We start from the raw sequence: 57,671 nt of genomic DNA on the forward strand, positions 1-57,671 counted from the left end.
TCGAATCGGTCAACACCAAAATCAGACTCATCACCAGGATCGCCTTCGGCTTCCACCACCCCCACGCCCTCATCGCCCTCGCCATGCTCGCCCTCAGCGGCCACCGACCCCCACTCCCCGGCCGCTAACCCACGGACACGACACAAGAGCCACAAAAAACGCTCGAACCAACCCGAGCGCCGTAGTTGTCCAAAACCCGACGAGTGGTGACAACTCGGCCGTCGGTGAGCCGCAAGGGCACGTCCGCAGGACAGCGCCACAAGATCGCACGCACCGATGACCGAGTGGTCGCCGCCGGCTCGACGAGTCTCGAGCACCCCGGCCACCGGCGAGTCACCACACCTCGGGTTCACGATGATCACCGACGTCGCTCGCGGGTACATCGACTTCGACGTCGACCGCGGCGCCTCAGCGCTCACGTGATCTCCGCCAGCACCAACCCACCCCGCGGCTTCGGCGTGAAGTACGTCGCCTTCCGGGGCATGCGCAGGCCGGCCGCGTGGACCTTCAGGACCGTCGAGAACTCGACCGGCGCCAGTTGCACCACGGCGTCGGCGTCGGGCGGGGCCGGGCGGCCCGCCGGGAGGGGCTGCACGTGGGGGCCGTCGAGGTCCAGGCCCAGCGCCGAGGCGAACAGCAGCTGCTCGACGACCTCGTGGTCGATCGTCAGCTCGTCCGCCGGCGGCAGCACCACGCGCAGGTACGACGGGCGCGCCAGCACCACCACCGAACCCGGGCGTTCGGGTGGTGTGCCGTCGGCGGTCTCCGTGACGTCGAGGCCGGCGCCACGCCAAGCGGCGGCCAGCTCGGCCGAAGTCCGCCCCGTGCCCGTCAGCACCCGGTGGATCGCGCCGATCCGCAACGACGGCCCGCCCGTCACCAGTGCCAGCAAGGACCCGGTCTGCGCGGCGGCCGCCACCCGGTGGTTGCCGTCCGCCACCAGGAGGTCCGCCGACGCCGCGGCCGCCAGCAGCCGTTCCTGCACCGTGCCCGAGGGCACCACCCACAGCTCGTGCCACCGGCCCGAATGATCCACAGTGGACACGTCCGGCAGCCCCAGGCCGGCGCAGGCCGCCTCGACCGTCGTGGTGAAGGCCGCGCCGCTGGACGACGGGATGAGCAGCGCGGCGCTCGTGGCGGTCCCCAGGCCGGTCAGCACGGCGGCGCGCTCGGCCACCACGTGCGGGTACACGTCCTCCGTGTGCCGCACGTGCGAGCCGCCCGCGGTCAGCTCGCGGACGTCGACCAGGCAGAGCACTCCGACCACGACGCCGTCGGGCCCGGAGATGCGGTAGGGCGCCACGAAGCCCGCCATCGACCGGTAGTGCCGCGCGCGGATGCGGGCCAGCGCGGCCCGCGCGGACGGGAGCGCAGCGGCCAGGTCGAGACCGCGCGCCAGGGCCGCCGGCGTGCGCGCCGGGTGCTGCACGGCCAGCAGCGTGTCGCCCGCCGCGTCGGGCGCGGCGAGGGCCGCGACCACGGCGTCGGGCTCGGCGAACTCGTCGACGTCGGGGCCCGGCACCTCGCCGCGCACCACCCATCCGCGGCGGATCGGCCGCACCCACGTGTCCATCCCCTCATCATGGCGGTCGGGTGAAGTCTGTTCCCGGGTCACTCGTCCGTGGAATGCTTGCTGTTGCGAAACAGTTGTCCACAGGACCCGAGGGAGAAGCGAGGCGATGAATACCTCCGCCGCGAAGACGCCGGCAACCGCGAAAACGGCCGTCGGCCTGCGGTCGGAGCGAGGACCGGTGCTGGCGGCGGTGATGCTGAGCACCGGGCTGGTCGCGCTCGACAGCACGATCATCGCCACGGCCGTGCCGTCGGTGGTGGGTGATCTGGGCGGGTTCTCGCAGTTCCCGTGGCTGTTCTCGGTCTACCTGCTCACGCAGGCGGTCACCGTGCCGTTGTACGGCAAGTTCGCCGACGTCCTCGGCCGCCGCCCGGTGATGTTCTTCGGGATCGCGACGTTCCTGCTCGGCTCGGTGCTGTGCGGCGCGGCCTGGAGCATGCCGGTGCTCATCGCGGCGCGCGCCCTGCAAGGCGTGGGCGCCGGGGCGGTGCAGCCGATCAGCATGACGATGGTCGGGGACCTGTACACCGTCGAGGAGCGGGCCCGCGTGCAGGGGTACGTGGCCGGCGTGTGGGCCGTCGCGTCGGTGCTCGGACCGGCGCTCGGCGGGGTGTTCTCCGAGTTCCTCAGCTGGCGCTGGATCTTCTTCGTGAACCTGCCGCTGGGCGCGATCGCGGCCTGGATGCTGCACCGGAAGTTCCACGAGCGCGTCGAGCGCAAGCACCACCGCATCGACTACGCGGGCGCCGGGCTGCTCATCACCGGCTGCACGCTGCTGATCCTGGCCCTGCTCGAGGGCGGCGTCGCGTGGGGGTGGGCTTCGGTGCCGAGCATCCTCGTCTTCGCCGGCTCCATGGTGGCCCTGGTCGGGTTCGTCCTGGTCGAGCGCCGCGCGGCCGAGCCCGTGCTGCCGCTGTGGGTGTTCACGCGGCGCACCCTCATCGGCGGCACGCTCGTGGCCCTCGTGGTCGGCGCGACCCTGCTGGGCCTCAGCTCCTTCCTGCCGACGTACGCTCAGGGCGTGCTCGGCAAGGACGCGCTCACGGCCGGCATCGCGCTGGCCGCGCTCACCGTCGGCTGGCCGATCGCCGCGTCGCAGTCCGGGCGGCTCTACATGCGGATCGGCTTCCGCGACACCGCGTTCATCGGCGCCGGCCTGATCATCGTCGGCGGCCTGCTCACCACTCTGCTCGGCGAAGGCACGTCGCTCTGGGCCGTCGCCGGCGCCGCGTTCGTGGTCGGCGTGGGCCTCGGCCTGGCGTCGAGCCCCACAATCGTGGCCGTACAGTCGAGCGTCGGCTGGGACCGCCGCGGTGTCGTCACGGCCACGAACATGTTCGGCCGCTCGCTCGGCAGCGCGGTCGGCGCCGCCGTCTTCGGCGCCATCGCCAACTCGACGCTCGCCGACCGCTTCGCCCACCCGCCCGCCGACGTCGCCGGCCACCTCCCCGACAGCGCCGACGCCACCAGCCTGGTGCTCGGCCAGACCGACCACTCGCCGGCCGCCGCGTACGTGCGGGAGTCGTTGACCGGCGCCACGCACAACGTGTTCGTGGCGATCGCGGCCGTGGGTGTGCTGGCGGTCGTGGCGCTGGCGCTGATGCCGCGGAAGACCGAGCAGCTCGAGTTCTAGTTCTGCAACGGCAGCAGCTCCCGGTGCAACCCGTCGAGGAACCGCTGGTAATCCCCCGAATGCCCCGGCCGGATCACGAACTTCGACAGCCCCGCCTCGATGTGCTGCTCCACCAGACGCCGGGCCTCCGCCCAGCTGGTGGCGACGAGGTCGGTCACCGGGGTGTCCGGGCGGCGCTTCGCGGCGACGGCGAGCATCCGGTCCGGCATTCCTTCCGACGCCACGAGCAGGCTGAGGCCGAAGTGGTCGGGCTCGATCTCGCGGCCGGCCTCGGCCGCCGCGGCCTGGATGGCGACGCGGGCGGCGCGCGCCTGGGCCGGTGAGTGGAAGCTGCCGAGCCAGCCGTCGGACAGGCGCCCGGCGCGGCGCAGCGCGGCGGGTGCGCTGCCGCCCAGCCACACGTCGAGGCGTTTGGCCGGGCGCGGCCCGACGGTCACGCCGTCGACCTGGAAGTACTCTCCCGCGAAGTGCACGTCGTCCTGTTCCAGCAGGAGGCGCAGCAGGGTGAGGGCCTCGTCGAACACGGCGGCGCGCGGGCCGGGCACCGGGAACAACGCGTGTTCGGCGGCGTTGGCCGGGCGCAGCCCGAACACCGGCAGCACCCGCTTCGGCGCCAGCCCGGCGAGCGTCACCAGCTGCTTCGCGACGAGCACGGGATGCCGGCCGGGCAGGATCGCGACGCCGGTGCCCACCTTGAGCTTCTCGGTGCGCGCGAGTGCGTGCGCCATGCCGACCAGCGGGTCGACCTCCGGTGCGTAGACCAGCTCCGAAAGCCACAGCGAGTCGATTCCGGCCGCCTCCAGCGTCTGCGCCAGCCCCGCGAACTCCGTGGGCCCGGTTCCCGGCGCCGGCGCCACCCCCACCCGGATTTTCACGTCCACCCGTACTCCTTCCGCAGTCGTCCTCGTGAGCAACGTGCGAGAGCCCGCTCGGTATGCCCGCGCAAGACGAAGGCCCCCTCCCGGATGGGGGCCGGAAAGAGGCCTTCTGCTCGCGGCGGCCGGTGTCCACGCCGGCCGGAAACCGCGCGCGCCCATCGTGGAAGAGGGTCGTACAAGAGCCGTACACGAACGTTTGTGCGCGTTGCCCGGTCAGTGGCTTACCCACCACGCGGCGATCTCCGTGCGGTTGGTCAGGCCCAGCTTGGCCAGGACGCTGCGGACGTGGCTCTCCACGGTGCGTTCCGAGACCACGAGCCGCTCGGCGATCGCCCGGTTCGCGAGACCGTCGGCGACGAGAGCGGCGATCTCGCGTTCCCGCGGGGTCAGCGGCCCGGCCGTCGTCAGGCGGCCGAGCAGGTCCTCGGCGTTGCGGACGGCGCCGGGCATCACCAGGCGGCGGGCCTCGTCGCGGGCCTGGCGCGCGAGCGACCGCGCGCGGGCCGTGTCCCCGAGCGAGGAGAGGACCTCAGCCAGCCGCAGCCGGTTGGCGACCACGAACGGCCGCGCGCCCACCCGGACGTTAGTGGCGAGTGTGGTTTCGAACAGCCGCGCGGCTTCCTCGTGCCGGCCCAGCACCGTGGCCAGGCGGGCCAGCCAGCTCGTGCCGCAGTCACCGCAGATGATGCCCGCGCCGGTCGACACGATCGCCGAGTCCGCCAGCAGCGCCGGTTCGAGCCAGCGCGCGGTTTCGCGGTCGCCGAACGCCTCGACGAGCGTCACCAGGTTCTGGACGACCCCGCCCGCCCGCAACGCGCCCTCGTCGTGCCGCACGCGGTTGCGGGCCTGCTCGTAGCGCATCAGAGCGGCGTCGTGTTCACCACGCACGAGGTGCACGAGCGGCCGGGACACCGCGGCGATGGGCAGGTTGGCCACGGTCGCGAGCTGCGCGTCGAAGGTCTCGTCGATCTCCTCCGCGTCGCCGGTCACCAGCGCGAGTTGCAAGCTGAACGCCGAGGACATGCCGCGGGCCGACCGGTCGTCGGCCAGCTCCCGCAACGCCAGCGCGGTCGCCTGCCGGTTGAGCTCACGCGCCTCGGCGAACCCGCCGCGAAACGCGAGCAGCGACGTCCGCAGGCGCAGGTCGTGCCAGTGCACCAGCGGCAGCCGGGTGGTCGCGGCGAGCGCGGTCACGGCCGCGAGCTCCCGGTCGACCACGGCCATCGCCCCGGTCTCGAGCGCGGCGTCGATGCGCCACTTGTGGCCCCACAGAGCGGAAAGCGGCCGCCGCTCGCCGAAGCGCACGGCCAGCGAGCCGAACCGCAGCCGGGCCTCCAGCGGCAGCTCGATCGGCATGACCTTGAACCGCGCCCGCACGGCGTCGAGCAGCGCCGTCTCGTCCCCCGTTTCTTCGGCCAGCGCCAGGGCTTCGTCGGCGAGCTCACGCGCTTCGGCCGGGTTCGCGGCGTCGGCGGCCACCGACGCGGCCTGCGCGAGCAGCCGCGCGCGCAGGACGTCGCCGACTTCCGCGGCGAGCGCGTCCGTCGCCAGTTTCCCCAGCCGTGGCAACAACTCCGGGCCGGCCAGATCCTGCACGACGAGCGCGGCGGCGGCGAGCGTCTCCGGGGAGCGCGCGCGTTCGGCCGCCTGCTCCGCGTGGTCGAGCGCGGGCCCGAAGCGGCCCGAGCGGTACTCCGCCACGGCCAGGTCCACGAGCAGCTCGGCCAGCCCGTCGGCGCGCCCGGCCCGCCGCCGGGCGTCGACGGCGAAGGTCAGGAACCGCGCCGCCTCGGTGAAAGCCAGCGAGCGGGTGGCCTCCCGCGCGGCGACCACGGCCCAGCCGGCGGCGCGCTCCAGGGCTTCCGGGTCGGCGGCCGAGCGCAGCCAATGGCCCGCGACCACCCCGGCGGCGGCCGGGTCGGCCTCGGCCCGCGGCGTCAGCGCGAGCGCGGCCTGGGCGTGCAGGGCTTCGCGGACGCCCTGGTCGAGGTCGTCGTACACGCCGTCGCGCACCACGGCGTGGGCGAACCGGCGGCGCCCGGCCGCGACGGGCACGAGCACACCGGCGCGCACGACCTCGTCCAGCAGTGGCACGACCTCGGCGACCGGCCGGCCCGCAACGTCGGCGACCACAGAAGCGTCCACCTCCTCCCCCAGCACCGCCGCCACCGCGACCAGCTCGCGGGCCTCGGGCGCGAGCCCGGCCACCGACGTCCGCACCAGGTGGCGCAGCTCGGCCTCGCCACCGCCGGACCCGGCCGACCGCGCCACCGCCCGCAGGTACAGGGGGTTGCCCCCGGAGCGGCGCAAGGCGTCGCGTACCGCGTCGTCGCCGACGGCCCCGCCGGCCACTTCGGTGAGGTACCTGCGCACGTCGGGCTCGGCCAGCGGCCCCACCGTCACGGCGTGCGTGGCGGGGTGCCCGAGCAGCCGGGGCAGCGTTTCGTCGAGCGCGGGGCCGGTGTCGCGGTACGTCGCGAGCACCACGAGCCGGGACCGGCGCAGCTCGCCGACGAGGTGGCGCAGGAACCGGAGCGACGCTTCATCGGCCCAGTGCAGGTCCTCCAGCACCACCACGAGACCACTGGGCTCGGCCGCCGCAACGAGGGCGTCGGCGGCCGTGGCGACGAGCCGGAAGCGGGCCGCGACGAGGTCGGTACCGGCGCGTCCTTCCAGGTCGGAGAGGTCGGCGAGGTCGGCGAGGACACGGCCGACCTCGGCGCCGGCCGTGGGCAGAGCCGCCAGGACCCGGCGCCACGGCCACAGCGGGGGTGCGCCCGGGTCGTCCACGCAGCGGCCCCACACCGTGGCCAGGTCCGCGGTCGCGGACTCGGCGAGGGTGGTCTTGCCGATCCCGGCCGGCCCGCCGAGCAGCACCAGCGCACCCCGGCCCGCCGCGCCGGCCGCGAACCGGCCGCGCAGGTCGGCGAGCACCCCCGCCCGGCCGACGAGCGGCGCGGAACCTGTCACGCGGAGAAGTATGCGCCCGGTTTAAGTGGTGCGTCTGCGTACTGGCACTGATGTCCGATCCGCCCGCTCGGCCGAAGGTGGTCCTCGTCCCGCTTCCACCCTCGGCCGAAGGAGCACCATGTACGCCACCGTCCACCAGTTCAGGCGCGAAACCGCCGCCGAGAACGGCGACTGGGGCCGGGCCCTCACCGCCGCACTGCACCCCGGGCCGGCGCCCCTCGGTGCGTGCGTGCTCGGCCAGGTCGCCGGCGTGCTCGGCGCGGCCGTCGCGTTCTGGCCCGACGCCGCCACGGCGGCCGAAGCCGCCACGCACACGGTGCCCGGCACCACGTGGCTCGACACCGACGTCTACGAGGTCGTCTCGGCCGAGTCCGCGCCCGGCGCACCCCGCTACGCGCAGGCCACCCGCTTCGACGGGCCGCGCGACGCGGCTCGGGTCCGCGCCGAGGACTTCGCGGGCCGCGAACGCGTCTGGCCCGCTGCCCGGCAGGTACCCGGAATCGGCGCTGTGTTCGTGCTGCGCGCCGAAGACGGCGCGGGGCTCGTGCTCGGGTTCGCCGAGTCCGTCGAAGCGATCGAAGCCGTCCAGAAGGCGGTGCAGCGCACCGAGCTGCTGCCGGGCGAGGACCCGGCGCTGCTCACCGGTCCCGACCGGATCGACCTGCACCGCGTCGTCCACGAAGTCCTGCCCGCAACCACCACCACCGGAGGTACCCGATGAGCACGCCCACCACCACCCGCCTGCGTCCCGGCACCTGGACCGTCCACACCGGACAGACCTCGGCCGCGTTCACCGTGCGCAAGCTCGGTTTCCACCTCGTCCACGGCAAGATCCCCGTCCGCTCGGCGACGGTGGAGGTGAACACCGCCGGCACACCCAGCGCGGTGCGGGCGGAACTCGACCTCACCGCGATCGACACCGGCATCCGCCGCCGCGACCGCGACCTGCGCGGTGCCGCCTGGTTCGACTGCGCCGAGCACCCGACGATGACCTTCGCCTCCGGCGACATCCACCCGGTCCCGGACGGCTGGGCGGCACACGGGTTCCTGAGCCTGCGCGGCCGGTCCTGCCCGCTCACGCTCACCGTCGAACGGCCCGCCGACACCGGCCGCGGCTCGGTCCGGGTTCAGGCGCACGCGGCGCTGGACCGGGCTCCGCTCGGGATGTCCGCGCCGCGGGCGCTGGTCGGGCGTTACCTCGAGATCGCCATCGACGCGGTGCTCGTGGCGCCGCGCTGAGCGATCCTCGCTCAGCCGGTCGCCTCGATGACGCGGCCCAGTGCGGCATGGAGGGCCTCCAGCTCGGAGACCTCCATGCCGAGCGTCTCGACCACGCGGTACGGGATCTTCTCGGCCTCGGCCCGCAGCTCGCGACCCTTCTCGGTGAGCTCGACCGTGAGCTGGCGCTCGTCGGTGGCGTTGCGGCCGCGGGTGACGTACCCGATCGCTTCGAGCCGTTTCAGCAGGGGCGAGAGCGTGGCGGGCTCGTGGCGCAACGCGGCCCCGAGGTCCTTCACCGACCTCGGGGCTTTTTCCCACAGCGCGAGCATCACGAGGTATTGCGGGTGGGTGAGCCCGTACGGCTCCAGCAGGGGCCGGTAGATCGCGATGACGCTGCGCGAAGCGACCGACAGCGCGAAGCACACCTGGCGGTCGAGCTTCAACGGGTCCTCGCCCAGATCGATCTCTGCCACGCGTCCTCCTCCTGGTCCGAGCCACTTTCACGTGGGGGTGTGGCCTCGGATACGTCATTGATTAGCACACTAATGATTAGTGTACTCTGAAGCGCAGCCGACAAGGAGGCGTGATGGACCGTCCAGGAGTGTTCCGCTGGTTCTGGTACGCGGTGGGTGGGCGCCTGCCCGATCGCCACCGCGACTGGATCCTGTTCGACACGACGTCGAAGCACTGGAAAGCGCGGCACGTGATCCGCAGCTCCGTGGGCCTCATCCCGCTGTGCCTGGTGTGGCTGCTGCTGCCGGGCCCGCTGGCGTTGCGGCTCGCGATCGTGCTGATGGCGGCGCTCGTGGCGTACTTCTACTCGTCGGTGTACATGGAGGAGAGCATCGAGCACCGGCTCACGCGCAACGGCTTCCCGCCGGGCACCGGAAAGCGCCTGCGCCGCGAGGCCGCCGAAGCGGCCGATGCCGAGGCGAAGGCCCGCTACATCGCGATCTACCGGCAGAACACGGGTGAGGAGACGACGCCGGGCGGCGGCGCGAGGGGCCACGACTAGACTGGCGTTTCCATGAGACGCAAGCTCCGCGGCCCGCTGCCGCCCCGCCACGGGCTCGACCCGGCGCGGCTGAGGATGCCCGACGACGGGCCGTGGGGCACATTGCTGGAGCACCTCGTGGAGCGGCTGCCGCGGCTGGAGCCGGCCCGGATCGAGCAGATGTTGCGCGACGAGCGCATCTTCGGTCTCGAGGGTCCCCTCGGCGTCGACGCGGTGTTCGAGCCGGGCACGTTCATCTGGTTCCACCGCGACCTGCCCGACGAGGTGCCGGTGCCGTTCGACATCACCGTCGTGCACCGCGACGAACACCTGCTGGTGGTGGACAAACCCCATTTTCTCGCCACGATCCCGCGCGGCAAGCACGTCCTCGAGACCGCGCTGGTCCGGCTGCGCCGCGATCTGGACCTGCCGATGTTGTCACCCGCGCATCGGCTCGACCGCGTCACGGCCGGGCTGGTGATGTTCGTGATCACACCGGAAGTGCGCGGCAAGTACCAGACGATGTTCAGGGACCGACAGGTCCGGAAAGAGTACGAAGCCGTCGCCCCGTACGACCCGGCGCTGGAGCTGCCCCGCACGGTCCGCAGTCACATCGTGAAGGAACGCGGAGTGCTTGCGGCGCAGGAGATCGAGGGCCCGGTGAACGCCGAGACCCGCGTGGAACTCCTCGAACACCGCGGCGAGCTGGGCCGCTACCGCCTGCTGCCCACCACGGGGCGCACCCACCAGCTGCGCGTGCACCTCAGCGGCCTCGGCATCCCGATCCTGGGCGACGACTTCTACCCCACGCTGCGGGAAAAGCCGCTCGACGACTTCACGAAACCGTTGCAGCTGTTGGCCAAGGCTGTGGAGTTCGACGACCCGGTGAGCGGCGAGCACCGCCGGTTCACGAGCTCGTTGCACCTCACCGCGTGGGACTCGCCGGACGAGTGGGCGGCACACCCGGCCCGCTGAACCGGAGGTGGCCACCGGTGCCACCACCGCGAGCCGCACCCGACTCCCGCGAGCACCGGATGCGCAGCCTTCCTCGCACTCGCCAACCTCCGTACTGCTCGGGGCGGCGGTGGTGGAACAGGTTCAGACCGCTGCGTCGAACCCGGTCGGTCACTGCACGAGCACGGGCGAAGGCGATCGCCCTTGACAGCTTTGTTTGTCAATGCTTGGCTCGGTCCATGCGCGACGTCGAGGTGATCGAGGACCCGGCCGCGGCAGCAGCCGCACTGGACCCGGTCCGCGCGCGCCTGCTCGCCGCGCTGGCCGAGCCCGCGTCGGCGGCCGCGCTCGCCACGCGCGTCGGTCTCACGCGCCAGAAGGTGAACTACCACCTGCGCGCCCTGGAATCCCACGGCCTCATCGAGCCCGCGGGCGAACGCCGGTGGGGCGGGCTCACCGAACGCCTCTTCGCCGCGACGGCCGCGTCCTACCAGGTCTCCCCCGCCGCCCTCGGCGACGCCGGAACGTCGGCGATGCAGCCCGACCGGCTGTCGTCGGGCTACTTGCTCGCGGTGGCGGGCCGGACCGTGCGGGAGGTCGCCGGCCTCGTGCGCCGCGCCGCCCGCGCCGGCAAACCCCTGCCGACTTTGGCGCTGGACACGGAAATCGCGTTCCGCTCGGCGCGCGAACGGGCCGCGTTCACCGACGAGCTGACCACCGTCGTGGCCGCGCTCATCTCGCGTTACCACGACGAAACGACCCCGGGTGCGCGCAAGCACCGGCTGGTGGTCACCGCGCACCCGAAGCCGGGGGAAACCGCCGATTCTCCCTGACCGTGGGGAGTTTCGGCGCTCGGTCCGTCAGGCCGGCCGGATGATCACCTTGAGCGCCTGGTGGTCGGCGGCGTTGCCGAACACGTCGTAGGCTTCGTCGAGCTGGTCGAACGTGAACGTGTGCGTGCCCATCTTCTCGGCCGGGATGCGGCCGCTCGCCACCATCTTCAGCAGTGTCGGGATGGACACGGTGTCGACGAGACCCATGGTGATCGTGATGTTGCGGATCCACAGGTCCTGCATGGGAAGTTCCACGCCGACGCCGTGCACGCCGATGTTCGCGACGTGCCCGCCCGGGCGCACGAGCGCCGCCGTGGTCTGCAGGGTTTCGGGGTAGCCGACGGCTTCGATGGCGACGTCGACGCCGAGTCCGTCGGTGTGCGCGAGGACCTCCGCAACGGTGTCCGGCCCGGCCGCGACGGTGTCCGTCGCGCCGAACTCGAGCGCCTTCTCGAGGCGGAACTTGTTGGCGTCGACCGCGATCACCTTCGACGCGCCCCACAGGCCCGTGGTCAGGATCGCCGCGAGCCCGACGGCCCCGGCCCCGACGACGGCCACCGTGTCGCCGGGCCGCACCTGGCCCGCGAGCACGCCGACCTCGTAGCCGGTGGGCAGGGAGTCGGCGAGGAAGATGGCCTGCTCGTCGGTCACCTCGGCCGGCACGTGGTAGAGCGAGGTGTCGGCGAAGGGCACGCGGACGTACTCGGCCTGCGTGCCGTCGATGAGGTGCCCGAAGATCCAGCCGACGCCGCCGACCGTGCGGCAGTGCGAGGGCATGCCACGCTGGCAGTAGTCGCACCGGCCACACCGCGTCACCGCCGGCACGAGCACGCGGTCGCCGACCTTGAAACTGCCCACGGCGTCACCGACCGCCGTGACGGTGCCGACGGCTTCGTGGCCGAGGATCCGGCCATCCGTGACCGCGGCGACGTCACCGTGGAGGATGTGGAGGTCGGTACCGCAGATCGTGGTGGTGTCGACCTTGACCACGACGTCGGTCACCTCCTGGATCCGCGCGTCGGGAACGTCTTCCCACGCCTTGTTCCCGGGCCCGTGGTACACCAACGCCTTCATCGCCACCTCCGGTGTGAGACCGACCCTCGACGCTACGGCGGATCGCGCCGGGCGCCGGTCTCAATATCAGACGCCCGCCCGGCCGCAGGTGCGCGGCGGCGTGGCGGAAGACGTCGACCTGCCCGCCCTGGCGGGGGGATCACCTCATTTCAGCCGAACAGGTGTTCGAACGTGGTGTACGGTGGGGATATGAGTCACGCACTACAGGGATCGCTGTTCGGGTCCGGGCTCGACGGGTCCGGGTTCGATGGGTCCGGGTTCGATGGTCCGGCGCTGGGCTCGCTCGCCGGCATCCGCCGTACCGACCTGGGCCGCGGCGCGTGGATCGACGTGCTGCCGGGCTGGCTGTCCGGGTCGGACGAAGTTTTCACGCGCCTGGTCGACGACGTTCCGTGGCACGCGGAGCAGCGCCAGATGTACGACCGCGTCGTCGCTGTGCCCCGGCTGCTCTCCTTCTACCGCGAAGGCGAGCCCCTGCCGCACCCCTTGCTGACCGCGGCCCGCGATGCGCTCTCCGCGCACTACGCGACCGAACTCGGCGAGCCCTTCCGCACCGCCGGCCTCTGCTACTACCGCGACGGCCGCGACAGCGTCGCCTGGCACGGCGACACCATCGGGCGCGGCAGCTCCGAAGACACGATGGTCGCGATCCTCTCGGTGGGCACCGCGCGCCACCTCGCCCTGCGCCCCCGCGGCGGCGGCGAGTCCCACCGCTACCCCCTGGGCCACGGCGACCTCATCGTGATGGGCGGCTCCTGCCAGCGCACGTGGGAACACGCGATTCCCAAGACCGGAAAGGGGGTGGGGCCGCGGATCAGCATCCAGTTCCGGCCGAGGGGGGTGCGCTGAGCCGGCTCAGGAGCGGGGAACCTCAGGCGCGATTCCGACGAATCCCCGTCACCGCACCAGTACAGGCAGTGAGTCGAGCCCGTAGACGATCGACACCTTCCGGAAAGCCAGCTCATCCGGCTCCACCGCGAGCCGCAGGTCCGGGAAGCGCTTCACCAGCGCCGGATAGGCCGTGCGGAGTTCCATGCGGGCGAGTTCGGCGCCGATGCAGCGGTGGATGCCGTAGCCGAAGGCCAGGTGGGAGGTGGGGTCGCGGCGGGGGTCGAAGGTGTCCATGTCCGGACCGAGGGCGGGGTCGCGGTCGGCGACGGACAGCGAGACCAGCACGATGTCGCCCTCGCTGATGTGGACGCCCGCGATGTCCATGTCTTCCTTGGCGAAGCGCGGGAACGCCATCTGCACCACCGTCAGGTACCGCAGCAGCTCCTCGACGAAGCGGTGCACGGAGTCGTCGTCGCCGCGGACGGCGTCGAAGGCGGCGGGGTCGCGGAGCAGGACCAGGGCGCCGAGGGCGATCATGCTGGCGGTGGTTTCGAGGCCGCCCGTCAGGACGCCGTCGGCGAGGCCGGCGAGTTCCCTGTCGTCGATCTCGTCGCCGTGTTCCTTGATGAGCATGCCGAGCAGGCCGTCGCCGGGTTCGGCGCGCTGCTTCTTGACGATCTCCAGCAGGTAGGTCAGCGACTCGGAAATCGCGCCCAGCGACGCACCCGCGCCGCCGAAGAGGTCGAAGCGGGCGGTGCTCAGGCGCTGGAAGTCGGCGCGGTCCTCATAGGACACCCCGAGCAGCTCGCAGATCGTGAGCGACGGAATGGGCAGCGCGAACGCCTCCCACAGGTCCACGGGCCCCTCGGCCGCGGCCATCGCATCGAGCTGTTCCGCCACGATCTCGTCGATGCGCGGGGTGAGGCGGTTGAGCCGGCGCATCGTGAACTCCGGCGTGAGCAGCTTGCGCAGCCGCGAGTGCACCGGCGGGTCGGCGAAGCCCAGGCCGCCCGGGTTCTGGTCTTCGGTCACCCCCGCGTTGCCGACGAGGTTCGTGAAGTCGTTGCTGAACTCCGAGACCTTGCCGAGCACGGCCTTGGCCTCGTCGTAGCCGGTCACGAGCCACGCGTTCATGCCGAACGGCAGGTCGAGCTTGCTGATCGGCGCCTCGGCCCGGCGCTCCCCCAGCGACGGCACGGGGTCGAGCCCCACGCGCCGCAGCGGTTCGAGCGCGGAGTCGGGCAGGAACGCCATCTTCTCGAGGTCGAAACCCTTTTTCTGCTGCCGGGCGATGTACCGGCGACCGGCCCAGGCGAGGACACGCGAGCGGAGACTCCCCATGTCGGGGACACTACCCCACCCGCCGTTCGGGTGATCCGCGCGGACACGGCTGTCACCTGCGGTTAACCCGCGGATTGTCGGTCCCCCCGTCCAGAATGAACGCGACGAAGGACCGTGCCTCGTGAGAAGCTCGGCTGAAGAACGGGAGGAAACGGACATGGCGGCGGCACTCATCGGACGGGAGCACCCCGCTTCGGTGGTGCGCGCGGAGCTGGCGCGCGCGAGCGCGAGCCACGGCGGCCTGGTGCTGGTCACCGGCGAGGCGGGTATCGGCAAGACGACGCTCGTCACGGGGCTGGCCGACGAGGCGCGGGAGCTCGGGGCGCTCGTGCTGGCCGGCACGTGCTGGGAGTCGGGCAGCGCGCCCGGGTACTGGCCGTGGGTGCAGGTCGTGCGCGCGCTGCGGCGGGCCGCCGAGCCGCACGAGTGGGCGGCCGCCGACTCCGCGACGCTCTCGGCGCTGCTCGGTGAATCACCCGAGCCCGGCGACGCGTTCCGGCTGCACGACGCCGTCACGAGCGCGCTCATCACGCTCTCGCACACCCGTCCCGTGGTCGTGGTGCTCGACGACCTGCACTGGGGCGACCCGGCGTCGCTGCGGCTGCTGGACTTCGCGGCGCGCCACACGTGGTTCGAGCGGCTGCTGCTGATCGGCACGTACCGCGACGTCGAGGTCGACGCGCCCGGCCACCCGTTGCACGAGCTGGTGCTGCCGCTCGTCGCGAAGGCCACCACGGTCACGCTCACGGGCCTCGACCCCGCGCAGGTCGCCGAGCTGATGGGCCGCACCGCGGGCACCGACCCCGGCGCCGAGCTGGCGGCCGACGTGCACCGGCGCACCGGCGGCAACCCCTTTTTCGTGGAGCAGACGGCCCGGCTCTGGCGCAGCGGGAGTCCGGTGTCGGCCGTCGCGCCGGGGGTCGCCGACGCGCTGCAGCGGCGGCTTTCCCTGCTGCCGGACCAGGTCGCCGACCTGCTCAGCGACGCCGCCGTGCTCGGCCGCGAGTTCTCCCTGCACCTGCTCGCCGCGGTCGCCGCCGCGCCCGTCCCGCAGGTCGACCACCTGCTGGCTCAGGCCGTCGCGGCGCGGCTCGTGGTGGCACTCGGTGAGGGCCGCTTCGCGTTCGCCCACGACCTGGTCCGCGAAACGCGCTACGCCGGCCTCGGCATCGAAGGCGCCGCCCGCCGTCACGCCGCCGTCGCCGGCTCCGACCTCGTCGGCCCGGCCGAACGAGCGCGGCACGCGTACCTGGCGGGCGCGCTCGTCGACCCTGCCCGCGCGGTCGAGCTGCTGCTGGCCGCCGCACGCGACGCGAGCGCCCGGCTGGCCATCGAGGAGTCGATCGGTCACCTGCGGCACGCGTTGGAACGAGCCGCCACGGTCCGCACGCGCGCGGTGGTCGAGCTGGAGCTGGGCACCCTGCTCTGGCGCGCCGACGACAAGGACCAGGCGTGGGCGCATTTCGAAAGCGCCGTCGCAGGCGTCCGCGACCTCGACGACGCCGAGCTGCTCGCGCGAGCCGGCCTCACCCTGTCCCGTGTCGACCCGGGCGGCGCACGTCACGAGCTCGTCTCCGGTCTGCTGCTGGAAGCCCACCGCCGGCTGTGCGCGGGCACGCCGGCCGAGCAGCTGTCACTCGACCGCGTCACGCTCGAACTCACGGCGCGCGCCGCCATGCTCGCGCGCGACGACAAGGACGACCACGCCCTGGCCTTCTCCCTGTGGGCTCGCCACGACGCGATCTGGGGCCCCGGCAGCGGCGCCGAACGCGAGCGCTTGACCGACGAGCTCGCCGCGGTCGCCCGCCGCACGGGCGACCGGGAGAACGAGTACTTCGCGTCTTCGCTGAAGTGGGTCGCCCTCCTCGAGCAAGGCGACCCGCGCTACCTGGAGCAGTTCCGCGCGTTCCAGGCGCTGGCGGAAAACAGCGGCCTCCGCGGCGCCGAACTCGCCGCATTGATCGACCGCAGCATCATCTGCGCCCTCCACGGCCACTTCGCCGATTCCGACGCCGCACTGCAGCGCGCGCTCGACGCCCCCGTCGGCCTGAGCGAACGCGAGTTCGGCTTCATGGCCGACCAGCTGCGCTGGAGTTCTTTGCTGCTGCAGGGCCGCTTCGCCGAACTGGCCGACCTGCCCGCCCGCATGAGCGACGCCGGTCACGACCACCCCGGCCTGCTGCGCGCTCTCGCCGCCGCCCACGCGGGCGACGCCTCCGCCACTCGCGAGCTGCTCGCCGAGGCCGCCGCGGAAGCACCGTTCTCCCGTGAGTTCACGCCGCTCTGGCTGCGCTGCCAAGCCCAAGCCGCCGCGGTCCTGGCCGATCGCCCCGCCGCCGAACGCCTGCTCGCCGAACTCACGCCCTACTCCGGCGAATGGCTGGTCTCCCTGTACGGCTGCGACCTGAGCGGCCCCGTCGACCTGTGGACCGGCCTCCTCGCCGCCACCCTCGGTGACCACGACCGCGCCGCGAAGCTTTTCACCGCCGCCGCCCGCTCCGCCGACCGCCTGCGCGCCCGCCCGTGGTCCATCGAAGCCCGCACCCGCCTCGCCACCACCCTGCAAACCCGCGGCGACACCACTCGCGCAGCGGAGCTGTCCGACACCGTGACCAGAGAAGCGGAATCACTCGGCCTGCGCCACATCGCCGCCCGCGTGCAGTCCGCACGCGCGGAACCCTTACCCCTCAACGAATTCCGCCGCACCGACGCCGTCTGGTCCCTCCGCTTCGCCGGCCGCGAAATCCGCGTCCCCGACGCCAAAGGCCTCCGAGACCTGCATTTCCTCCTCGGCCGCCCCGGCACCGACGTGCCCGCCGTGCACTTGCTCGCCCCGGAGTCGGGAACCACCCCCACCTTCACCGGCACCCCGGTATTGGACGACACGGCCAAAGCCGCCTACCGCCACCGCCTCACCGAACTCGACTCCGCCATCGACCACGCCACCACCCTCGGCGACGACACCCGCGCCGCCGCCCTCGACACGGAACGCGCCGCGCTCCTCACGGAACTCCGCACCTCCTCCGGCCTGGCCGGCCGCACCCGCCGCCTGGGCGACGAATCCGAACGCGCCCGCAAAGCGGTCACCGCCCGAATCCGCGACACGATCCGCAAACTCACGGACCTCCACCCCAGCCTCGCGGACCACCTCCACACCACCGTGACCACCGGCTCCAGCTGCCGCTACCAGCCCACCGCGCCGATCACCTGGCGTCTGTGAAGGCAGCAGCGAGTGCTCGGCGAACACCACTGGTGCGCCGGCGGCGCATGTCGCGCTCCCCCACGCACCACCGCACCATCCGGCTGCGAGCCCGCTTCCCACCCCACGTCTCTCCCGGCTCCGGCGGCTGCAACCAGCCCAGACCAAATCATTGGCGTTCACTGGCTGCGGCGGATTGCACACACCTGCCAACACCGCCGCTTCACCAACAGCTAGAGCCGCCCTCCCCCACAAACCCCACACCCAACTCAAGCCGCCGCAACCAGCCCACGCACCAAATCACCAGCGCTCACAAGCCGCACCGAGCCGCATATCGACCAACCCCACCATTCCAGCGGCTGCAAGCCGCTCTTCCCACCTCAAGAACCGCCACCCGGCAGAACAACCCACCCCCGAACCAACTCTCCCCGCACCCTTCCCCCGGCCGGCCCCCCGATTCTTTTCCAACACGCGGCGCGATGACAAATCGGGGTGCTCGCCATCACTTCCTGTTATACAACCTCATAGTCCAAGTCCCAAAAACCAACGTAAACGCCCCAGCCGCGATCAACGTCCACATGATCGCACCGAAATCCCAAGCCCCGGCCATCATCGACCGAACCCCGCTCACCAGTTGCGTAATCGGGTTGAACTCCACAAACACCTGCAACCACCCCGGCATAGTGGCCGGATCGACATAAACATTGGACAGAAAAGTCAGCGGCATGATCACCATCATGCTCACCCCCATCACCGACTTCTCGGACCTCAGCAACAACCCGAACATCGTCCACACCCACGAAAACCCGAATGAAAACACCAGCAGCAGTACGACCCCAGCCACCACACCCCCGAACCCACCAGGCGGCCGGAACCCCAACACCAGCCCGACAACCATGATCACCACAGAAGCGATCACGTACCGCAGCGCATCCCCCAGCAAATACCCCACCATCGCCGACGGGCGCCAGATCGGCAACGTGCGGAACCGGTCGAAAACACCCTTCTCGATATCAGTGTTCACCGCAAGACCGGTGTACATCGTGATCATCACGACACTGGACGCCAGAATCCCCGGCAGGAAGAACTGCAAGTACTGCGAAGGCGACCCAGCCAGCGCCCCGCCGAACAAATACGTGAACATCAGCGTCATCATGATCGGAAAAGCAGTGACGTCGAACAACTGCTCCGGCACGTGCTTGATCTTCAACACAGCCCGCCGGCCGAACGTGATCGACGTGGACAACGCACTGGGCCGCGCCGGTCTCTCCACCGCCACCAGCAACGCCGCCAAGTCATCCACCTTCGGCGCCGCGAGCTCAACATCGGCTTCCCGTACAGTCGTCACACTGCCACCTCCTGATTCGCCGGACCATTCGCCGGACGATCGGTCAACGCCAGGAACACCTCGTCGAGGCTGGGCTGCCCCAGCGAAAACGTGTCGACGACAACCCCGACCCGCGCCAACTCCGCCAACGCCTGCGAAGCCCGATCCGCAGCGCCGACATGCGCATCCGCGGACAACCGAGCCGTGAGTGCCACCGGATCGGCCTCGAGCTGCACCGCCGCGTCCAGCGTGCGCCCCAGGACCTCCGCCGCGACGGGACGCTGGTCGGCATCACGCAGCCGCAAGTGCACGGCACCCACCCCGACCGAAGCCTTCAGCTCCCCCTTCGTCCCCTCCGCGATCACCTTGCCGTGATCGATCACCGCGATCCGCGACGCCAGCTGATCGGCCTCGTCGAGGTACTGCGTCGTCAGCAGCACCGTGGTCCCCTGCGCGACGATCGCCCGCACGATGTCCCACACCTGGTTGCGACTGCGCGGATCGAGCCCCGTGGTCGGCTCGTCGAGGAACAGCAGGTCCGGCGTGTTGAGAATGCTGGCCGCGATGTCGAGCCGCCGGCGCATCCCGCCGGAGTAGTTCTTCACCTGACGCCCGGCGGCATCCGTCAACCCGAACGCCTCCAGCAACTGCGCCGCCCGCGGCCGCGCCGCGGCCTTGCGGTGCCCGAGCAACCGCGCCAGCATCACGAGGTTCTCGGTGCCGGTGAGGTCTTCGTCCACCGACGCGTACTGCCCGGTGAGACTGACCCGGCTGCGCACGGCATCGGCGTCCCGCACCACGTCCTTGCCGAACACCCGCGCCTCGCCGCCGTCGGGTCTGGTCAGGGTCGCCAGCATCCGCACGGCGGTGGTCTTGCCGGCGCCGTTGGGACCGAGGACGCCGTACACGGTGCCGGCAGGCACCACGAGATCGATGCCATCGACCGCCCGGGTCTCCCCGAACACCTTCACAAGCCCGGCGGTCTCGATCGCCGGCTCGGTGGTGGTCCTGGTCATGTCCGTCCTTTCAGGAATCAGTCGGTCTCACACGCAATACGGCCGCGCACGCCGCCCTTCCCGCAGGGCGAGCCCCCACCAGACGAGCTCGTCGAGCAACGTGGTCACGGCGTACCCGTAACGGTCCGGATCCGGCCGGAAACCGCCGTCGCCGAGCCGGGCCTCCAGCAGATCGAGGCACACCGCGTCGCGCAACGTCGCCGTGTGCAGCTCGGTGAACACCCCGCGCAGCTGCTCCACCGCGTACCTCCCGGCGGCGCGGTAGCCGTAGGAGACGAAACCGACGGGCTTCGCGCGCCACTCGTCGTAGGCGCAGTCGATGGCCTGCTTCAGCGAGGCCGGGAAGCTGCGGTTGTACTCGGGCGTGACGACCACGTACGCCTCCGCCTGCGCGATCCGCCGCGCGAACCCCGTCATCGCCGGGGTCGGGAGAGCCGGGTAGCACGAGGGGATCGCGAAATCGGCGAGGTCGACCACGTCGAGCAGCAGCCCGGCACGCGCACCGGCCCGCTCGACGAACCACCGGCCGACGCCGCCGCCCACCCGGCCCTCCCTGGTGCTGGCGACGACCACGGCCACCCGCAGATTTTCCTGCACACCCTTGAGGCGCCAGATGGCGGTGGGCCGTCGCCAGATCTGATCTGGCGGGCGTTGCCGACCCGGTGTTGAAACGTTTCATCCGCGTGCTAGGCTGGTGACCTTCGGTGAGGGGGTGGGCCGTGGTCGGCATCAAGGACGTCGCGAAGCTCGCGGGCGTGTCGATCGGCACGGTGTCCAATGTGGTCAATCGACCCCACGTCGTCGCCACGGCCACGCGCAACCGCGTGCTGTCGGTCATCCAGGAGCTCGGGTACGTGCGCGACGAGTCCGCGCGCCAGCTTCGCGCGGGGCGTTCGCGGATCATGGCGCTGCTCGTGCTCGACCTCGGGAACCCGTTTTTCGTCGACGTCGCCCGCGGCGCCGAGGAGGCCGCCCACGCGCGCGGGCTGAACATCATCACGTGCAACAGCGGGCAGCGTGTGGAGACCGAGGCGTCGTACCTCGCGATGTTCGCCGAACAACGCGTGCGCGGCGTGCTGCTCAGCCCCGTCGACACCACCGGCGACGCGATGCAGGCCTTCCGCCGCAGCGGCATCCCGTACGTGTTCGTCGACCGCAAGGTCCCCGCCGACGAGGCCAGCTCCGTCTCGGTCGACGACGTCGCCGGCGGCGCCCTCGCCGCGCGCCACCTGCTGGAGACCGGGCACCGGCACATCGGTTTCGTCAACGGCCCCACCCTGCTCACCCAGTGCCGCGATCGCGACGCCGGCGTCCGCTCGGTCCTCGCCGGCTCGGGCGCACGGCTGTCGGTCGTCGAAGCCATCGGCCTCGACGTCGCCTCCGGCCGCGACGCCGGCGCGCGCCTGCTCGGCATGAGCCCCCGCCCGACGGCCGTCTTCTGCGCCAACGACCTCCTCGCGCTGGGCGTGCTGCAGTCCATGGTCGGCGCCGGCATCCGCGTGCCCGACGAAATGGCCATCGTCGGCTACGACGACATCGAGTTCGCCGGCGCCGCCGCGGTCCCCCTCACGTCCGTGCGCCAGCCCGCCTTCCGCCTCGGCCGCACGGCGGCGGAGCAGCTGCTGGCGGAGACCGACGAGAACCCGCCACCGCACCGGGAAGAGGTGTTCACCCCGGAACTGGTCGCCCGGGAGTCGACGCGCGTGCGGCGGTGACCACCGCGGTAGCCCGTCCACCAGCAGGCAACCCAGCCTGGGCCAGGTTGTACAGATCGGGAAGCCAGGAACGCCGGCCCGCCGAAGGACCCGCCAGGTGTGTTGGCCCCAAGGGCTGCCGTTCGGCACGCCGTTGCGGTGGCGGAAATGGGTACCCGAAGCTGTGCCGGGTCGGGGGTACCGGCACAGCTTCGGGCGGCTGGAAGCGCCCCGCTAACGCAGCCGAATCGCCAACGCCACCGCGCCCAGCAGCGAAGCGTCCTGGTCGAACCGTGCCGCCACCAGCTCCGGCGGGAACGGCACCGCCGCGGCCAGCCGGTCCTGCAGCGCCGGGAGCAGCACATCGGCCGAGCGGACCAGCCCGCCGCCCACCGCGATGCGAGCCGGGTCGAACGCGATGGCCAGGTTGGCCACGTGCATGGACAGCTCGTCCAGCGCCGAGGTGACCAGTTCCTTCGCCTGCGTGTTCTCCCGGGCCAACGCGAACAACTCGGCCGCGGTCACCGGGTGGCCGAGCAGCTCCTCGGCCCGGCGCCCGAGCCCGCGGCCGCCGACGGCTTCCTCCAGTGGCGCGGAACCGCCGGCGAAACCGTCGGTGTCCTGCGGCGAGCGCAGGTTGTAGCCGAGCTCGCCGGCGGCCCCGTTGGCACCGGTCAGCAGCACCCCGCCGATGAGGACGGCGGCGGCGATGCCGGTGCCCAGCGACAGGAACACCGCGGGGTCGGCGCCCGCCAGAGCACCGAACTCCCACTCCGCCAGGGCGGCGGCCTTGGCGTCCGTGCCGGTGGCGATGGGGACGCCGCCGAACTCGGCCGCCACGAGCGAACGCAGGTGCAGCTGTTCCCACCCGGGCACGTTCGGCGCGAGCAGGATCCGGTCCTCCAGCACGATCCCCGGGCTGACGACACCGACCGAGTCGACGCGCGCGCCCTCGTCGGACACCAGGGCTTTCGCCCCGGCGAGCGCGCGCGTCACCACCTGTTCCGCCCCCGCCGCGGCGTCGGTGTCCAGCCGGCGGGTGGCCAGCAGGGTCCCGGCGTCGTCGGCGAGCCCCAGCGCCACTTTCGTGCCGCCGAAGTCGATACCCAGGATCACTCGCGAGTCCCCTCTGTCGCCGGCGGGCGGACGGCGTAACCGCCGTGGTGACCGCGCGAAGCGGGCACCACCACGTTGCCGGTGTTGAACCCGTCGACCGTGATCACGGCGGGAGCGCCGCGCAGGTCGGCCGACCGGTAGGTCACCGTCAGCGTCTGCGACTCGCCGGGCCACAGCGTGATGTCGTTGTCGTCCCACGTCGCCGCGGCGAGCTGGTTGTCACCGGCCGCCACGCCACCGGACGTGGTGCCCCGGCGGACGTCGGCCCGCAGGAAGAACCCGACCGCCGGAGTCTTCGACGTGTTGGTCACCGTCACCGTGGTCGCCGTGTCGGCGCCGTCCGGCCCGGCCACGCGCCTGGTCGACGACTGCACCCCGACCTGCGCCTTCGGCAGGTCACGCAGCGCGGACATGTCGCTGTACTGGCTGAGCGTGGCCTGCGGCTCGCCCAGGGTCTTGCTCCAGTCGACGACGTCCTTCTGCGTGGAGAGCCAGTAGACGTTGCGGTCCACGACCTTTCCACCCTGCGTCACCTGCAGCTCCACGAAGTACACCTGCGCCTTGGCCGGCGCCTTCGTCTCCGCGGGCACCTTCGGCTTGAGCAGCCCGGTGACGACCCCCTGCGAGCTCAGGGAAACACCGCGGGCGGTCTGGTCGTCGAGCACCTTGCCGGCCGTGTCGTAGACCTTGGCCTGCACCGAAACGCCGGACTGCGTGCCGCCGCCGAGGTTGGCCACGGTCACGGAACCGTTGTCGTAGCCGTAGATCGCGTGCAGCGGCGCGTTGGCCTTCTTGGCGCCGAAGAACGCGCCCGGCTGGTCGCCGTCGTCGTTGTAGAGCGACCACAGCAGCGTCGGCCAGCCCTTGTTCAGCTGCCAGTAGACGACACCGGTCGACGGGTTGTCCTTGTCGGTCGAGTGCGCGATGAACGCCTCGAACTGCGATCGGGTGTTCTCGTAGTTCGCGACCTGCGCGGATTCCACATAGGACTCCAACGAGTCCCACTTGCCGTACCGCTGCGTGATCGAGTTGTCCAAGGTGTACAGCGTGCCGAACGCGTAACCGCCGTGGTCGGGTTCGAAGTTGGCGTGGTACTGGTTGTACTCCGGATCCTGCCAGAGCTTCGCCTGCTCCTCGGGCGAGAGGAACCGCTTGATGGAGTCGAGGGTGGGCACGGTGTGCCCGGCGCTCTGCTCACTCGCGAAGCCCCACGAACCACCGGCGTTGGTGCGGCTGGGGTCGTCGGCGTCGAAGTGCGACGTGTCGTACCAGTAGGCCGGCGGGACCCAGTCGTACGGACCTTCCTTCTCACCGGAGACGCCGAGCGTCGGGGTGCTCTTGTACTCTGCCGACGCGATCACCGGTACCTGGAAGTCGGCTTCGGAGAACGCCGTCAGCGTCTCCGATTCCTGACGCGCGATGGGTTCGTTGTCGCTCCAGCCGTAGTTGAACACGCTCGGGTGGTTGCGTTCGCGCTGCGCGATCGAGTACGCGGAGTCGTGCATGATCCGGTAGTCGCGGTCGGTGAGCTTCGAGTCGTGCTCGGGCTGCCAGGCGTCGCAGCACAGGAAACCGCCGATCACCAGCAGGCCCGCGCGGTCGGCCTGGTCGTAGAAGTCCTGCGGCATGTCGTGCCCCTCGAGCCGCACGCCGGAGAGGCCCATGTTCTTGATCAGCGCGATCTGGTGCGCGGTGTCGGCCTTGTCGTAGCGCAGGAACAGGTCCGGGGCGAACCCGCCGCCGCGGAACACGAAGTCCTTGCCGTTGACAGCGAACAGCCGCGAGCCCTGCGGCAGCGGAGCCGACTTGCCGACGAGCTTGGAGGTCACCGTGCGGATGCCGAAGGTGTCCGAAGAGGACGTGGACACCACGCCGCCCTGGGCCACCGAGGTGTCCAATGTGTACAACGGCTGCGCGCCCATCGAGTACGGCCACCACACCTGCGGCTTGCGAATCTTCAGCGCAGCGAACTTCGCCGGCGTGAACGACACCGTCTGCTTGGTGTGCGCCGGGACCTTCACGCTCTGGCGCACCACGATCGGCGCACCGGACGGCGCGGTCACCGTGGCCGTGACGTCACCGGTCTGCGCCGAGCCGGCGTTGTTGGTCACGTCGACCTTCACCGTCAGCGAAGACGTGGACAGGTCGGGCGCGTTGTCCTGCACCACGTGGGCGTTGTCGCCGGTGAGCGCGTCGGACAGCTGCAGCGTGGGCGGGTACTGGATGCCGGTGTTGTTGTCCGGCGGGATCTGGCCCCAGTCGACCTGGTCGAGCGTGTACATGGTGAGCGGGTCGTTGGGGTAGACCTTGATCGCCAGGGTGTTCTTGCCCGGCTTGAGCAGCTTCGTCACGTCGAAGGTGTGGCCGGCGAACGCGCCGCTCACCACGTCCTTGCCCGCGACCAGCGTGCCGTTGACCCACACGTCACCCTCGCCGACGACGCCCGGGATCGTGAGCTTGCCGTTCTTGCCCTTGACGAAACCGGGGTCGAAGTCGGTGCGGTACCACCACGGGTCGGAGAACGGCTTCGTGGTCACCGGGCCGAGCTTGTCGACGTACCCGAAGCACTTGCGCATGTTGTCGGAGTAGAAGACGTCGGGGCACTTGCCGTTCTGCACCAGCGCGTTGATCTCGGTGCCGGGCGCGCCCGCGTCGTCGGCCTTGACCGGCAGCCAGCCCTTGGTCGAGTAGCCCGGCTGCGAGACGCGGTCGCCGCCGTCCGTCACGCTCGCGGTGGTGAGCACCTGCCAGCCCGCGGTGCCGATCGTGGACAGCCCCTGCTCACGCGGGGCGTGGTACTGGGGAGAGGCGGGCGCCTGCACCGACGCCGACGCGCTCACCACCCCGGGGACCAGGATCAACGCGGCGGCCGCCGCGATCCCGGCGACGAGCGGTTTCCTCATGCCTCAAGCCCCTTCGGTCGACTGCTGCTGCGCGAGGACGAACTCCTCGCGGATCTCCTTCGGCCCGAACGGCCACGTCTTCTCCGCCGCCGCGTAGATCAGGAAGGCGACGACGCCGAGCACGATCCACGCCACCGACAGGACGATCGAGAGCGTGGTGGCGGAGATGTAGATGTACACCCAGCCGGCGAGCGCGATGATCGTCGGGATCGGGTAGAGGAACTGGCGGTACGGCCGCTTCAGCGTGGGCTGGCGGCGGCGCAGCACCCAGATCGCCGCGACCTGCGCGAGCGACTGGATGATCACGAGCACGGTCACGGCCGCGTTGATCACGTCGGTGAGGGTGAACAGCGAGCCGATGGCGGTGATCACGCCCATCGTCAGCACGCCGGCGGTCGGCAGGTTGAGCTTCGGGTGCAGTTTGGCGAACACCGGCAGGAACACCTTGTCGCGCGCGGCCTCGAACGGCACGCGCGAGCCGCCGAGCAGGCCCGCGAACACCGAGCCGATGGCGGCGATCACGATGAAGACGGTGATGATCTTGGCGGTGACCGTGCCCCACGCCTGCTCCAGCACGGTGGAGGCGACCGACGTCGCGTTCTTCAGCTCCTCCAGCGGGATCGAGCCGAGCACACCGACCTGCAGCAGGAAGTACAGCGTCATGATGCCGAGGATCGAGAAGATGATCGACCGCGGGATCGTGCGGCCCGGGGTGCGGACCTCACCACCGAGGTAAGCGGAGGTGTTGTAGCCGAGGTAGTCGTAGATCGCTATCACGAGGCCGGCGCCGAGGCCGCCCCAGAACGCGCCGCCCGAGCCGAACGCACCGGGCGTGAAGGCGAACGCCTGGCCGCCGTCGAAGTGCGAGAACGCGGCGATGATCACCGTCAGCACGGCGAAGAGCATGATCACGAACAACACGGTGGTGAGCTTGCTGATCTGGCCGATGCGGCGGAACAGCGCCAGCACGATCACCACGATGATCGCGATGCCGATGATCTTGCCGAGCGGGGTCACGCCCCCGTCGTCGACGACACCCGGGATCAGGTACCCGAGGTACTGCACGAGGCCGATGATGCCCGTCGACATGATCAGCGGGATGAAGAGCACGGCGCTCCAGGCGAACAGGAACGGCATCAGCCGGCCGGTGCGGTACTGGAACGCTTCCCGGAGGTAGATGTACGTGCCGCCCGCGCCGGGCAGCGCCGCACCGAGCTCGGCCCACACGAGGCCGTCGGCCAGCGCGATGATCGCACCGATGATCCAGCCGAACATCGCCTGCGGGCCGCCCATCGTGGCGACCATCGCCGGGATGGTCACGAACGGACCGATCCCGCACATCTGCGTCATGTTGATCGCGGTCGCCTGCAGCGGCCCGATCTTGCGTTCGAGACCGGTCCGTGGCAGATCCGCCGTCCCGGAACCCCCCGAACGGGTGGGTGAGCTCACGTCGTGCCTCCGTCCAATAGTTAAGAAAGGTTCTTAACATAAGATTTGCGGCCTCGGAAGGGCCGCGTTCGCACTGTGCCGATTGTTACCAATCCGACCACAACCACGGCCGAATGACTTCGCAGCAACGGTTACGTGCCGCGAGTGGGTCGGCCTGCTTGTGGTCGGATCAGTAACGCTGTGGAAACGGCGCAGCGGTGGCGGGGACATGACGGGGCCGCGGGTGGGCACACCGGCGAACATGCGCGAGCTGAACCAGCGGCTGGTGCTCGACCGGTTGTGCACCGGCGGGGAGGCCACACGACCCCGGGATCGCTACGGACACGGGACTTTCGAAACCGACCGTGGGACAGGCGCTGCTCGATCTGGAGCAGTGCGGGTTGGTCCGGGCCACCGGCCTCAGCCCGTCCGGACCCGGGCGCGCGGCCGTCGTGTACCGGGTGGCGCCCGATGCCGGCCACATCGTCGGCGTGGACATCGGCCGGCGCTCGATTCGCGTGGCCGTCGCGGATCTCGAGGGCAGTGTGGTCGCGCGGCCGGACGAGCCGAACCGGTGCCGCTCGGGCAGCGCCCTGGTGCGGACGGCCAGCCCCGCGGTGGCGTCCGCGGTCACCTTCGCGGGGCTGGCGCCGGGCGAGGTCGTGGCCACGGTCGTCGGCACGCCGGGCATTCCGGACGCGCGCGCCGGAACCGTGCACCGGGCGCCGAACCTGCCGGGGCGGGAACGGCCCGGACTGCTGCATGCGCTGGCCGAACGCCTGTGTGCCGCCGGCTCCGACCTCGTGGTGGAGAACGACGCGAACCTGTGCGCGGTCGGCGAACACGCACTGGGCGCGGCACTGGGCGTCGACGTGCTGGTGTGCCTCACGGTCGGCACCGGCATGGGCGTGCTCGTCGGCGGCAAGCTCTTCCGCGGCGCCCCCGGCGCGGCGGGCGAGATCGCGCACCTGGCCGGCGGGCACGCGCGGGGCTCGCACTCACCGGCCCGGCCGATGGAAGACGTCGCTTCGGCGCCGCGGTCGTCGCGCGGGCCCGGGCGCTGGGGTTGGCGGGGCGCGCAGTGCCCGGGAGGTGTTCGCGCTGGCGTCCGACGGGGATCCGGTGGCGCTGCGGGTGGTCGAGGAGGAAGCCGCGCACCTGGCCCACGTGGTGGCCGCGGTGACGGCCGTGCTGGACCCGGACCTCATCGTGCTCGGCGGCGGGGTCGGGAGCAGCGCCGCGCTGCTGGCCGCCCCGATGCGCCGCGCGCTGACCGCGACGACGCCGTTCGCGCCGGAGATCGTGGCGGGGCGGCTGGGCGCGGAGGCGGTGCTGGCGGGCGCGGTGACGACGGCGCTGGGAACAGCGCGGGAGCTGGTGTTCGAACGCCAGGCAGCCGCGGCGTGCCGCGGTGGAGGCTTGAGGATTGCCTCCGGGGGTACGCCGATCGCCGGGGCGGTCTTCGGCTGTCGCGTGATCCGGCCCTTCAGCGTCACTTCGCGGCGGCTTTCACGAGCGTCAGCAGGTCTTCGAGGTCCTTCGTGAACTCGGCGTCGCAGTCGGCGTGGTGGGGCAGGGGCCCGAGGCGGTGGTGGGCGGGCAGGTCGGCGGGGCCGAGCTCGACGCGGCGCGAGCGGGCCAGGCGGGTGGACGCGGCGAAGCGGCCTTCGACCTCCGAAAGGACGAAGCCGAGGACGAACGTGGACAGCAGGCGTTCCAGGCGAGGGACCTCCGTGTCGGGCACGCCGGCGTCCAGCAGGGCCTGGTAGACGCGGTCCGCGGGGACGAGGGACGTCTCGCTCGCCGCGGGGTGGGTGAACAGCAGGCCGGCCACGGCGGGGTGGGTGCGGGCGAGCGTGCGCACTCCCCCGGCGAGCTCGCGCAGCCTGGTGAGCGGGTCGAGGTCCGGGGCGGGGGCGGGCAGGAGTGTGAGCAAATGGGTGGCGATGCCGTCGAGCAGCTCGTTCTTGCTGCGGAAGTAGCCGTACAGCGCCATGGGCGTGAGATCGAGCCGGGCTGCGACGCCGCGCATCGACAGGGCGCCGAGGCCGCGTTCGGCCGCCAGCTCGAGTGCCGCGCCGACGATCTCGGACCGACGGGCGGTCTTGAGTCTGCGCACTCGGCCGAGTCTGCACCGTATACCCGCCGGTCTACGGCGTAGATCGCGTCGGGGTACCCGATCGAGCGACAGTGCCGCAGCCAGGCCGTGGTCCGCACTGTCCACTGTGGTCACCGGGGCGGCGGGATGAACAGGGTTCACCCCGGCGTGCCGCGGAGGCGGTTGGCGATCGCGATCACCGACCCCATATCGTTGCGCGGCAGCCATTCGGAGGTGGAACGCGAACGTGCCCGAAGTCGACTACTACGCGGTGCTCGGCGTGGGGAAGACGGCGTCGCCCACGGAGATCAAGGCGGCGTACCGCCGGCTGGCCAAGACGTTGCACCCCGACGCGGGCGGCACCGTCGGCACGTTCCAGCTGCTGCGCGAAGCCTACGACACGCTGAGTGACTCCCGCGCTCGCGCTGCGTACGACGCCGGCATTCCGGCCGTGCACACGCGCCTGCCGGCGAAGCCGAAACGCCGCCGCTTCAGCGAAGAGCCCGGGTTCGTGCCCGAGCCGCTGAACCTCGAGCCGGACGAGCTCGAGTGGTGGGAGTTCGCCGCGCAGGATCCCCGCGTGCGCCACGGCCGGCGGCGCGGACCGGGGCACACGCCGGTGGTCGCGGCCGTCACGGGGATGGTGCTGGTGCTGGCGCCGCTGGTGCTGGGTGTCGCCTTCACGCCGCCGGTGCTGATCGTGTGGCTGGTGCTCACGGCCGGCACGGCGCTGCTCGTGCAACGCCTGGCTCGCGGTTACCTGGCCGCGCGCCGCGCCCGCAGCGAGTTCGCCGCCGAGTTCGGTGGCGGCGCGGTGTTCGGCAGCCCGGGCGTGGAGCCCGACGAACTGGCCGAACGCCTCACGGCCGATCTCCTCGAGCGCTACCTGACCCGCCTGCCCGCCGCCCGCATCTTCCACGGCCTGGCGTGGCCGGGCTCCGTCTTCGCCGACGTCGACCACGCCGTGCTCTGCGGCAAGCGACTCGTGCTCATCGAGTCCAAACAATGGCTGCCCGGCCACTACGAATCCGACGACGACGGCCGCCTCCTCCGCAACGGCCGCCCCTTCCGCGGCGGCGGCTCCCGCCTCGCCGAAAGCCTCGACTCCTACCGCGACCTGCTGCCCGGCATCGCCCTTCGCGGGGCCATGATCGTCTACCCCAGCCGCGCCGGCGCCCTCACCACCGTCGAGGAGTCACCGGACCCCGCCCCGCCCATGACGCCGGAACAGTTCCTGCGCGAAATCGGCGGCTGGCTGTCGGCGGAACCGTCTACTGTGGACCACGATGCGCTGCGCACGGTGCGCGCGCAGGTGGTCGGCAGTGGCCGCGCCGCCTGACGGCGATGGGCGGTGGCGCACCGCGGGGGGCGCTGGTGGTCGCGGTAGTGCGCCCTGACGCTTGCGTGATGTCGGGTGCCGCACCTGGGCCGCAAGCACCGGCAACTGCGCCGCGGCCACGGTGACCTCGCAGCACGTGAAACGCGGCAGCCACGCGTCACCTCAATCCGCACCGCACCTGCCCGCCGCGCCCGGCCATCGGCCTCGCGCAGCCTGCGGGAAAGATGGCAGCGTGAACACCGCGGCCACCCTCGGCACCGTGCTGCTCGTCTACGCCCCCGCCGCCGTGACGCCCGGGCCGAATTTCGTGCTCATCGCGCACACGGCGGCCGCCGGGTCGCGGCGGGCGGCGCTCGCCGTGGCAGGTGGGGTGGTCGTCGCCGGGGGGTTGCTGGCCACGGTCGCCGTGTTCGGGCTCGGGGCGGTGCTGGCGGCCACGCCGTGGCTCGCGACCGCGTTGCGGGTCGGGTGCGGGCTCTACCTGGCGTGGCTCGGCGTCAAGCTGTGGCGGAAAGCCGGAGCGCCCGACAGCGCGCCGCCCACCCACCGAAAAGGCGCGTTCGGGCAGGGCATCTTCAGCAACGTCACCAACCCCAAGGCCGCGGTGTTCTTCGGGAGCGTGCTCACGGCCACGTTGCCGCCCACGGAGCCCACCCCGACAAAAGCCGCGGCGATCGGGGTCATCGTGCTGGCGTCCGCGACCTGGCACCTGTCCGTGGCGCTGCTGTTCTCCTCCCCCGCCACCCAACGCTGGTACGACCGCGCCCGGCCCACGCTCAACCGGGTCGTCGGGGCGGTGGTGCTCGGGGTGGCGCTGGCCGTCGCCGGGTGACGAAGGCCAGCGCCCCGGAAATCAGCGCCGCTTCGCCGCGCGCGCCGAGTTGGTGCAGATCTCACCGACGTCCACGGTCTGACCGCGGTCCACGTACACGTCGGCGATGCCCGCCAGCTTGCCCTTCGCGTTGGTGCAGGTCAGCTGGTAGGCCTCCTTCGGTCCGTACGTCGGCGGCACCGGCGACGCGAACGACACGCCACCGGTCCAGTCGTCCACCTGGGCCGGGTCGGCCTGGGCGTAGTTCACCAGCACCGCGCGGTAGTCCCCGGCGGGCGGGTCGAACAGCACCGCGTGTTCCGACGTGGTGCCGCCGTTGGCCGACGACGTGACGGGGTTGCCCGCGGCGTCGTACACGTACAGGTCCCAGTCGGTGTCCGGGTTGGCCCAGTTCACGTCCACGCTGAACTTGCCGTTGTCGGCCTTCGGCAACCCGTCGACGTGGAACGTGAAGCTCTCCGACGCCGGGTTGTCCGGGTACGACTCGTTGATCGGCGGCACCCCCGCCGGGTTCGCCACGGCGTACCCGGCCTGCGGCGGCCCCTGCGGGTCACGCCCGTAGCGGCCCGCGACGTACGGCCGCGTCGACGGGTTCACCGACCACGCGAAGCGCCCACCGGTCGAGGTGTAGGTGGAGTCGAGGTTGTCGGTGACGTACACGGGCGGCTTGGTGGAGCCGTCGGGCTGCAGCACGGGTGACGTCGGGGTCTGGAACGTCTTGTGCAGCTTCAGCTGGTAGCCCTTCGGCGCCGTGCCGATCAGCGTCGAGTGCGCGGCCGGGTCGGCCGTGTTGCGCAGCATCTCCAGCAGCGCACCGCTGTTGCCGCCCTTGCCGGCGCCGGTCGACGGGGCCAGGCCCGCGTACTCGGCGACCACGCCCACCTCGTACGGCGTGTGGAACCCGGTGCCGCCGATCTCGATCGTGAAACCCCAGCCGGCGGTGGCCCAGTACGACCAGTCCTCCGTGGTGCCGGTGGTGTCGTACAGCGCCCAGCTCGGTTCGCTCGTGTAACCGTTGTGGGAGGCCAATTTGTCACCGAGCGCCCGGTACACGGGGTCTTCGAGCGGCGGACGCACGTCGGCGACACCCGGCGGACGCAGCACCAGCGCCGCGTTGGTGTGGAAGGTGATCAGGTTCGTCACCTGCCGCGACGAAACGATGGCGCGGACGTTGCGCGACTCCGGTTCGCTGAACGGTGCGGAACCGCGGAACGTCTCGCTGCTCCAGGTCAGGCCCGCTCCCCCGCCGCCCCAGAAACCCGCGTAGTTGCGGTTCGGGTCGGTGCCGCGCTGCGCGCCACCCGGGTTCGCCTTGCACACACCGGTGGCGAACTGCGGCAGCGAATCGGCGGCGTTGCAATTCTTTCGCTTCATCTCGTAGTCAAATCGCGAGAAATCACCACGCGGCTCGGCTTCGCGGGAAATCGAGAAGCCGTCGGGGTTCACGATCGGCACGATGATGTTGCGCGTCTTGCCGACGAGCCCGCGGATCGCGGTGTCGTGGGCGTAGCCGTTGATCAGCTGGTACGCCCACTCCATCGTCGTCTCACCGGCCGGCCACTCACGCGCGTGGTGCACACCCATGGTGAAGTCCACGGGTTTGCCGTCGGCCGCGTTGGCGACGTCCGTGGCAATCTCGAGCCCGACGACGTCGCGGCCCTCCCACGTGGGCTCCGGCAGCGTGAACGCCTTGACCAGCTTGGGGTTCTTGCGCGCGAGCTCCTTCATCTCGTACTCGTAGTCGTGCAGGTGGCGGTAGCTCGTGCGGCCGGACGGCAGCACCGACGCGGGCGTCTTGGCGGCGTACTCGCGGTCGGTTTTCGCGTCGCGGATCGACTTCGCCGACAGGTCCGCCTCGACGACGGTCGACTTCAGGCCGCTCGACGCGAGCGTGCGGCGGTCGGCGTCGCCGGCGAGCACGACCTCGACGCCCGTGGCGTCACCCTTTTCGGTGACATCGAGGCCGAGGCCGAGGAGCTTGTTCTTGTCCGCGCGCGAAGGCGTGTGCACACGCACGAGCTCAGCGCGCTGGGCCGGCGCCGCGGATCCCGTGGGCGTGCCCTGCGGGGTCAGCGCGAGGAAATCGACACCCAGCTTCGCTTCCTTCGCGTTGCCCGCGTAGCGGCAGGCCTGGATGACGAGCTGCTGCCCCTTCTTCACGAAGCTTTCGGCCAGCTCGTGGCTGCGTGGCGCCGCCGAGGCCGCGACGAGCGACCCGGTGGCCTTGTCGAACACGGCGAGATCCCAGTCGCCTTCGGTGCCGGCACCCGGCGTCAACCGGGCCTGGACCAGGCCGTCGACCGTCGAGGCGACCTCGCGCCGGTCGGTGCCTGGCGCGCCCGGCGGCTGGAGCGCGGCGAAACACGACCGCGTGACCGCGCGGTCGGCACGCACCACGTTCTGTGCCGCCGTGGCCGCCGTCGGCAACGCGACGAACGTCCCGGTCAGGACGCCGGCCGCGGCCAGCAGCACCCACGGTCTGGATCTTCTGGATGAGAGTCGGATGGAAAGAGGTGAATTCCCCACGTTCGCGGACCTCCCAGGGCCGAGCCGAAGCTGGGACGCTTCGGCAGCGAACGACCATATCGGCGCAAAACGCCCGGGGTAACCTCCGGAAGTACGGGATCATCCACTCACAGCGGTCACATACCCGTCCTGGCTAATCTCGAACGATGACCACCCTCGCCGGGGACCGCCGCCCCGCTCTCCTGTCGATCGCCGGCATCGCCGCGTTCGCCGTCGGCGCCGCGCTGGTCCTGCTCCTTCAGCTCGTGCCGCCCACCGACGAGATCAGCGTGACCACCCGCACGATCAGCGAGTACGGCCTGTCGGACAACAAGTGGGTCTTCGACCTCGCCGTGGTGCTGGTCGCCGTGGGCTCCGCCGTCACGCTCGCCGTGCTGCGGCTGCAACGGCGGCTGCCGGTGATCTCGGCCGTGTTCGGTGCACTGTGGACGGTCGGGTTGCTGGTGATCGTGGCGTTCCCGAAGACCAACTGGGCCACCGCCACGGGTGGCGCGGCGGGCGGCACGCTGCACCGGGTGGCCAGCGTGGTGGCGTTCGTGTGCCTGCCGTTGGCGATCCTCGTCGCCGCGCGCACCACGTTCCCGCACTCGCCGCGCCGCCGGTTCGCGGCGCGGCTGCTCGCCGTGCTGTCGCTGGGCTGGCTGGCGATCATCCTCGGCGCCGTCGCGGTCGCCGCGGTGAACGACGAGCGCTGGTGGCTGCTCATCCCGCTCGGCCTGGTCGAACGCGGGATGGCGCTCACGGAGCTGGTCGCACTGGCGGTACTGGCGGCACCCGTCCGGGCGAAAGCACCGGCACCACAGCCGGCTCAGTACTCCCCCGGTGGCTCGTGATCTTGTCGGCGAGGCCGCGGGACCGTTGTCCCGCCGACCCGCCGGCCGGGTCCTGCGCCCCGTCGACGACCGAGCGAACGCACCTCATCCAGTCCTCCCCGGCGGCGGGGTCGGTCGGCCCGCCGTCTGCTTCGAGGTGGATGTCGCCCAGGAGCGTGAGCAGGTCGTTCCCGGCGCGGTTGGCGAACTGCTCGAGGAACCGCGACATGGCGACGAACGCTTCGCGCTCGTTCAACTCGTGGCTACTCACCAGAGCAGGAGACCAGCGGTTCAGAACTCGTCGCCCTGGCCCAGCTCGCGTTCGAGCTCGTCCGCGCGAGCCACGAGAGTGCGCAGCGGCCGGTCGAGCTCGTCGGAGATGTCGAGCGACGCCAGCGGCACGGTGTGCTTGATCAGCGCCACGCCGTCGACGATCGCCGCGCCCCCGACGCCGGCGCCGCCCACGAGCTCCAGCAGGCGGCGCAGGTCCACGCGGTCCGCCCAGCCGACCGGCGACGACAGCTCGGCCCACGCCACGCCGTCGTGGTCGGGCAGCAGGTGCACGGTGGCCTGCTGGGTGCGGCCGTCCTCGGTGGGCAGGCGGAAGCGCAGCCAGCCGTCGTGGTCCTCGAGCACCTCGTAACGCAGGCGCACGAAACTGATCACGTCGTTCCAGATCGTCACGGTCGACACCTCTCGCCCCTCGGCCACGGTGCCAGCTTATCGGTCGGCGGCGCCGCCGCGGCGCGGGCTCGTGAGGGGGCAGCTCACGAGCCCGCGCCTTCGGGGGACGGGGTCAGTGGGCCGGGGCCACCGCCGCCAGCACCGCGTCGAGCGCGCTCACGTCCTCCATCGCACTCGTGTCGCCCCGCGGCGCGCCCTCGACGAGCACGTCGCGCAGCAGCCGGCGCATGGTCTTGCCGGTGCGGGTCTTCGGCAGCGCGGCCACGGGGTAGACCTTCGCCAGCCGCGCGTAGCCGCCGAGCTCGTCACCCACCCGGCCGATCAGCTCCTTCGACACCTCGTCGGCGTCGGCACCCGGCAGGAGGGTGACGAAGGCGATCGGCACGGTGCCCTTCGTCGGGTCCGGGATGCCGACCACGGCGGCTTCGGCCACGCGCTCGTGCGCGGTCACCACGCCTTCGATCTCCATGGTCGAGATGCGGTGGGCGGCGACGTTGATGACGTCGTCGGCGCGGCCGAGCACCCAGAGGTGACCGTCGGCGTCGAGGACGGCCTCGTCCTTGGTGTTGTACTTGCCGGGGTACTGGCTGAAGTACGCCGACAGGTACCGCTCGTGGTCACCCCACACCGTGCGGGCCAGGGTCGGGAACGGCCGGGTGATCACCAGGTTTCCCTTGGTACCGGCGGGAACCGGCTCACCGTCGTCGTCCACGATCTCGCAGTGGTGGCCCGGCAGGGGGCACCCTGCGGAGCCTGCCTTCAACGCGTCGACGCCGGTGACCGGGTAGGTCCAGGTCGAGCCGGTCTCGGTCTGGCCGTAGGCGTTCACGATCGGCACGTCGAGGTGCGCGGTGCCCCAGGTGAACGTCTCGGCGTCGAGCGGTTCGCCCTGCACGGTGACCAGCTTGAGGTGCGGCAGCGGGTGCGCAGCGCACAGGTCCTCGCCGAACGAGCGCAGCATCCGCAGCACGGTCGGCGCGGCCAGCACCTGCGTGACCTCGTGGCGTTCGCAGAACTCGTAGAACCGTTCCTTCGTCGGGGTGTCGAGCGCGCCCTCGTAACACGCGATCGTGGTGCCGCAGGCCAGCCCGCCGATCACGGCCTGGATGGGGAACGTGAGCCAGCCGACGTCGGCGGCCACCCAGTACACGTCACCTTCTTCGAGGCCCGCCTGCCAGTAGGCGTTGGCCCACGTGCCGATCAGGAACCCGGCGACCGAGTGCACCACCCCCTTCGGCGTCGACTCGGTGCCGCTGGTGAAGATCAGGAACGCCGGGTCGTTGGCCTCCAGCGGCACGGCCGGTGTGCCCTCGGGGTGCCGGGCGACCAGGTCCGCATACGACACCTCGCCGGCTTCGAGCGGCAGGTCACGACCCGTGCGGTCGAGCACCACCACGTGGCCGAGGTCGGGCAGGCCCGGGCGGGCCGTGCGCAGCGTCTCCAGCAGCGGCACGAGCTTGCCGCGCCGGTACGACGCGTCGGCGACCACCACGGCCTTGGCGCCGGACACCTTGAGCCGCGCGGCCACCGCGTCCTTGCCGAAGCCGGAGAACAGCACCGTGTAGATCGCGCCGATCCGGTTGCACGCGTGGATGGCGGTGAACGCCTCGACGAGGTTCGGCAGGTAGATCGCGACCACATCGCCCTTGCCGACACCCAGCTCCAGCAGCCCGGCGGCCAGCGACGACGTCTCGCGCGCCAGCTCGGCGTACGTCACCGTGCGCGTGTCGCCCGGCTCGCCCTCCCACACCACGGCGGCCCGGTCGGCCGTCGCCGGGTCCTCGGCCCAGCGGTCGACGCAGTTGTCGGCGACGTTGAGCAGCCCGCCCGTGAAGTAGCGGAACTCCGGCAGCTCACCGCTGCGCACCTCGTCCCACGGCCGCATCCACCGCTGCCGGCCCGCGACCCACGCCCAGTACTCGTCGGGGTCGCGGTCGTGGCGCGCCCGCGCCTCGGCGATCTCCGCGGCCCGGCTCGCGGAGCGCCAACGTTCCGGAAGTTCCTGCAACGGAACGGAAATCAGCTGATCCACACTGTCGGCCACGGCCACACTCCCTTGTGTGTTCGATCGGTGAACTGCTCAGACGGCCAGCCCCAGTGAACGCGCGATCAGCATCCGCTGCACTTCGGACGTGCCTTCGCCGATGGTCAGGATGCGGGCGTCCTGGTGGTGGCGGGTCGCGGCCGTCTCTTCGATGAAGCCGTAGCCTCCCTGCAGCTGGGTCGCCAGGTAGGCGGCCTTGTTCGCGGCTTCCGACGCGACCAGCTTCGCCGTGGCGGCGGCTTCCCTGATCGGCAGGCCGTGATCGTACTTCCAGGCACCGTCGTAGGTCAGGGTGCGAGCGGTGGCCGCCAGCGCCGCGATGTCGGCGGTCTGGAAGGCCACGGCCTGGTGGTTGCCCAGCGGTTTGCCGAACGACGTGCGCTGCGAGACGAAGCGCAACGTGTCGGTGAGGCAGCCGCGGGCCAGCCCCGCGCTCATCGCGGCGATCGGCAGCCGCGCCCAGGTGAGGAACTCGAGCGCGTCGCGGTACCCCCGCCCCGGCTCGGACAGCAGCGCGTCGCCCGGCACGCGGACGTCGTCGAAGAACAGCGGGTGCGTGTCCGACGAGCGCCAGCCCAGCTTCGGGTAGGCCTTGCCGACGGTGACACCCGGCGCGTCGAGCGGCACGAGGAACGCCGAGACCGGCGGACGGCCCCGCTCGCTCTCGCCGACCGCGGCCATCAGGATCACGTACCGCGAGAACGGGGTGCCCGAGTTGGTGATGAACTGCTTGGCGCCGTTGATCACCCAGCCGTCGCCGTCCTGGCGCGCGACGGTGCCGATGTTGCCCGCGTCCGACCCGCCCGAGGGTTCGGTGAGGCCGATCGAGATGAACGTCTCTCCGGTGGCGGCCGAGGGCAGGATCTCCCGGCACAGCTCGGGCCGGTCCGCGGCCAGGTGCGCCAGCAGCGCGGCGCAGATCGCCTGCACGTGGACGGTGACCGCGAGCGAGGAGTCCACTGTGGCCAGTTCCTCGATCGTGAGGCACAGCGTGCGCAGGTCCGCGCCGGCGCCGCCGAACTCGGCGGGCACCATCAGGCCGAACACGCCCAGCCGGCCCGAGTCCGCGACCAGCTCCGCGTCGAACCGCGACTCCATGCTGCGCCGGGCCGCTTCGGGCGCCACCACATCGGCGGTGAACTTCCGCACGGTGTCGCGCCACTGCAGGTGCTCGGGAGTGAAGGCCCACGGCAGTTCGTAGCCGTGATCGGCCGTCCGGCCACCTGGGGTCGTGGCGGTCGCGGTCATTCGGCATCACCCGTTCTTCCGGTCTCCCGCCCAGCCTGGACTGGGCCATCCGGACCAAAGCTAGGTCCGGACCGGCCGCCGCGGATACCCACGAGTGGGGGTGGTCAGGGTGCGGCGGGCAGGAACGGCGCGACCAGCAGCTCGGCGAGCTCGTCGGCCAGCTCCGCGGGCGTGACGGCACCGGCCGGGTCGTACCAGTCGGGCAGGTAGGCCAGGGTGCCGTAGGCGATCTCGAGGCACAGGCGGGCCTTGCGCGGATCCGTGCCGAGCTCGCGGGCCGTGTCCTCGAACAGCGTCGCGTGCTCGCGCCGCAGCGTCAGCACGGCGTCCTGCAGCGCGGGCACGCTCACGCGGGCCTTGAAGAACAGCGGCACGTACTCCGGGTAGTCGCGCACCTCGATCAGCACCTGCTCCCGGAAGAGCCGCCGCAGCCGTTCGCGCGGCTCGGGTTCGGCGTCGGCGATCGCGCGCAGCCGCGCGGACACGTCGGCCGCGGATTGGCGCAGGCAGCGCAGGAAGAGCTCTTCCTTCGAGGTCACGTAGTAGTAGAGGCTGGCGCCCCGCAGGTCGAGCTCGGCGGCGATGAGGTCGAAGTTGGCGCCTTCGTAGCCGTGGCGGGCGAACACGCGCGCGGCGGCCCGTTCGATCCGCGCCACCCGGGCGGCCCGCTTGCGCTCGGCTCGGGTCACCGGTGCCTCGTCGGCCTCGCCGGCCGGGATGCTCCCCACCGCGGTCACGGTAGCAAGCCGGCGCTGCGCGCGCGGTACACGGCCTCGCCGCGGGTGTGACTGTCCAATTTGGCCATCGCGCTCTTCAGATACGACTTCACCGTCTGCACGGTAAGCCCGAGCCGCCCGGCGACGGCCACGTTCGCGTGCCCCATCGCCACGGCCGCGAGCACGTCCAGCTCCCGCGGCGAGAGCCGCACCGGCAGGTCGTCGTCGCTCGGTTTCCGAGACAACCCGGACAGCCCGGTCAGGCTCGCGCTCAATTCCGTGAGCCGCCGCCGCACCGCGGGATCGGGCACGGCTGCCGCGATCTCGGCCAGCTCCGCGGCGATGTCACCGGCCGTACGCCGCGGCGGCTCCGGCGGTTCCGGCGCGGGCGTGCGGTTCACGACGTCGACGGCCTGGTCGATCAGGCCTTCCCCGAAGACCACCGACGTGCGCGCCGCACCGTAGACGACTTCGCGCACCACACCGTCGGTCTTCACCGGCACGGCGAACATCGCGCTCAGCCCCTCCCCGGCGACCGCGCCGTCGAAGCGGTGGGTGATGCCCTTGGCCGCCATGTAGTCGCGAACGAACACCGGCCGCTCCAGCGCGATGCACCGGCCACCGACCCCTTCGCCCATCGGGATGACGAGGTCCCGCAGCAGGTCGGTGCGCGCCCCGTCGAACCGGTCGAGCACGAACGTGCCGGCCGCGCGGTCGACGGAAGCCGCGAACGCGATGTCCACGGGCCCGAGCGCCCGAACGGCGCGCAACACCCCGCCGACGCGTACGCGCCCTTCGCGCGGCATCACCGTCGACATCCGCGCCTCCCTCCCCGCGAACGGACAGCAGCCGAGACCCAGGCCACTTTACCCAGGACATCCTGGAATTTCTAGTCAAGCCTAGAAATCCGCGGCGCGGGAACCGCCCCATACCGGCGCCCTGACCTGAACTGCTCGGGCGGATAACCGGTCTCGGCGCGCTCTTCCCCGGCCACGAAGTCGATCGACTTGTGGCCCGTCTGACACTGGGCAAGCGGCTTGATCATCGCCCTCGACTCTCCGATCCCCGCCGCGGCTTCCTCGGCACCACCGAACGCCGGCCCGACAACTCGCGACAGGGCATCACGATCACCCCCAGCGTGGGGCGAATCGGGTTGGCGCCCGAGCGCACATCCCAGGTGCCGGGTCTCGAGCACCGCAACATTCGTGGCCGTCAGCAAAGCGCCATGATCGCTGTACCCCAGAGGTTCAGACGGATCCTGGTGGATCGAGTCGAATTCCCGGTAAGGCATCTCACGCAGTGGGTCGATCAGCATCGGTGCAACTACCCGCGGATGGCTTGACCAAACGCCGGCCCTGCGGTCGGTGTTGAGGGCGGCCGGCACCAAGGATTTCGACATCGGAAGAAAGCAGCTGGAGGAATCTCCTATGCCGGGACTGACGCCCGAAGCCCACCCATCCAAATCCCCTTTACTCGGTTCTGCGTGCCACCAGCGCGATTGCGGAGCACTAGATTCACACCGCCGCGACAGTCCCTTCGCGGACTGGCAGCGTTGCAAGTTTGTTGAACAGCAACGATGGTTCGCGTCGCAGTGAATCCGGGTGAACTGCAAGCTCGAGCTCCGGCAGGCGATCGAACAGCGCCCTGAGGGCGATTTTGCCCTCCAGCCGTGCGAGCGGAGCACCGAGGCAGTGGTGGATGCCGTGCCCAAAAGCCAAGTGCGGGCTACGGCGACGGATGTCGAAGTGCGCCGGGTCGGAAACGACCGCCGGATCGTGGTTCGCCCCCAGCAATGACACCACCACGACCTCGCCTTCGGCGACGCTGTTTCCGGCCAGTTCGATCGGCGCGGCCGCGATTGTCGGGATCGCAAGCTGCGACGGGCTGTCATAACGCAGGATTTCTTCGACGGCGGCGGCGAGCAGACCCGGCTCGGACTTCAGAAGAACCCGCTGATCCGGGTTCAGCAGGAGGGCCCGGGCGCCGTTGCCGATCAGGCTGGCGGTGGTCTCGTGACCCGCCAGGATGAGCAGGTAAGTCATCGAGGTCAACTCGTTCTGAGTCAGACCCCCCTGTGCGTCGCGGACCGAGATCAGTTCCGAAAGCAGATCGTCGCCCAGCCGTCGGCGCTTGGTCGAGATCAAGTCACGGACGAAGGCGATCACCCGGTCCGAGGCTTCGGCATACTTCTCGACACCGATGATCGATCCGGCGGCCTGCGCCGCCCAGGCGTCGTGCAGCACGTGGTGTTCTTCCTGCGGGACGCCGACGAGCTCACAGATCACGGTGAAGGGGACGGGAAGTGCGTACCCGGTGATCAAGTCCGCCTCACCTCGCGTGGCGAGTTCGGCCGTCAGCGAGTCCAGCCGTTCCCGGCAGATCTGCTCGATCCGCGGAGCCAGACTTTCAATGCGGTGCCGCGTGAATGCCCTGGACACCAGCTTGCGCAGCCTCGTGTGGACTGGTGGGTCCTGGCTGAGCATGTGCTGGTGCAACGCGGCGGCCTGATCGGGAAGTTCCTTCGCGAACGGGGAGTGTTCCGGGCCACCCTTGATCAGCCTCGGGTCGGTGAGAGCCGCCCGAGCCTCGGCATAGCCGGTGACGACCCACGCAGGCACGCCGGTGGGCAGCATCCTGTGGTGCACCGGACCGGCCGCGGTCAGCTCCGCGAGCAATGCCGGCCGCGCGCCATCGACCCTTGCCGTAAACGGATCGTTTTCCATTGTCATTGTCCAGCCTTTGCCATTCGATGCGATTAAACGCGCAAGGGTCGTGTCGCGGAACCCCCCGCTGCGGGCGGCGACCTGGCCCAAGCCGGCTCCGGCCGCAGCCTGGCTTCCCGAAATCTCGTCGATCAGCCCCGGGGAGGTCGCGGCAGTGCGGCCAAGGACTCGCGCTCTTGGCCACACCCGATTAATCGAGGCCGGACGGCCCGTCCGGTCGGCCGCGTGGTGAGGCTGACACTGTTCGGGCGTTTTCCGTGTCGCGACGAGGACGCTGAAGTGCTTGAAGCAGTGATCCCACTGAAACCGATCCGCACCAGCTGCTCAACCAGGTCGGGGCTCCGTTGTCCGCCTGCGGTCACCAACGCGGCGACCACCGCATCGGTGACTACCCAATTCGTACCTTTTCGCATCTCACTATTTCTGCTCCGGAATTGACAGGGCGATCACGCTGGCGCAGCGGACAGCTGCCGGGACGGGTCGGCGAAGGATCGACTCTCCGCCGATGCGGGGATAGGCGAGAGTCTTCGGCCCAACTCCCCGAAGCCGCTCCGCCGCTGAGGTCAGGGTCGGGAGCACGCCCCCTCGTGCGTGCTCCCGACCTCGCCCCCTCGCCGACCGCAGACTATTTCGTCACACGGCCAAGTTGTCCAACTGAACCTATCAGGGAGATGCGTGCGACAGCGAAATCCCTCCTGAACACTCTCCACGGTCAATAAGATTAGATACCATCAATCCCCCCAATTCCCGCGCCGGAAAATCTGCATGGCTAGAACGCTGACGACTTTCGCAGAAGTGACCGCACGAGACCAACCCGATCGATGGCCGACTATACAAGCAACCTCGAACCACACCCAAGGACACGGCAAGTTTTGACCATACGGACCGAATCCAGCACCTGGACGATCACACCGGAACCGGCTGGCCCGCGTACCCGCAAGCTCTGCATCCGCCACACCGCCGATCACGGCGGGCGAAAAATGAGCTGACAATCACAATAATGGAGAACCGAACCTGCGATGCAGCACCTTCGAACAATTCGGGAATATTGTCCGAAATGAACGAGTGGCAGGCGAATCGACCAGAGCACAAGCCGAACCGTGCCGCGCCGAGCCCCCGTTACGGTTGGTGCCCGGACCGCCCCAGCTCTCAGCCGCGGCCCGCACGGGGTTATGCGAGCAGCGGCTCTGACCGGCTCACCGTGCGGGGCGCCTCGGCATCCCCGATCTGCGCGAGCGTGCGAGGCGGTCCGCGATGGCCCCGCCCACCGCTGCGCGCCACCACCCGCGCCGGCGCCGCCGATCACTTCGACTCGGGCAGCGACACCTCGACCACCAGCCCGCCCGACGCCACCGGCAGCGCGTGCACCTCGCCGTGGTGAGCTCGAGCGACTGACCGCACGATCGAAAGCCCCAGGCCCGCTCCAGGGCGGTCTGCGGTCCGCTCTTGGCCGAGTCGTTCAAACGGCTCGAACAAGGCCGGAACCGCGTCCAAGGGGATCACAGAACCCGTGTTCTGCACCGTCAGAGCAGGGGCCACGCCCGACCGCACCACGACCGAGCCACCGGGCACGTTGTGCAGGATGGCGTTTTGGACCAGGTTCGTCACCAACCGCTCGAGGAGGATGGGATCACCGGCAACCAGCCGAGGCTGCAGCTCAGTTCGCACCTCGACCTCGTGCTCGGCAGCGAACCCGCCGAGGCTTCGCACAACCTGTTCCGCCACTTCGTCCAGATGCACCGGCGAACGGCTCTGAAGACCGCGGTCGCTGCGTGCCAAAGTGAGCAAGCCCTCGGTCATCCGCTCGCTGCGTTCGTTCGTGTCCAGGAGTTGCTTGCCCAGGCGAGCCAAGTGCGGGGCCATCAGCGGGTCAGCCAACGCCACCTCGATCAAGGTGCGCTGGACGGCGAGCGGAGTGCGCAGCTCGTGTGACGCGTTCGCAACGAAACGTCGCTGGCTGTCGAAGGAATTCCCGAGCCGGGCGAGCATCTGGTCGAACGTGTCGGCGAGCTCCTTCAGCTCGTCGGAAGGCCCCTCGAAATTGATCCTTCGGTCAAGGTTCTCGGCGCTCAGTTTACGCGCGACCGCAGTGACCTCGTGCACAGGCCGGAGAACGCGGCTGGCCATCAGCCATCCGAGCAGAACTGCCAGCCCTGCCGCGATCGCCAACGCGATGGAAGACTGCGCGAGCAGATTCGCCAGAGCCGACGCACGGTACTCGTCGAGGGAATTGGTCACCAACTCCACTGCCGCTGCCGGGCGCGCGGCGAAATCCGGCGCACCATCGGCCGACGGAGGCGAGGCGCAGGCCGGCCCGATGGACGACGCCTGCACGGCGGCAGCCGCAAACGATGCCGGCTGAGGCAGGTTCGCCTGTACAAGAAGGTAGTTGATCACCAGCAATGCGATGCCGACGAGAAGGAAAAGACCGCCGTAGAGTGCCGTGAGCTTGGTCCGGACGGACAAGCGCAGCCTGCTCATGAGCCGAACCGGTAACCCGCGCCGGGCACGGTTTCGATCAGTCCGGGCTGCCCGAGCTTCCGCCGGAGAGTCATCACGGCCACGCGGACCGCGTTCGTGAACGGGTCCACGTGTTCGTCCCAGGCCTTCTCCAGCAGTTCCTCGGCGCTGACCACAGTGCCCTCCGCCCGCATGAGCACCTCGAGCACTGCGAACTCCTTCGGCGAAAGCGGCAAGAACTTCCCGTCCCTCACAGCTTGATGGCGTGGGAGGTCGAGGACCACACCATCGCGCTCGAGCACCGGGGGCAGTGCCCGTGGGGCCCGACGAGCCAACGCCTGGACCCTGGCCACCAGTTCGGCGAAGGCGAAGGGCTTGGTCAGGTAATCGTCGGCCCCCAGCCCCAGTCCGGCGACACGGTCTTCGACCTCGGTCGCCGCCGTCAGCATCAACACACGGGCTGCGCCGCCCCCGGCCAGCACCGCGCGGCAGACGTCGTCGCCGTGCACGGACGGCAAATCGCGGTCCAGCACCACCACGTCGTAATCGTGCACGCCGACCCGCTCCAGCGCCTCACTTCCGTCGTACACGACGTCGACCGCCATGGACAGCCGGCGCAGCCCTTCCGCGACCGTGTCGGCCATTAGCCGCTCGTCCTCGACGACCAGCACCCGCACGCGCATCTCCTCTGCTCCGGCCCGCTTCAGCAGTTTGCTCCAACGCCACATAAGCACGGCATAAGCGACTTCGCTTAACTGCTGTTGATCACTCGATCCGTAGAACTTCAGCAACCGGTGGAGGTCGTGGTCGGGGTCGTCCTCCACCGGTCCACCTGGAGATGACCACGGAAGGATCCGGATGAAGATCAAGTACGGATTGCTGCTCACGACCATGGCCGCGGTGGTCTCGCTCAGTGCGTGCGCCAGCAGCGACCACAGCGGCAGCAAGGTCGCCAGCGCCAACGGGTCGGGCGACCAGACCTCGACCACTGCCGTGGCCGGCACCGGCGACGACGAATTCACCTACGACGAGCAGGTCGCCTTCGCCAAGTGCATGCGTGAGCACGGCCTTGACATGCCGGACCCCGACCCGAAGTCCGGGGGTGTCGCCGCCGGCCCCGCGGGAGAGACACAGGACCTCGACAAGGTGAACAAGGCCAACGAAGCCTGCCGGCACCTACTGCCGAACGGCGGCGAAGTCAAGCCACCGTCGGCCGAGCAGCTGGACAAGATGCGGCAACAGGCCACTTGCCTGCGTGAGCGCGGTATCGACGCGAAGGACCCGGATTCGGCTCACCCCAACGTGCAGCTGCCGCCGATCACCTTCGGTGACGAAAAGACCAACGAGGCGTTGAAGACCTGCGGTCTGATCGCCGCCGGGTCCGCGCCCGTTCCGGTGGGATGACCATGGCCGAAAAGCAGGACGGCCCCGGCGAAGTGCGGCGGGGCCGGAAGAAACGCTGGCTGATCGTGACGCTGGTCGCAGTGGCTGTCGTCGGCACGGGGACCGTGGCGGTGATCGCCAGCGTGGCCGCCAACTCAGGTGGGGGTGCCGCACCCCAGGCCAAACCGGTCGAGACGGCCGTGGTGAAACGAACGAACCTGACGAATGAGGAAAAACTCACGGGGAAGCTCAGCTACGGCCCCGAGCGCACTTTGACCGGCCGGCGACCGGGCACCATCACGTGGCTGCCGGCCGTCGGCGACATGATCGACCGCGGCGAACCGGTGTACAAAGTGGATGAGCACCCGGTGCCCCTGTTTTTCGGCGCCATCCCCTTTTATCGAGAGCTCATGCTGGGTGCCAATGACGGACCCGACGTCCGTCAGCTCGAGGAAAACCTGCGCGACCTCGGGTTCAGCGGGTTCGGCAAACCCGATACCAAGTTCACAGCCGGAACGGCAACGGCGCTCAAGAAGTGGCAGAAGTCGATGAAGCTGGACCAAACCGGCACCTTGTCACCCGGTGACGTACTCGTTGACAAAGGGCCGATCCGGATCTCCTCGCTCACGGCCCAGCCCGGCGGCGACGGAGTCTCACCGCTGCTCAAGACCACGGGAACCGACCGCTTGGTCACCGTGGAGATCGATGTCGCAAAACAAGGCATCGTCAAGCAGGGTGGCAGGGTGCAGCTGTCGGTCGCCGGTGGACGCGAGGCCAGCGGTACGGTTGCCTCGATCGGTACCACGGCGACGCAGGAAAAGGACGACCAATCGTCACCCGGGTCCGAAGAAACCAAGGCGACGGTCACGATCACCATCACCCTGGACGATGGGGCCGCCGCCGGCGGTTTCGACTCGGCTCCGGTCGATGTCACGTTCACCACCGGCACCAAGGACAACGTGCTGGCGGTTCCGGTAGGCGCGCTTCTGGCACTCGCCGAGGGCGGCTATGCGGTCGAAGTCGTCGAGGGCGACCAGCGCCGTGTCGTCCCCGTCACGACGGGACTATTCGCGAACGGCGAGGTGGAGATCTCTGGCGACGGCCTCCGGCAGGGCATGAAGGTGGTGACCACCGCGTGACGCCGGTGATCGCCGTGCACGGTGCCGGGCGTACTTATCCCGGTGGTGTGCGAGCACTGCGCGAAGTATCGATGTCCGTCCACGATGGGGAGATGGTGGCGATCGCGGGCCCCTCGGGGTCCGGCAAGTCGACCCTCCTGCAGCTCATGGGTACCCTGGACCGGCCCACAGCCGGCCGGGTGGAGATCCGCGGCCTTGACATCGCCACACTATCGGACCGACAGCTGTCGGCCTTGCGTTCCCGGTGGATCGGCTTCGTCTTCCAGCAGTTCTTCCTCTCGGAGGGGGTATCCGCTGTGGACAACGTGGCGACTGGGCTGCTGTACGCAGGGGTTCCCCGCCGCAACCGCCGGACCATGGCACTCGAAGCACTCGACCGGGTTCACCTTGCCCACCGGGCAGCCCATACACCGAATGAGATGTCCGGTGGTGAGCGACAGCGGGTGGCTATCGCACGAGCGGTGGTGAACCGTCCACAGTTGCTACTGGCGGACGAGCCGACGGGCAATCTCGACACCGAGAACGGTGCCTCGGTGTTGCGTCTACTCGCCGAACTGAGCGCCGACGGCACCACAGTCGTGCTGATCACCCACGATCGCGACATCGCGGCCAGGGCACCACGCCGGATCGATGTCCTGGATGGGCTGGTCCGACAGGATACGGGTACGCCGCCGGGGGTGTTCCGGTGAGCACACCCGCACCCCCACGGCCGGCGGCTCCGCTCCCCCCGAAGCCGCCTGTTCCTGCACGCCTCGGACCCGTCGACCTGCTCGTGCTCGGGTCGCACGGGATGCGCACGAGACCGCTTCGAGCGGTGTTGTCCGCGCTGGGAATCGCCATCGGCATCGCCGCGATGGTGGCGGTCCTCGCGATTCCGCAGTCGAGCGCGAAAGCTCTCCGTGACCAGCTGTCCGCGCTCGGCACCAATCTGCTTCGCGCAGAGGCCGGCCAGGATCTCCTCGGCAATCCCGCCGCGCTTCCCGACGACGCGGTGGCGATGGCAAAGAGGATCGGCCCGGTCACCGGGGCGGCCGCCACCGGCGAAACCGGTCGGAAGGTTCGACGCACGGATAAAGTCCCCGAAGCCGACACCTCGGGACTTTCCGTTCTCGCGGCCAACCCGGATCTGCTCGGACTGCTGGAAGGCCACGTGATGGAAGGGAAATTCCTCGACCAGGCCACCGCCGATTTTCCCGCGGTCGTGCTCGGCTCCGAGGGAGCCCGCCGGCTCGGCGTCGATCACGTGGATCCGGCGCATCCCCCGCAGCTGTGGATCGGGAACCGCTGGTTCTCCGTGATCGGCGTCCTCGACCCCATGCCACTGGCCCCCGAAATCGAGCGCTCGGTCCTGGTCGGCTGGCAGGCGGCGAAGACGTACCTCGACTTCAGCGGTACGCCCGGCACTGTCTACGTGAGAGCCGACGAAAACCAGCTGAACGCGGTGCGCAATGTACTCGGAGCGTCCATCAATCCGGAACAACCGGGTGAGGTGAACGTCAGCAGACCTTCCGACGCCATCGAGGCGCGGCGGCTGACCGAGAACTCGTTCAACTCGCTTTTCCTGGGGCTGGGCAGCGTCGCGCTGCTGGTCGGCGGCGTCGGCGTGGCCAACACCATGGTGATCTCGGTGCTCGAACGGCGGCGGGAGATCGGGCTGAGACGAGCGCTCGGTGCGACGAAACGTCAGATCCGCGGCCAGTTCCTGACCGAGTCCATGCTGCTGTCCGGACTGGGCGGCGTGTGCGGAGTCCTGATCGGCGTCCTGGCAACCGCGGTATACGCCCTGAGCCAGGGTTGGCCGGCTGTCCTCCCGGTCGGTGCCCTACTCGGCGGCGTCGGCATCGCCGCTGCGGTTGGCGCCGTCGCGGGCGCGTATCCGGCGATGCGAGCCGCCAAACTGCTGCCCACTCAGGCGCTGGCCTGAGGCCACAACGGCATCCGCAGCACCACGTGACTCGCCTCGCCGGGTCGTGTACCTGGCCTCCGAGCAGCGACTGGCCTCCGAGCAGCGACTGGCGCCCGACAGGTGACTCTTCGCGATCCCATGGTTGGTTGTTGAGGTGTTTGTCGGCTTCGTAGTTCTCCGAGCGCAGACGTTTGCAACCGTCGTCGTTCCGCAGCTGGCGGCTGAGGTGGCGTGGCGCCATCTTTGTGACCGGTGCTCAATCCCGCCTACTGCCCGGCGTTCGTCCAGTTGTCCGAAAAGACGATAATGACCGGCGGAAAGGGCCATCAGCGCCCTTCCCCACCGGCTACCGGTTACAGTCGCCAGAAAACAGAAAGGTCAACAATACCATGGGATCCGCATTCGAACTGCACCCTTCGATCGTCTGGAAAGCCAGTGAAGAACCTCATCCGGCACGGGTCGCTTCGTGGCGTGCCATGAATGCGCTTGCCGTCAAGGACAGGAGTACCTACCTCGGCCTGTACGCACCGACCGGAGGAATCGAGGACCCCGTCGGCCCGTCGATGTACGACGCCACAGGAGAGGGGCACTACGGTCCTGAGAAGCTTTCGGCCTTTTGGGACAATGCTATCGAGCCGATCACCAAGTTCAGCTTTGTCATCGCCGATTCGTTCGCAACGGGAAACGAAGCCGTGAACGTCGGAATCGTGACCACAGCGCTGCCTGACGGACGTCTGATGGACGTCGAAGGCGTCTTCCAATACCGAGTGGACGACAGAGGGCTCCTGCTCGCCATGCGAACGTTCTGGGAACTCGATCGCGCTACCGCGACGATCAGGGAACGATGAGCCCCTGCAAGCCGATCGCCATCGAGGTAGACCTCGATCTTGTCGGACACGAAGGACACCATGCCGGGCCGGACACGCGTTCGGCGGAAGAACCCGGGGGCTCAGCTGGCCGGCGCGAAACGCGGGGTTCGACTGGTCCTTCCGGATCCTGACCGGGAACGGCTCACGGGTCACGGTCCGCCTCCCGGAGAGCGGGAAATGCACCCCGGCCAGGGTTCCGGCAAAGTCGTTGTGGTGTTTAGGGGTGGATGCCGAGCGGGGTGAGGGCTTGGGTGGGGTTGCGGGTCATGTGGCGTAGTCCGGCGGCGATGTTGGTGTGTCCGGCTTGGCGGAGTGCGCTGGTGGTGAGGTTGCGCAGGCTGGCCATGATGCGGGGTGTGGTGCCGGTGCGGGCGCGGGAGTGGTCTTCGGTGTAGGCGATGTCGCGGACCCAGTGGAGTTTGTTTTCGATGTGCCAGTGGCCGCGGACGTAGCGGCCGGTGTGGGCAGGATGAGCCCAGGGGGCATGTTGGTGATCCCGAGCGCGGTGTGGGTGCTGTGGTGTCCGTTGGTGTGGTGGGTGGTGTGGCGCTGGATGAGGAACGCGTGGGTCGCGTGCGGGAACTCGATGACCGGGTAGCCCAGGAAATCGCCGAGTGGCGCGAGCCGGGTGGTGCGGTGTTCGGTGCGGCCGTGGCCGCGGTCGGTGGTGATGTGGGGCGGGGATCTCGTGCCAGGGCAGGCACTGGAGCAGCCTGGAGACGGTGCTGGTTCTCTTTCACGGTGAACACGTAATAGGCGCCGCGGGTGTGCAGGTAGCGGGCGTGGGCGGCGGTGGTGTGCAGGGCATTGGCGGGCGACCACCGCTGCCGCGGCCAGCGCCAGGATCGAGGCCACGGAATAGCGGATACCGCGCCGGTCTCGCGGATCGGGTACCAGAGACCGTGCCCGCCCTGCAACCAGGCCACAAGACTTTGCCGGAACCCCGCCCCCCGGCGACGCCGTGATTCAGTCGCCAGTTCGTCCAGCTCCGTGACGTGAACAGCAGACGCTCGTCCAGCGTGCCATCCGTTCTCGCCCGGCGTACGACCCGTCATCTCGAGCTCAGAACGCGGCCAGTGCTCCGTTTCGGAGGCAGGATGGATGCCCTTGTCCATCAGGCCAGAAATCTCAGCTCGAATGACCAAACCTCGGAGCCACGCGGGCTCGAGAGTGCGAGTCGCCTCTCAACCTTGTGCTCGGCGCTTATGGCAGCTTTGGCCGGTTGTCCGATGTTTCCAGCTTTATTGTGCTGTTGCTTACACAACAGCCGGATCGTCGGGCACGATGCGAAGACGTACCAGCTCGGGAACACCCGAGCCCACGCTCAACCGGAGGATCTGCCCCCATGCCACCCGCTCCCACCACACTCGTTCACGGAGAAGTAGCCGAAGGCTTCGAGAAAGTCGAAGCGGTCTTCCGCGAAAACTTCTCAGAACGGGGCGAGCTGGGTGGGGCGGTAGCGGTTTTCCTCCACGGGACAGCGGTGGTGGACCTTTGGGGAGGCTGGGCGGACGATGAGCGCAACACTCCCTGGCGCCGGGAGACCTTGACCAATGTCTGGTCGACCTCGAAGGGGCTCGTGGCGATCTGCGCCCTGCAGCTGACCGAGAACGGCGATCTCGACGTCGACAGACCCGTTGCGCACTACTGGCCCGAGTTCGCGGCGGCGGGAAAAGCCGACGTTCCCGTTCGCTGGCTGCTTTCCCACCGCTCGGGTGTGTCCGGCGTCTCGCCTGAGCGTTCTCTGACAGCGGACGATCTCCTCGACTGGAACAAGATGACGCTGTTGCTGTCCGCGCAGACACCGTTGTTCGAACCAGGATCGATCAGCGGGTACCACGCTCTCTCGTACGGCTACCTCGTAGGTGAAGTCATTCGCAGGATCACGGGCCAGACCGTGGGGCAGTTTCTCGCGGCAAACGTCGCCCGGCCTCTGAACGCCGACGTTCATCTGGGTCTTGCGCGACGTGACCTCGTTCGGTGCTCGAAGTTGGTCGGACCGCCGGCGAACACAGCCGTCCTCCCGGCAACACCACCGAAAGCAGCCATCGCGGCTTTGGCGAACCCCCAGCCCCGGGCTCATGACGCGAACCTCGCTCGCTGGAGAGTGGCGGAAATTCCCGCGGTCAACGGTCACGGGACCGCATACGGGCTTGCGGCCGTCTACGGCGCCCTCGCTGACGGCTCCGAGCGGCTGCTTCGCCGCGAGAGCGTCGAGCAAGCCAGAATCAGCCAAGGTCTCTGCACCGACTTGGTTCTGGGCCTCCAGAACGAGTTCGGCCTCGGATTCACCCTCGGAAGCCGGCAACACAGCTTCGGCCCGAACCCCCGGAGCTTCGGGCATGACGGTTTCGGAGGTTCCACCGCCTTCGCCGACCCCGAGAACGGCATCGGTTTCAGCTACGTGATGAACCGGATGGGCCCCCTTCCGCGCGACGACGTCCGCAAAATGGCCCTTGTGGAAGCGACGTACGACTGCTTTGCACAAGTGGGACACTGAGGTGCCGGGTACGTCGGCCGCCATTCGGCGACAGGACGTACCCACAGCACCGGCGTGTTCACGGTCGTGGAAAAGCTTTTACCTAGCGGCCTGGAGATCCCTGGCTGGCGACCGCACCGCGGACAGGTCATCCACCCGTCAAATGGTGATAATCTTCCGAGCTCATCGGGCCCGTGTCGCCGCTTCTTGCGCGATATTGGTGATGCCCACACGTACCGAGTGATCGTCAAGAAGCCGCAACCACTGGTGATGAGCGGTGTACTTGATTTCCGGATCCACTTCGGCCACGACAGTCCGAGCCCTTCTCCGCACACGATTTACATCCCGGACCACTTCCGGACGACCACGTCCTCGACGTCGTAACACGCCGCGTGGAACATACCAGCGGGAAACCCCGCCCCTTCTCATATATGGCCACGGGACGCCGCGACGAGGCCACGAGCCGACCCACGACCTCGATCGCCACGCCTCGCACGGCGGGTTTTCGCGTACGACAGGCGCGAGCTGATGCGAATGCTCGACGCGCACGCTTTCCTCATCCCGGTCATCGTGATGGCCGCGTCGGCGGGGAACGCGTCTCTTGCCTTCGGCACGAGAGCGTTCGGCGCGCTGATCAAAACTACGTGGTCAGCTGAGAGGTTCGTCTTCCCCCGACGGTTTCCTGACCTCACGACAATGCCGCAGCCTCAGCCAATTGCAAAGCCTCGTGGAGGGACAGCGAGCCGGCGTCAAGCCTGCCCACTGCCACCTCCACGAGGCCAAGACCATGAACCGTGAACAGTCCCGCCCAGCCGACCTTCCCGGTCAGGACTGCGCTCAGGGCAACGGCGGCCAATGGGCTGCCCAAGGCGCGGCCGCCTCGAAGGCTGCCGAAGCTCGCAGCACGTCGGCATCGGCGAGGTGACGCCCGATGATCTGCAAGCCGACCGGGAGACCTCCGGCCGTGAATCCCGCCGGTACACTCGCCGCGGGCTGCCCTGTCAAGTTGATCGGGAAACAGAAGCCCAGCCACGTCGTCGACGGCACCATGCGGTCCTCGACGATCTCCGGCCCTTGTGTGTACAGCGGGAACGGCGGAACCGCCAGCGTCGGCGTGATCAGCAGATCGTAGTCGGCCATGAGCCGCCACATCTTGTTCTGCACCGCTTTACGCGTCATCCGCGCCGTGGTGAGCTGCTCCGCGGTCCACGGCTTGCTCACGATCTCCACGACGTTCGGAGACATCTGGTCTCCGTACCGGTCGATCAACTCGCGCATCCCGGCCAGGTCTGTGTCGGCCATCACCACCGTCCAGAACGCGTCGAAGGGATCCTCCCACCCGGGATTCGCCTCCTCCAGCGTGCAGCCGAGCTCCCGTTCGAAAACGCCCGCCGCCCGTGCGGTGATCGCTCGAACTTCGGGGTCTACCGGGAGGTAGCCCCAATCGGGCGAGAACGCCACCCGAAGACCGCTGATCCCCCGGTCGAGAGGCGCCAGCCAGTCCACGTCGCCGGCCGGCAACGAAAGCCGATCCCTGGGGTCGGGCCCGGCCAGCACGGACATGAGCAGCGCCGCGTCGGCCACCGTGCGTGTCAGCGGGCCGATGTGCGCGATACTCTCCCAGCTCGAGGCGCCGGGATAGCGCTCGTCGCGAGCACCCGGGTACATCGGGACGCGGCCCATCGACGGCTTGAACCCATAGATGCCGCAGTGGGCCGAGGGGATTCGAACAGACCCTCCGCCGTCTGTTCCCAACGCAACAGGACCGATTCCGGCCGCGACCGCGGCGGCGGAGCCGGCGCTGGAACCGCCAGGGGTCATCGCTGTGTCCCAAGGGTTGCGAGCCGCCGGCGAGACCGGGTTGTGCCCGGCGCCGCTGTATCCGAACTCCGGCACCGTGGTCTTGCCCAGGATCACGGCGTCGGCCGATTTGATCCGCTCGACCACGACGTCGTCCTCGTCGGGCACGAAGTCCCGGTAGATCGGGGAACCCATCGCCGTGCGGATGCCCTTGGTGCTGATGAGGTCCTTCACGCCGATCGGAATACCGGCGAGCGGACCGACGGGCTCGTCGCGGGCGATGCGTTCGGTCACGTCGGCGGCTGTGGAACGGGCCAGGTCACGCGTCGGTTCGCAAAAAGCGTTGAGGGCGGGATTCAGCCGATCCATACGGTCCAGCACGGCATCGGTCACCTCGACGGGCGAGAGCTGCTTGGCCTTGATCCGGCTCACCAGTTCGGTGGCCGGCATTCGGCATATTTCGTCGGTCATCAAGAACCTTTCCGTTCACCAGGAGTGCGGCATCGCCCGCGTGGTGAACATCTCCGGCGGCAGGCGTTCCCCAGACCCGCCGGAAGAACGGAACGGCACCGCGGCGGTGAGCCCACCGCGGAACCATGGGAGGACTCGATCACGACCCGGACCGGCCATCGAGGTGCCGACGAGCATGGCGCCGTCGTGTCACGACAGCCGACGGATGATCACGAACTCGATGATCATGACCGGAGTCGTTCTTCGCGTCCGAGAAATCACCGGGATCGCTACCGGTCGGAGGGTCGTGCCCGCGGCCGCTTTCCTGGGTATCCCTGCGGTGCAGGCCGCCGGGCGGTGCGCCGGATCAGCTGTGCAACCGGTGATCGTCCGGCAGGACCCGTTGCAACTGACTACGAGCTGTCACCCCGAGCTTGGCGAAGACCTTCCGCAAGTGGTACTGCACCGTGTGTGGGCTGATGAAAAGCCTTCCGGCGATTTCCGGGTTCGACAGGCCGTCTCTCGCCAGGCGGGCGATCTGCGTTTCTTGCGCAGTGAGCTCTCTCCGAGGCGTGGGTTCGACACGCTTGCGCACCGAGCCACCGACGGCCCTCAGCTCACGGCCGGCTCGAGCGGCGAAGGCACCGGCGCCCATTGCCTCGAACAGGTTGTGAGCCGTTCGCAGCTGCTCGCCGGCTTCGTTGCGCCGCCGTTCCCGGCGCAGCCACTCCCCGTAAAGCAAGTGGACCCGGGCAAGGTCGACCTTGAGCCGGGTACGGGAGAACCGGAGGAGGGATTCACGGTACGAGTCCTCAGCCTCAGCACCTTCGCTCAGCAGAGCCTTCGAACGGGCTTGGAGACCGAGCGCCCAGTCGGTACGGCTGACCTCCGTCACCTGAACCAGCCGCTCGTAGGCGCTCAGCCCGATCTCGGGCCGGCCGCTCCGAACCGCCGCCTCCACCAGCTCGACACACGGCAGAACCAGGGAACTGGCACCGTGTCCGTCCCCGACCGAGCCGAGGGCTGCGGCCAAGGCATCCTCGTACCGCCCGAGGCTATTGCACAGGAGCGCACGCGCCCACTCCGCCATCGTGATGCCGATTCCCTCGCCGCGAAGGGTCACGTCCTCGATGGTCTCCTGGAACAGGGCAAAAGCCGAGGTGTGCTCTCCGCGGACTGCCGCCAAGCCCAGTTCTCCGTATCGGGCGATGTGCGTCCTGGTCGCTTCCGCGAGGGCATGCGCCTCGGTCGTTGCCGTACCGGCGGCGGCCAGGTCACCCGAAAAAACGGAACACAACGCACGCAATGTCAAGGCCAACGGCAGCGCGCTCAGCGCACCTGTGCTCCGCGCGAGCTTCACGTGCCGGTCGGTCAGCTCATCCCAACTGCCATCATCACAGAGAGTCATCGCCGTGATGCTGCCGAGCCACAGCCAGTGCAGTTCCTCCTCCGCGGTCAGGCCGGCGCTGAAATCAGCGAGAGCCTCCCGTAGCGCCGGAAGCCCGGCTGCGTACCCGTGGCCGAGCATGGCGATCGTCCCGTCCAGCAGCAGGTCCAGCGAACGCGGCCGGCCAGGGGCCGGCGGTGCGGCCGAGACAGCACGGACGACGTCGGCGACCCTGCCTTGCGCACCGTCTGGCCGCGCGGAGAAGAACGCCGTGGACAAGGCGTCGAGATAGGTCGCCCTCGCAAGAGCCGGATCGATCGGGCCGAACCTCTCCGCGGCTCGCAGGAGCAGCGGGGCGGCACCGTTTCCCCGGTTGGTCACGAATGCGAGCTGGGCCCGGATCCGATCGACCTGTGCCGACTGGAACTCTGTGAGCGGTCCGGCTTCGGCCATGGCGAGCAGATCGATCGCGACGTCGAAAGCGCCGGCTCGTAGCTGGGCCTCGGCCGCAGCCAGGGCTCTACCGGCCCGCTGCGCCTGGTCCAGCGTGAACGTCGCCGAGCGCTCGAGGAACGCGGCCGCGGCGGCGAGACCACCGCGTGTACGAGCACGGTCGGCGGACCGTTCGAGTTCGACCGCCACGGACTCATCCGGGCCGGATGCGGCCTGGGCTCGGTGCCAGGCGCGCCGGTCGGGGTGGAGATCCGGATCAGTCGCTTCCGCCAGCACGTGGTGCGCCTGTTGCCGTTCCGCAGCCGACGCCGCGCGGTAGATCGCCGACCGCGCGAGCGGGTGGCGGAACCGCACCCTGGCATTCAGCTCCACGAGCCCGGCTTCGACTCCCGGCATCACGGCCTCAGGTCCGATCCCCAGGGTACCGGCTGCTCTCCACACCAGCGCCAGGTCACCTGCGGCATCACTCGCTGCGATCAGAAGAAGGCGCCGAGTGGGCTCCGGCAGTGCCGAAGCCCGGCGGCTGAAACTCTCTTCGATGCTGCCCGACAACGGCACCGCACCGGGTAGGCCGAATCCACCCGCCAACTGCGCGGGCGTGAGGCCCCTCGGCAACTCGATCAAGGCCAGCGGGTTGCCTTGTGTCTCGGCGATCAGCTGGTCCTTCACCCGGGCATCGACAGGCCCGGTGAGCACCGTGTCCAGCAGCACGGCGGCGTCCGCTGCTCGCAGTCCCCCCACAACCAGTCCGGCCAACTCCGCCAGGTCAGGCGGAACCTCGCGGGTCACGAACACGAGGCCCACGGACTCTGCGTCGAGACGCCGCGCCACGAGGGCAAGAACCTGCGCCGAGGCTTCGTCGAGCCACTGGTGGTCGTCGACCAGGCACATCAGCGGGCGCTCGTGCGCGGCCTCGGCGAAGAGCCCGAGAACCGCAAGTCCCACGAGGAACTTGTCCGGCGCCGCGCCGGCGTGGATTCCGAACGCCGTTCCCACCGCCTCCCGCTGCGGCGCCGGCAATCGGTCGAGCCGGCCCAGGAGCGGTGCGCAGAGCTGATGCAAACCGGCGAAGGGCAGCTCCATTTCCGACTGGACGCCACTTCCTCGCACGACCTGGCACCCCACCGACTGAGTCGCCACGTACTCAAGCAAGGCCGTCTTGCCGACGCCGGGTTCACCCGAGACGACCAGGGAACGGCTTTCGCCGGCGCGCACGCACCCGATCATCCGGTCGAGCACGGAACACTCGGCTCGACGGCCGACCAGGTCAGCTACGCGCCGCCATCGCGGAAGTCCTGAGGGCAGCTGCACGCGACAACCGTAACTGCTACCCGGCAG

47 protein-coding genes and 1 pseudogene are annotated in these 57,671 nt (G+C 69.9%); 21 read left to right on the forward strand and 27 right to left on the reverse strand.

All coding sequences use genetic code 11. The features are described from left to right. Positions 1–276 precede the first annotated feature (276 nt). The gene (locus ACWEOE_RS36650) at positions 277–423 is read left to right on the forward strand and encodes a hypothetical protein (RefSeq protein WP_452017489.1); all 147 of its coding nucleotides are present in this window, start codon (positions 277–279) and stop codon (positions 421–423) included. Here ACWEOE_RS36650 and ACWEOE_RS36655 read toward each other — a convergent pair. Continuing rightward, entirely contained in the window at positions 416–1,573 is a 1,158-nt protein-coding gene (locus ACWEOE_RS36655; protein ID WP_452017491.1) for a DUF1015 family protein, read from the reverse strand. The genes ACWEOE_RS36650 and ACWEOE_RS36655 overlap by 8 nt on opposite strands. On the opposite strand from ACWEOE_RS36655, the gene ACWEOE_RS36660 reads away from it, so the two are divergent. Continuing rightward, positions 1,566–3,206 (forward strand): MDR family MFS transporter, encoded by a 1,641-nt coding sequence (locus ACWEOE_RS36660; protein ID WP_452017493.1) that lies wholly within the window; start codon positions 1,566–1,568, stop codon positions 3,204–3,206. The two genes, ACWEOE_RS36655 and ACWEOE_RS36660, sit on opposite strands and share 8 nt — an antisense overlap. Here the strand turns inward: ACWEOE_RS36660 and ACWEOE_RS36665 are convergent. Then, complete coding sequence (locus ACWEOE_RS36665; RefSeq protein ID WP_452017576.1) at positions 3,203–4,081, reverse strand: TIGR03854 family LLM class F420-dependent oxidoreductase; 879 nt, start codon at positions 4,079–4,081, stop codon at positions 3,203–3,205. The genes ACWEOE_RS36660 and ACWEOE_RS36665 overlap by 4 nt on opposite strands. 216 nt (positions 4,082–4,297) lie before the next feature. Continuing rightward, positions 4,298–7,054, reverse strand: coding sequence for an ATP-binding protein (locus ACWEOE_RS36670; protein ID WP_452017495.1), 2,757 nt, complete (start codon positions 7,052–7,054; stop codon positions 4,298–4,300). A 118-nt stretch (positions 7,055–7,172) separates the two neighbouring features. Between ACWEOE_RS36670 and ACWEOE_RS36675 the strand changes: the two genes are divergently transcribed. Together ACWEOE_RS36675 and ACWEOE_RS36680 are read left to right on the forward strand one after the other, a co-directional pair. Further along, positions 7,173–7,775, forward strand: a complete 603-nt coding sequence (locus tag ACWEOE_RS36675) for a hypothetical protein (protein ID WP_452017497.1) — start codon at positions 7,173–7,175, stop codon at positions 7,773–7,775. After that, positions 7,772–8,293, forward strand: coding sequence for a YceI family protein (locus tag ACWEOE_RS36680; RefSeq protein ID WP_452017499.1), 522 nt, complete (start codon positions 7,772–7,774; stop codon positions 8,291–8,293). Before ACWEOE_RS36675 ends, ACWEOE_RS36680 begins: the two co-directional genes overlap by 4 nt. Before the next feature lie 11 nt (positions 8,294–8,304). On the opposite strand, the gene ACWEOE_RS36685 is transcribed toward ACWEOE_RS36680, so the two are convergent. Further along, entirely contained in the window at positions 8,305–8,748 is a 444-nt protein-coding gene (locus ACWEOE_RS36685) for a MarR family winged helix-turn-helix transcriptional regulator (protein ID WP_452017501.1), read from the reverse strand. 113 nt (positions 8,749–8,861) lie between these two features. Here ACWEOE_RS36685 and ACWEOE_RS36690 point away from each other — a divergent pair, with 113 nt between their 5' ends. The 3 genes from ACWEOE_RS36690 to ACWEOE_RS36700 all read left to right on the forward strand — a co-directional run bounded on the left by ACWEOE_RS36690 (position 8,862) and on the right by ACWEOE_RS36700 (position 11,056). Further along, positions 8,862–9,290 (forward strand): DUF5313 domain-containing protein, encoded by a 429-nt coding sequence (locus ACWEOE_RS36690; protein WP_452017503.1) that lies wholly within the window; start codon positions 8,862–8,864, stop codon positions 9,288–9,290. A gap of 12 nt (positions 9,291–9,302) precedes the next feature. After that, entirely contained in the window at positions 9,303–10,244 is a 942-nt protein-coding gene (locus ACWEOE_RS36695) for an RluA family pseudouridine synthase (protein WP_452017505.1), read from the forward strand. 218 nt (positions 10,245–10,462) lie between these two features. Then, positions 10,463–11,056, forward strand: a complete 594-nt coding sequence (locus ACWEOE_RS36700) for a helix-turn-helix domain-containing protein (RefSeq protein ID WP_452017507.1) — start codon at positions 10,463–10,465, stop codon at positions 11,054–11,056. 27 nt (positions 11,057–11,083) lie between these two features. On the opposite strand, the gene ACWEOE_RS36705 is transcribed toward ACWEOE_RS36700, so the two are convergent. After that, entirely contained in the window at positions 11,084–12,130 is a 1,047-nt protein-coding gene (locus ACWEOE_RS36705; RefSeq protein ID WP_452017509.1) for an alcohol dehydrogenase catalytic domain-containing protein, read from the reverse strand. Between the two features lie 189 nt (positions 12,131–12,319). On the opposite strand from ACWEOE_RS36705, the gene ACWEOE_RS36710 reads away from it, so the two are divergent. Continuing rightward, a complete protein-coding gene (locus tag ACWEOE_RS36710; protein WP_452017511.1) occupies positions 12,320–12,979 on the forward strand; it encodes an alpha-ketoglutarate-dependent dioxygenase AlkB in 660 nt (219 codons plus the stop codon). Positions 12,980–13,027: 48 nt separating this feature from the next. On the opposite strand, the gene ACWEOE_RS36715 is transcribed toward ACWEOE_RS36710, so the two are convergent. Further along, positions 13,028–14,302, reverse strand: a complete 1,275-nt coding sequence (locus tag ACWEOE_RS36715; protein WP_452017513.1) for a cytochrome P450 — start codon at positions 14,300–14,302, stop codon at positions 13,028–13,030. Positions 14,303–14,459: 157 nt separating this feature from the next. On the opposite strand from ACWEOE_RS36715, the gene ACWEOE_RS36720 reads away from it, so the two are divergent. Beyond that, positions 14,460–17,522 (forward strand): ATP-binding protein, encoded by a 3,063-nt coding sequence (locus ACWEOE_RS36720; RefSeq protein WP_452017515.1) that lies wholly within the window; start codon positions 14,460–14,462, stop codon positions 17,520–17,522. 481 nt (positions 17,523–18,003) lie between these two features. Here ACWEOE_RS36720 and ACWEOE_RS36725 read toward each other — a convergent pair whose 3' ends face one another. Genes ACWEOE_RS36725 through ACWEOE_RS36735 form a run of 3 tightly spaced genes read right to left on the reverse strand, consistent with a single transcriptional unit; the run spans position 18,004 to position 20,429 of the window. Then, positions 18,004–18,849 carry an ABC transporter permease gene (locus ACWEOE_RS36725; RefSeq protein ID WP_452017517.1) on the reverse strand — a complete coding sequence of 282 codons (846 nt, stop codon included), beginning with the start codon at positions 18,847–18,849 and terminating at the stop codon, positions 18,004–18,006. Next, a complete protein-coding gene (locus ACWEOE_RS36730; RefSeq protein ID WP_452017519.1) occupies positions 18,846–19,844 on the reverse strand; it encodes an ATP-binding cassette domain-containing protein in 999 nt (332 codons plus the stop codon). The genes ACWEOE_RS36725 and ACWEOE_RS36730 overlap by 4 nt, the downstream gene beginning before the upstream one ends. Positions 19,845–19,871: 27 nt before the next feature. Further along, positions 19,872–20,429 carry an NADPH-dependent FMN reductase gene (locus ACWEOE_RS36735; RefSeq protein WP_452017578.1) on the reverse strand — a complete coding sequence of 186 codons (558 nt, stop codon included), beginning with the start codon at positions 20,427–20,429 and terminating at the stop codon, positions 19,872–19,874. 134 nt (positions 20,430–20,563) lie between these two features. On the opposite strand from ACWEOE_RS36735, the gene ACWEOE_RS36740 reads away from it, so the two are divergent. After that, complete coding sequence (locus ACWEOE_RS36740) at positions 20,564–21,559, forward strand: LacI family DNA-binding transcriptional regulator (RefSeq protein ID WP_452017580.1); 996 nt, start codon at positions 20,564–20,566, stop codon at positions 21,557–21,559. Between the two features lie 213 nt (positions 21,560–21,772). Here the strand turns inward: ACWEOE_RS36740 and ACWEOE_RS36745 are convergent, their stop codons facing one another. The 3 genes from ACWEOE_RS36745 to ACWEOE_RS36755 are packed head-to-tail and all read right to left on the reverse strand — an operon-like array spanning position 21,773 to position 27,006. Further along, positions 21,773–22,654 carry an ROK family protein gene (locus tag ACWEOE_RS36745; RefSeq protein ID WP_452017520.1) on the reverse strand — a complete coding sequence of 294 codons (882 nt, stop codon included), beginning with the start codon at positions 22,652–22,654 and terminating at the stop codon, positions 21,773–21,775. Beyond that, on the reverse strand, positions 22,651–25,557 hold the full coding sequence (locus tag ACWEOE_RS36750; protein WP_452017522.1) for a glycosyl hydrolase 2 galactose-binding domain-containing protein: 2,907 nt from the start codon (positions 25,555–25,557) through the stop codon (positions 22,651–22,653). The genes ACWEOE_RS36745 and ACWEOE_RS36750 overlap by 4 nt, the downstream gene beginning before the upstream one ends. A 3-nt stretch (positions 25,558–25,560) precedes the next feature. Continuing rightward, complete coding sequence (locus ACWEOE_RS36755; protein ID WP_452017524.1) at positions 25,561–27,006, reverse strand: APC family permease; 1,446 nt, start codon at positions 27,004–27,006, stop codon at positions 25,561–25,563. Between the two features lie 524 nt (positions 27,007–27,530). On the opposite strand from ACWEOE_RS36755, the pseudogene ACWEOE_RS36760 reads away from it, so the two are divergent. Together ACWEOE_RS36760 and ACWEOE_RS36765 are read left to right on the forward strand one after the other, a co-directional pair. Next, a pseudogene (locus ACWEOE_RS36760) lies at positions 27,531–27,896 on the forward strand (ROK family protein); the annotation flags it as partial. A gap of 181 nt (positions 27,897–28,077) precedes the next feature. Beyond that, the gene (locus tag ACWEOE_RS36765; protein WP_452017526.1) at positions 28,078–28,530 is read left to right on the forward strand and encodes an ROK family protein; all 453 of its coding nucleotides are present in this window, start codon (positions 28,078–28,080) and stop codon (positions 28,528–28,530) included. Here the strand turns inward: ACWEOE_RS36765 and ACWEOE_RS36770 are convergent. Next, on the reverse strand, positions 28,478–29,104 hold the full coding sequence (locus ACWEOE_RS36770) for a TetR/AcrR family transcriptional regulator (RefSeq protein ID WP_452017528.1): 627 nt from the start codon (positions 29,102–29,104) through the stop codon (positions 28,478–28,480). The two genes, ACWEOE_RS36765 and ACWEOE_RS36770, sit on opposite strands and share 53 nt — an antisense overlap. 226 nt (positions 29,105–29,330) lie before the next feature. Here ACWEOE_RS36770 and ACWEOE_RS36775 point away from each other — a divergent pair, with 226 nt between their 5' ends. After that, complete coding sequence (locus tag ACWEOE_RS36775; RefSeq protein WP_452017530.1) at positions 29,331–30,422, forward strand: J domain-containing protein; 1,092 nt, start codon at positions 29,331–29,333, stop codon at positions 30,420–30,422. 232 nt (positions 30,423–30,654) lie between these two features. Further along, entirely contained in the window at positions 30,655–31,254 is a 600-nt protein-coding gene (locus ACWEOE_RS36780) for a LysE family translocator (RefSeq protein WP_452017532.1), read from the forward strand. 21 nt (positions 31,255–31,275) lie between these two features. Here ACWEOE_RS36780 and ACWEOE_RS36785 read toward each other — a convergent pair whose 3' ends face one another. After that, entirely contained in the window at positions 31,276–33,726 is a 2,451-nt protein-coding gene (locus ACWEOE_RS36785; RefSeq protein ID WP_452017534.1) for a M14 family zinc carboxypeptidase, read from the reverse strand. Between the two features lie 200 nt (positions 33,727–33,926). Between ACWEOE_RS36785 and ACWEOE_RS36790 the strand changes: the two genes are divergently transcribed. Next, a complete protein-coding gene (locus ACWEOE_RS36790; RefSeq protein ID WP_452017536.1) occupies positions 33,927–34,613 on the forward strand; it encodes a DUF998 domain-containing protein in 687 nt (228 codons plus the stop codon). A gap of 270 nt (positions 34,614–34,883) precedes the next feature. Here the strand turns inward: ACWEOE_RS36790 and ACWEOE_RS36795 are convergent, their stop codons facing one another. From ACWEOE_RS36795 to ACWEOE_RS36835, 9 genes are all read right to left on the reverse strand, one after another. Further along, on the reverse strand, positions 34,884–35,276 hold the full coding sequence (locus ACWEOE_RS36795) for a hypothetical protein (RefSeq protein WP_452017582.1): 393 nt from the start codon (positions 35,274–35,276) through the stop codon (positions 34,884–34,886). A 112-nt stretch (positions 35,277–35,388) separates the two neighbouring features. After that, on the reverse strand, positions 35,389–37,320 hold the full coding sequence (locus ACWEOE_RS36800; RefSeq protein WP_452017538.1) for an AMP-binding protein: 1,932 nt from the start codon (positions 37,318–37,320) through the stop codon (positions 35,389–35,391). 36 nt (positions 37,321–37,356) lie between these two features. Next, positions 37,357–38,568 (reverse strand): acyl-CoA dehydrogenase family protein, encoded by a 1,212-nt coding sequence (locus tag ACWEOE_RS36805; protein ID WP_452017540.1) that lies wholly within the window; start codon positions 38,566–38,568, stop codon positions 37,357–37,359. 104 nt (positions 38,569–38,672) lie between these two features. Next, the gene (locus ACWEOE_RS36810; protein WP_452017542.1) at positions 38,673–39,296 is read right to left on the reverse strand and encodes a TetR family transcriptional regulator; all 624 of its coding nucleotides are present in this window, start codon (positions 39,294–39,296) and stop codon (positions 38,673–38,675) included. Between the two features lie 5 nt (positions 39,297–39,301). Next, positions 39,302–40,102 (reverse strand): LuxR C-terminal-related transcriptional regulator, encoded by an 801-nt coding sequence (locus ACWEOE_RS36815; protein WP_452017544.1) that lies wholly within the window; start codon positions 40,100–40,102, stop codon positions 39,302–39,304. Positions 40,103–40,173: 71 nt separating this feature from the next. Next, a complete protein-coding gene (locus tag ACWEOE_RS36820; protein WP_452017546.1) occupies positions 40,174–40,683 on the reverse strand; it encodes a hypothetical protein in 510 nt (169 codons plus the stop codon). A gap of 115 nt (positions 40,684–40,798) precedes the next feature. Beyond that, complete coding sequence (locus ACWEOE_RS36825) at positions 40,799–42,097, reverse strand: cytochrome P450 family protein (protein ID WP_452017548.1); 1,299 nt, start codon at positions 42,095–42,097, stop codon at positions 40,799–40,801. Between the two features lie 1,212 nt (positions 42,098–43,309). Next, positions 43,310–44,488: a sensor histidine kinase gene (locus ACWEOE_RS36830; protein WP_452017550.1), complete on the reverse strand. Its 1,179-nt coding sequence runs from the start codon at positions 44,486–44,488 to the stop codon at positions 43,310–43,312. Further along, positions 44,485–45,144, reverse strand: a complete 660-nt coding sequence (locus ACWEOE_RS36835) for a response regulator transcription factor (RefSeq protein WP_452017584.1) — start codon at positions 45,142–45,144, stop codon at positions 44,485–44,487. The genes ACWEOE_RS36830 and ACWEOE_RS36835 overlap by 4 nt, the downstream gene beginning before the upstream one ends. 181 nt (positions 45,145–45,325) lie before the next feature. On the opposite strand from ACWEOE_RS36835, the gene ACWEOE_RS36840 reads away from it, so the two are divergent. From ACWEOE_RS36840 to ACWEOE_RS36860, 5 genes are all read left to right on the forward strand, one after another. Then, positions 45,326–45,871, forward strand: a complete 546-nt coding sequence (locus tag ACWEOE_RS36840; RefSeq protein WP_452017552.1) for a hypothetical protein — start codon at positions 45,326–45,328, stop codon at positions 45,869–45,871. Positions 45,872–45,873: 2 nt separating this feature from the next. Next, positions 45,874–46,989, forward strand: coding sequence for a peptidoglycan-binding protein (locus ACWEOE_RS36845; RefSeq protein WP_452017554.1), 1,116 nt, complete (start codon positions 45,874–45,876; stop codon positions 46,987–46,989). Further along, complete coding sequence (locus ACWEOE_RS36850; protein WP_452017556.1) at positions 46,986–47,678, forward strand: ABC transporter ATP-binding protein; 693 nt, start codon at positions 46,986–46,988, stop codon at positions 47,676–47,678. Before ACWEOE_RS36845 ends, ACWEOE_RS36850 begins: the two co-directional genes overlap by 4 nt. 101 nt (positions 47,679–47,779) lie before the next feature. Next, positions 47,780–48,913, forward strand: a complete 1,134-nt coding sequence (locus ACWEOE_RS36855; protein WP_452017558.1) for an ABC transporter permease — start codon at positions 47,780–47,782, stop codon at positions 48,911–48,913. Positions 48,914–49,284: 371 nt separating this feature from the next. Continuing rightward, positions 49,285–49,743, forward strand: coding sequence for a nuclear transport factor 2 family protein (locus ACWEOE_RS36860; protein ID WP_452017560.1), 459 nt, complete (start codon positions 49,285–49,287; stop codon positions 49,741–49,743). A gap of 238 nt (positions 49,744–49,981) precedes the next feature. Here ACWEOE_RS36860 and ACWEOE_RS36865 read toward each other — a convergent pair whose 3' ends face one another. Beyond that, a complete protein-coding gene (locus ACWEOE_RS36865) occupies positions 49,982–50,110 on the reverse strand; it encodes a hypothetical protein (protein ID WP_452017562.1) in 129 nt (42 codons plus the stop codon). A gap of 999 nt (positions 50,111–51,109) precedes the next feature. Here ACWEOE_RS36865 and ACWEOE_RS36870 point away from each other — a divergent pair. After that, a complete protein-coding gene (locus ACWEOE_RS36870) occupies positions 51,110–52,264 on the forward strand; it encodes a serine hydrolase domain-containing protein (protein ID WP_452017564.1) in 1,155 nt (384 codons plus the stop codon). 162 nt (positions 52,265–52,426) lie between these two features. On the opposite strand, the gene ACWEOE_RS36875 is transcribed toward ACWEOE_RS36870, so the two are convergent. The 3 genes from ACWEOE_RS36875 to ACWEOE_RS36885 form a co-directional block, all read right to left on the reverse strand. Further along, positions 52,427–52,552, reverse strand: a complete 126-nt coding sequence (locus tag ACWEOE_RS36875; protein ID WP_452017566.1) for a hypothetical protein — start codon at positions 52,550–52,552, stop codon at positions 52,427–52,429. Between the two features lie 528 nt (positions 52,553–53,080). Beyond that, positions 53,081–54,514 carry an amidase gene (locus ACWEOE_RS36880; RefSeq protein WP_452017586.1) on the reverse strand — a complete coding sequence of 478 codons (1,434 nt, stop codon included), beginning with the start codon at positions 54,512–54,514 and terminating at the stop codon, positions 53,081–53,083. 346 nt (positions 54,515–54,860) lie between these two features. Then, positions 54,861–57,644: a helix-turn-helix transcriptional regulator gene (locus tag ACWEOE_RS36885; protein ID WP_452017568.1), complete on the reverse strand. Its 2,784-nt coding sequence runs from the start codon at positions 57,642–57,644 to the stop codon at positions 54,861–54,863. Between the last annotated feature and the right edge of the window lie 27 nt (positions 57,645–57,671).

The organism is Amycolatopsis sp. NPDC004368 (assembly GCF_053602515.1).

Bases quoted from the DNA above. Each gene is read 5' to 3' on its own strand.
- ACWEOE_RS36715 (WP_452017513.1), bottom strand. From the start codon at position 14,302: ATGGGGAGTCTCCGCTCGCGTGTCCTCGCCTGGGCCGGTCGCCGGTAC.
- ACWEOE_RS36840 (WP_452017552.1), top strand. From the start codon at position 45,326: ATGAAGATCAAGTACGGATTGCTGCTCACGACCATGGCCGCGGTGGTC.
- ACWEOE_RS36845 (WP_452017554.1), top strand. From the start codon at position 45,874: ATGGCCGAAAAGCAGGACGGCCCCGGCGAAGTGCGGCGGGGCCGGAAG.
- ACWEOE_RS36860 (WP_452017560.1), top strand. From the start codon at position 49,285: ATGGGATCCGCATTCGAACTGCACCCTTCGATCGTCTGGAAAGCCAGT.
- ACWEOE_RS36720 (WP_452017515.1), top strand. From the start codon at position 14,460: ATGGCGGCGGCACTCATCGGACGGGAGCACCCCGCTTCGGTGGTGCGC.
- ACWEOE_RS36855 (WP_452017558.1), top strand. From the start codon at position 47,780: ATGCGCACGAGACCGCTTCGAGCGGTGTTGTCCGCGCTGGGAATCGCC.
- ACWEOE_RS36655 (WP_452017491.1), bottom strand. From the start codon at position 1,573: ATGGACACGTGGGTGCGGCCGATCCGCCGCGGATGGGTGGTGCGCGGC.
- ACWEOE_RS36700 (WP_452017507.1), top strand. From the start codon at position 10,463: ATGCGCGACGTCGAGGTGATCGAGGACCCGGCCGCGGCAGCAGCCGCA.
- ACWEOE_RS36805 (WP_452017540.1), bottom strand. From the start codon at position 38,568: ATGACCGCGACCGCCACGACCCCAGGTGGCCGGACGGCCGATCACGGC.
- ACWEOE_RS36690 (WP_452017503.1), top strand. From the start codon at position 8,862: ATGGACCGTCCAGGAGTGTTCCGCTGGTTCTGGTACGCGGTGGGTGGG.
- ACWEOE_RS36880 (WP_452017586.1), bottom strand. From the start codon at position 54,514: ATGACCGACGAAATATGCCGAATGCCGGCCACCGAACTGGTGAGCCGG.
- ACWEOE_RS36830 (WP_452017550.1), bottom strand. From the start codon at position 44,488: ATGAGCAGGCTGCGCTTGTCCGTCCGGACCAAGCTCACGGCACTCTAC.
- ACWEOE_RS36820 (WP_452017546.1), bottom strand. From the start codon at position 40,683: ATGTCGAAATCCTTGGTGCCGGCCGCCCTCAACACCGACCGCAGGGCC.
- ACWEOE_RS36675 (WP_452017497.1), top strand. From the start codon at position 7,173: ATGTACGCCACCGTCCACCAGTTCAGGCGCGAAACCGCCGCCGAGAAC.
- ACWEOE_RS36680 (WP_452017499.1), top strand. From the start codon at position 7,772: ATGAGCACGCCCACCACCACCCGCCTGCGTCCCGGCACCTGGACCGTC.
- ACWEOE_RS36730 (WP_452017519.1), bottom strand. From the start codon at position 19,844: ATGACCAGGACCACCACCGAGCCGGCGATCGAGACCGCCGGGCTTGTG.
- ACWEOE_RS36865 (WP_452017562.1), bottom strand. From the start codon at position 50,110: ATGGCCAGCCTGCGCAACCTCACCACCAGCGCACTCCGCCAAGCCGGA.
- ACWEOE_RS36790 (WP_452017536.1), top strand. From the start codon at position 33,927: ATGACCACCCTCGCCGGGGACCGCCGCCCCGCTCTCCTGTCGATCGCC.
- ACWEOE_RS36650 (WP_452017489.1), top strand. From the start codon at position 277: ATGACCGAGTGGTCGCCGCCGGCTCGACGAGTCTCGAGCACCCCGGCC.
- ACWEOE_RS36710 (WP_452017511.1), top strand. From the start codon at position 12,320: ATGAGTCACGCACTACAGGGATCGCTGTTCGGGTCCGGGCTCGACGGG.
- ACWEOE_RS36750 (WP_452017522.1), bottom strand. From the start codon at position 25,557: ATGAGGAAACCGCTCGTCGCCGGGATCGCGGCGGCCGCCGCGTTGATC.
- ACWEOE_RS36815 (WP_452017544.1), bottom strand. From the start codon at position 40,102: ATGTCGACGGTGATGCCGCGCGAAGGGCGCGTACGCGTCGGCGGGGTG.
- ACWEOE_RS36705 (WP_452017509.1), bottom strand. From the start codon at position 12,130: ATGAAGGCGTTGGTGTACCACGGGCCCGGGAACAAGGCGTGGGAAGAC.
- ACWEOE_RS36695 (WP_452017505.1), top strand. From the start codon at position 9,303: ATGAGACGCAAGCTCCGCGGCCCGCTGCCGCCCCGCCACGGGCTCGAC.
- ACWEOE_RS36870 (WP_452017564.1), top strand. From the start codon at position 51,110: ATGCCACCCGCTCCCACCACACTCGTTCACGGAGAAGTAGCCGAAGGC.